Genomic DNA, 57,671 nt, shown 5'->3' with positions numbered 1-57,671 from the left:
TGCAGCGGGTCGTCGCTCTGCAGGTGCCAGTCCAGCGACCGCTGCTCGGACCACTCGCGCGGCTGCCCGAACTCACCGCCCATGAACAGCAGCTGCTTGCCGGGGTGCGCCCACATGTAGGCCAGCAGCGCACGGACCCCGGCGGCCTTGTTCCAGTCGTCGCCGGGCATCCGGGTCCACAGCGACCCCTTGCCGTGCACGACCTCGTCGTGGCTGATCGGCAGCACGTAGTTCTCGCTGAACGCGTACATCAGCGAGAACGTCATCTGGTTGTGGTGGTAGCTGCGGTGGATGGGGTCGCGCCCGGTGTAGTCGAGCGTGTCGTGCATCCAGCCCATGTTCCACTTGAGCCCGAACCCGAGACCGCCCATGTAGGTGGGCCGGGTGACGCCCGGCCAGGCGGTGGACTCCTCGGCGATCGTCACGACGCCCGGGTGCTCCCGGTAGACGGTCGCGTTCATCTCCTGCAGGAACGCGACCGCGTCGAGGTTCTCCCGGCCACCGTGGACGTTCGGCAGCCACTGGCCGTCGGCACGGGAGTAGTCCAGGTAGAGCATCGAGGCGACCGCGTCGACCCGCAGGCCGTCGATGTGGAAGGACTCCAGCCAGTACAGCGCGTTCGCGACGAGGAAGTTGCGCACCTCGTTGCGGCCGAAGTCGAACACGAGCGTGCCCCAGTCGGGCTGCTCGCCGCGGCGCGGGTCGGCGTGCTCGTAGCAGGCGGTGCCGTCGAACCGGGCCAGCGCCCACTCGTCGCGCGGGAAGTGCGCGGGAACCCAGTCGACGATCACGCCGTAGCCCGCCTGGTGCAGCCGGTCGACGAAGTACCGGAAGTCGTCGGGCGTGCCGAACCGCGAGGTCGGGGCGAAGTACGACGTCACCTGGTAGCCCCAGGACCCGCCGAACGGGTGCTCGGCCACGGGCAGCAGCTCGACGTGGGTGAACCCGGTGGTGTCCAGGTAGGCCACCAGCCGCTCGGCGATCTCGCGGTAGTCCAGGCCCGGCACCCAGGAGCCGAGGTGCATCTCGTAGATGCTCATCGGCTCCTCGTGCGGGCGGACCTGCGCGCGGGCGGTCATCCACGCGTCGTCGCCCCACTCGTGGACGTCGCGGGTCACGACCGACGCCGTCTGCGGCGGGATCTCGGTGGCGAAGGCCATCGGGTCGGCCTTGTCACGCCACCGGCCGTCGGGGCCCAGGATGCGGAACTTGTAGCGGTCGCCGACACCGACGCCGGGCAGGAACAGCTCCCAGACCCCGGAGCTGCCCAGTGAGCGCATCGGCAGCGCCCAGCCTGCCCAGCCGTCGAAGTCACCGGTGACCCGCACACCGCGGGCGTTCGGGGCCCAGACGGCGAAGCTGGTCCCGGCGACCGGGCCGGACGGGGTCTCGTAGTCCCGGACGTGTGCGCCGAGGACGTCCCACAGTCGTTCGTGCCGTCCCTCGCCGATGAGGTGCAGGTCCATGTCGCCGAGCGTCGGCAGCCAGCGGTACGGGTCGTCGACCGTCTGCTCGGTCGTGCCGCCGGCGCCGTCGCCGTAGGTCACGAGCAGCCGGTAGTCGCCGCCGGAGCCGGGGACGAGGCCGGAGAACAGTCCGGCGTCGTGCACCCTCGTCAGCTCGCAGGCCTGCGCGCGGTCACCGTTCGGCAGCACCGCCACCGAGACGGCGTGCGGCCGCAGGACACGGACCACGGTGCCGTCGACGTGCGGATGCGCGCCGAGGACCGAGTGGGGGTCGTGGTGGGCACCGCCCAGGAGCCGGTCGGTCGTCGCCGGGTCCGGTGCGTACGCATCGGTCTCGGAGCGGGTCGCTCGGGTCTCCTCGGAGGTCACGGCGGAACCGTACTGCGAGTGACGGATGCTCGCCGCGTGCGGTCGCACAGTGTTGCCGGATCGCAGTCGAGCGTGAGCGGAGCCGGGTCAGCCCCGCCCGCGCCGTCGCCGGTGGCGCCGCAGTGCCCGTTCGAGGACCGCCTGCAGCGCGACGGCGGCGTCGTCCCAGGTCTGCTCGGCGGCGCGGGCGCGCACCGCGTCGGAGCGCTGCGTCCACGTCGTGTCCAGCCCGCGCACGGCGGCGGCGAACCCGGCGTCGTCACCCGGTGCGACGAACACCCCGGCGTCGCCCGCGACCTCGCGGAAGGCCGGGATGTCGGTGACCACGACCGGGCAGCCCCGCGCCATGGCCTCCAGCATCGGGAGCCCGAAACCCTCGTCGCGGGAGGCGGAGACCAGCGCGGTGGCGCCGTCGAGCAGGGCGCGGTAGCCGTCGTCGTCGACGCCGTCGTGGAACACCGGCCGGGCCGGCGCGGCGAGCAGCTCCAGCTCCGTGCGCACCCCCGGCGGGACGGGGGAGACCAGGTGGAGCTCGTGGTCCGGCAGCCGGGCCGCGGCCCTGGCCAGCGTCGCGACGTCCTTGTAGGGCATGAACGACCCGGCGTAGACGATCCGGTTCCCCGACGGGCGGGACCGCGTCGGCGTGCCGGGCGGCAGGTGGAAGTCGGTGGCGTCCGGCACGACGGAGACCTCCCGGCGCGACAGCCGGTGCTCCGCGACCAGGGCCGCGGTCGCGGCGGACACGCACGCGACGGCGTCGGCGCCGGCCAGCAGCAGCCGCTGCGGCCACCACGACAGGTGGTAGGCCCGCCACACCGCCCGCACCGGGGCGGGCAGCCACGGCGGCGGCGCCGGGTGCCGGTAGTAGATGAGGTCGTGCACGGTCAGCACGACCGCGTAGCGGCGGCCCAGCGTGCCCATCGTCTGCATCGGACTGAAGACGACCGCATCGGGTGACCCGTCGGTGCCGTCGGTGCCGTCGGTGCCGTCGGTGCCGGACGTCCCGGCGGTGCCGTGGGTGCCGGACGTCCCGGCGAGGATCCGGTTCACCCGCCGCGCGACCAGCGGCTCCCCGGCCCCGGTCGGCGACGGCAGGGTGTGCGCGGGCCGGTCGGGCAGCCCGTCGCGCTGGCGCGGGTCGGACACCAGCAGCTCCACCGGGGTGATCCGGTCCAGCGCGCGGACCAGTCCGGTGGTGTAGCGGCCGATGCCGTCCGGGCGTCCGGGACGGATGTAGCGGCAGTCGACGAGCACCCTCACCGCTGCAGGAAACCCCGTATCTCCCGGGCCGCCCACGCCGGGGCCTCGTAGTGCACGAGATGGCCGGTGCGGGGCAGCAGGACCAGCCGGGCGTCGGCGAAGGCGGCGGCGAGCGCGTGCTGCCCGGCCGGTGGGGCGACCCGGTCGCGGGCCCCGGCCAGCAGCAGCGTCGGCACCGTGATGCGGGGTGCCCACGGCCGCACCGAGCCGGAACCGGCGGCGCGGAAGCACTCGAGCAGCGACGCCGTCGTGGCGAAGGTGCCGAAGTGGGCACGGTGCTCGTCGGAGATCCAGTGCCGCAGCAGCGGGTCGCGGGTGGTGGTCATCGAGACGGTCGCGGCGTCGGCGAGCAGCCGGTGGCGCAGCACGCCGTCGAGGCCGAGCCGGGCGGCTCCCTCGTGGAGCAGCGCGGTGGCCGCCGTCCCGAGGCCGGTGATGCCGCCGGCACCCGAGGCGGGCTCGGCGATCGGGTTGACCAGCACCAGGGCCCGGGGGGTGGTCGCGGCCGCGGCGCAGACGGCCGCGGCGACGATCGACCCGAACGAGTGCCCCAGCAGCACCGTGTCCGGGCCGAGGTCGGCGAGCAGCGCCGAGGCCCATCGGGCGTAACCGTCGACGTCGTGGGTGCGGTCGGTGAACGGTGGTGACGCCCCGAACCCGGGCAGGTCCGGCACGACGACCCGATACCCGGTCAGCCGCGACGCCAGCGGCGCGAGCCCGTGGTGGCTGCCGCGCAGTCCGTGCAGCGCCAGCACCGGCGCCCCGTCCGGGTCGCCGAAGGTGTGCACGACGGTGCGGGCACCGTCGACCGGGCGCTCGAGGGCGGGCGTGAGCGTGGCGGTCACCGCCGGGTGTCCGCGTGCCGGCGGGCGCGGCGCCCCGAGCGGAACGCACGCACCGGGACGACCGGGCGGGCCTTCGTCCGGTACAGCTCCTCGAAGGTGTCCACCGTGGCCGCCAGCGAGTGCTCGGACGCGATCCGCAGGCTGGCCGCCCCCAGCACGGCGGCGCCGTCGGGGTCACCGAGCACCCGGGCCAGCCGGTCGGCGAGCGCGGTGACGTCGCCGTGCGGGTAGCGCCAGCCGTTCTCGCCGGGGCGGGCCAGGTGCGGCAGCGCACCCGCGTCGACGGCGACGACCGGCTTCCCGGTCGCCATCGCCTCCAGCGTGACCAGGCTCTGCAGCTCGGCGGTGCCGGCGTTGCAGAACACGTCCAGGGCCGGGTAGACGTCGGGGATCTCGTCGTCGGTGAGCCGGCCGGTGAAGGTGACCGCGTGCTCCAGGTGCTGGGCGCGGACCAGCGCGCCCAGCCGGGCCCGCTCCTCGCCGTCGCCGACGACGACCAGCTGCGCGTCGGGCACCGCACCGGCGCGCAGCAGCGCGGTGGCGCGGACCAGCTCGTCGACGTGCTTCTCCCGGTCCAGCCGCCCGACGAAGCCGACCAGCGGCACGTCGGCGGGAATGCCGTGCCGGGCCCGGAACGCGGGCCCGCGACCGGTGGTGTCGGGCCGGAAGCGGCCGAGGTCCAGACCGTTGGACACCGGCAGCACCGGGCCGGGGACACCGCCCTGCTCGGCCATCGACGCGGCCAGCGGGGTCGGCGCGGTGACCAGCCCCGCCCGGCTGAGCACGCGCACCGCGTCCCACCAGAACAGCTTCTTGAGCCCGGACTCCGGCAGGTGCAGGAAGCTGATCGCCGGGATGATGTTCTCCGGGATCATGTGCGTGGTCGCCATCGACGGGACGCCGAGGTCGGCGGCCGCGGTGAGCAGCATCCGGCCCAGCACCATGTGGCTCTGCACGTGCACGACGTCGGGCCGGACCCGGCGCAGGATCGCGCGGCAGGTCTGGCGCAGCCCGGGCGGCGGGCAGAGCCGGAAGCCCGGCGGCTTGGGGACGCGGCAGGAGCGGACCCGGTGTTCGATCACCGGCCCGACCCGGCACGGCGGCCTGCTGCGCAGGCCGCGCGAGGGCGCGACCACGTGCACCTCGTGCCCGCGGGCGGCGAGCTCGGCCGCCAGCCGCTGGCCGGCGTAGCTGGCCCCGTTGACGTCCGGTGCCCAGGTGTCGGCCCCGATCAGGACGCGCACGCGTTCTCCTTCCGCGAGGTCGTGGCACGCACCCACAGCGCGCGCCCGGCCACGAGCACCAGGCCCACGCCCAGCCCCACCGCCACGATGATCCACGGCCGGTCGGCCAGCTCCGCGGCGAACCGGCCCCCGACCACCCAGCCGATCCCGACCAGCAGCGCCGAACGCACCGCCGTCAGCGGGACCACCCAGGCCACGAACCGCCGGTACGACACCCCGGCCAGGCCGATGGCCAGGAACGCGGGGATCGCGCCGACGTCCACCAGTTTCGCGCCCAGCACCACCCTGCCCGGACGGCCCCCCACCTTTGCGCGCAGCACCTCCCGGCGACCCGCGGTCAGACCCAGCCGGACCAGCAGCGGAGCGATGCCCGGGCGGCGCCCGCCGCGGCCGAGGACGTAGAAGACGGTGTCGGCGACGACGTCGGCGGCGAAGGCCACCAGCCACACCGCCCACCAGTCGAGCAGCCCGGCCCCGGCGAGCGAGCCCGCGACGACGCTGACCACCGGGCCCTCCACCAGCACACCGAGGAAGAGCACAGCGAGCGTCACGCCGAGCGTGGGCCCGTCGGGCCGCTGGACCAGGCCCAGGACGCCGTCCAGACCGTCCACACCGAGCAGACCGGCCGGGGTCACGACAGGTCCCCGGGCCGTGTGGTGGGTGGTCGTCTCACGGTGGATGTCCTCCTGGTCGGGGAGGATTCCACGATCCCGTGCCGGGCCGCCCGGGGAGTCGGGCGTCGCCCCGGCGTCGTGGCGCGGAAGCTCCGGTGACCACCGGGTGTCGCCGGCGGCCCGGAGTTGCTACGCGGTGGTGTCCCGCTCGATCGCGGCGAGCGGGATGGGCAGCCAGGTCGGACGGCTACGGGTCTCGTAGAGCACCTGGTAGACGGCCTTGTCCAGCTCGTAGGCCCGCAGCAGCGCGGCGTGCGCGCGCGGGTCCTCACCGGCGCGGGCGGCGTAGCCCGCGCAGAACGCGTCGCGGTTCGCGGCCGACCAGTCGTGAGCCAGGCGCGCCTCGGCGGTGTCCGAACCGAGACCTGCCTCGGGCGTGTCGGACCGGGTCAGCAGGTGGTGGAAGGCTGCGTAGTCGAAGGAGAACAGCATCCCGACGACGTCGCGCACCGCGGAGTCCGGCGCGCGCCGCTCCTGCGGGGAGGCGGCGGGCTCGCCCTCGAAGTCGATGATCAGCCAGCGGCCGTCCGGGCGGCGCAGGGTCTGGCCGAGGTGCAGGTCGCCGTGCACCCGCTGCACGACGACGGGCGCGCCCAGCGCGGCCACCTCGTCGTAGACGGCGCGGATGGCGGGCACGTGCGGGGCGAGCACGGGCACCTGGTCGGCGATCTCGGTGCACCGCCGGGTCCAGTACGCCGCCAGCTCACGCGGGTCGGCCTCGCTGGTCCCGAGCTCGGCCCGCAGCGCGACGTGCACGTCGGCGAGTGCCTCGCCGAGCGCGCGGGCCTCGCCGGTGAAGTCGACCCGGTCGCGCACGGCCGCGGTGGCCCGTTCCCACCCGTCGTGGGAGCCGGCGGCGAACTCCTGCAGCAGCGCGAAGGTGGCGGGCGCACCGTCGAGGACGCCCTCGATCCCGCCCTGCAGCGCCGCGACCGAGGTCGACCCGGCCGCGCGCAGCGCCCGGTGCAGCTCCAGGTCGGGGTTCAGGCCCGGCGACAGGCGCCGGTAGACCTTGAGGATGGAGCGCTCGCCCCAGCGGACCGAGGTGTTGGACTGCTCGGCGTCGACGACGCGGCCGGTCTCGGACAGCGGCAGGACGGCGCCCGGCTCGGGGACGAACGACAGGTCGCCGACGGTCGCGCCCTCGGCGACCAGCCGCAGCAGCAGCGCGGTGACGGCCGGGTCGTGCAGGCCGTCGTAGAGGACCTGCCCGTCGTGGTCGCCGATCGGTGCGGCCCCCACCGGGGCGTGCGGGGCACGGGCCAGCAGCAGCTGGTAGTGCCGGTCCGGGCCGTCGGCGAAGGACACGGCGAGGACCAGCACCTCGAGCCGGGTGACGCCCTCCGCGGTGGGCAGCGGGTGCCGTGCCGCGACGGCGACGCCGGTCAGCGGGCGCCCCTTCTCGGCGAACCAGCGACGCCCGGGCAGCCAGTCGCGCAACAGCCCCGGGAGCGTCGTCAGGTCCTCGGATGCTCCGCTCGGCCGCACGCGTCGTCCCCCTCCTGCCGGGCCGTCCGCCCGGCGTGTGACACCCACCGCGGACGTCTCGGGGGACCGCCCGCACCACGTCGGAGCACCGGGCGGAGCCCCCCGGGCCCGCAGGTGAAAACCCTAACCGGGACAGGCCGACCCGGCCGGGTCAGGACGTCGGGTGGGCGGTACTGTCCGTGTCGGATCGACCACCCGTTGGTCACGGGCGGTGATCGCGCTTCCGTCCGGCATCCCCGTGCCCGGAAACCCATACTGGACGTGGTGCCCGCGGGTACCCCGCGACGGTGCGCACGCGCCCGCGTGCGGATCTCCGTCGCAGGGCGCACCGTGGGCCCGACGTGCCCAGTACCTGCCCTGACCTGCCCCCAGAGCGACCGGAGGACCGGCGGCGTGACCGAGCGAGAGTCGAAGGCCGACATCCCCCCGACGATCCCGGAGACCCAGGCCCGGATCACCCCGGCCGATCCGCTCGCCGCCGTCGAACCGGTGCCCGCCGAGGCCGAACACGTCCCGGAGCCACCGGACGTGAACTTCGTCGAGTACTACCACGAAGCACGCCCGCGCACGCTGCGTCACCGGGCCCGGGTGCGGTCCACGGTGCGGCGCCGCTCGGTGGCCCAGGACGGGCCGGCGTCGGGGGAGAACCCGGTCTACGTGTCGTGGCTGCTGTCCCAGTCGATGCTCGGCCACGCCGACGAGCTGGCCCGCCAGTTCTCCGGGCAGGGCTCGATGTGGCAGAACCCCTACGCCAGCCCCGGGCCGCGACACGCGGTCGAGACGGCGTCGGTGTGGTTCACCGCCTACCCGATCTCGCTGATCACCGCCTCGGGCGAGTCGTTCCTGGCCGCCCTCGGCGACGAGGAGCTGTGGCAGGCGTTCGAGACGATCGGCATCGAGGGCGTCCACACCGGGCCGGTGAAGAAGGCGGGCGGGCTCTCGGGCTGGCAGCCCACCCCGAGCGTCGACGGCCACTTCGACCGCATCTCCAACGAGCTCGACCCGGCTTTCGGCACCGAGGAGGAGTTCCGCGCGATGTGCGCGACCGCCACCTGGCACGGCGGCACGATCATCGACGACATCGTCCCCGGCCACACCGGCAAGGGCCCGGACTTCCGGCTCGCCGAGCTCGCCTACGGCGACTACCCGGGCATCTACCACATGGTCGAGATCGAACCGTCCGACTGGGGGATGCTGCCCGACGTGCCGCCGGGGAAGGACTCGGCCAACCTCGACGCCGCGACCGAGGAGGCGCTGGAGAAGGCCGGTTACATCGTCGGCCGGCTGCAGCGGGTCATCTTCTACCGCGAGGGCGTGAAGGAGACCAACTGGTCGGCGACCGGTGAGGTCACCGGCGTCGACGGCGTCGTACGGCGCTGGGTGTACCTGCACTACTTCAAGGACGGCCAGCCGTCGGTCAACTGGCTGGACCCGACCTTCGCGGGCATGCGGATGGTCATCGGCGACGCCCTGCACTCGCTGGCCGACCTCGGGTCGGGTGCGCTGCGCCTGGACGCGAACGGCTTCCTCGGCGTGGAGAAGGCGGGCTCCGGCAACCCCGGCTGGTCCGAGGGCCACCCGCTGTCCGAGGCCGCGAACCACCTCATCGCGAGCATGGTCCGCAAGGTCGGCGGGTTCACCTTCCAGGAGCTGAACCTGACCGTCGACGACATCAAGGTCACCTCCGAGGCGGGCGCGGACCTGTCCTACGACTTCATCAACCGCCCCGCCTACCACCACGCGCTCGCGACCTCGGACACCGAGTTCCTGCGGCTGACCCTGCGCACCGCGCTGGACCTGGGCGTCGACCCGGCGTCGCTGGTGCACGCGCTGCAGAACCACGACGAGCTGACCTACGAGCTCGTGCACTGGACCGCGGGGCACACCGAGGAGCTGTTCCACTTCCGCGGTGAGGAGATGCGCGGCGGGGACCTGGCCGACACGATCCGCCGCGACCTGTGCGACGTGCTCACCGGGCCGGACGCGCCCTACAACCTGATCTTCACGACCAACGGGATCGCCTGCACCACCGCGACCGTCATCGCCGCGTCGCTCGGCATCTCCGCGCTCGACGACATCGGGCCCGACGACGTCGAGCGCATCCGGCGGGTGCACCTGCTGCTGGTCATGTTCAACGCCTTCCAGCCCGGGGTCTTCGCGCTGTCGGGCTGGGACCTGCTCGGGATGCTGACGCTGCCGCCGGAGTCGGTCTCGGACCTGCTGAACTCCGGGGACACCCGGTGGATCTCGCGGCCCGCGCACGACCTGATGGGACGCCGGCCGGGTGCCGAGCGGTCCTCGTCGGGCATGCCCCGCGGGCGCAGCCTCTACGGGTCGCTGCCCGACCAGCTGGCCGACGAGACGAGCTTCGTCCGCCAGATGCAGGCCATCCTGGCCGTGCGCAAGCGCTCCGGGGTGGCGACGGCCCGCCAGGTCGACGTGCCGGACGTGTCGCACCGCGGCCTGCTGGTGATGGTGCACCTGCTCGACGACGACCGGACCAGCGTGACCGTCCTGAACTTCGCCGACGAGCAGGTGGACGCGTTCGTCCGGTCCGAGCACCTGGCGCCGGGCGCGACGGTCACCGACCTGTTCTCCGGCGAGGACCTGGGGGTCGTCGACGACCTGAACGGGTTCCGGATCGGGATGTCGCCGTTCCGGGCGACCGCCGTCGTCCTGGAGCCCCCGGCCGAGGACGCGGGAGCCGCCTGAGCCCTACCGCATGAACGGGCCCCTCGTACGAGGGGCCCGTTCACGCGACGAGGGGTTGGGGCTCAGAGCAGCGGGGCCTGCGCCGGCAGCGCGATCACGTGCGCGACGTGGTCGGTCGGGACCAGCCGCACGAAGTTGTACTCGCCCCAGCGGTAGGTCTCGCCCGACACCTCGTCGTGCACCTCGACGACGTCGGTGTAGCGCAGCCCCAGCGCCGGCATGTCCAGCTTCAGGGTGCCCTGCTGCGGCGCGTGCGAGTCCAGCGTGCACACCACCAGCACCTGGTCGCCGGTGGACGGGTCCAGCTTGGAGAACGCGATGATGTTGGTGTTGTCCACCTCGTGGAAGTGGATCTCGCGCAGCTGCTGGAGCGCCGGGTGGGCGCGGCGGATCTCGTTGAGCCGGGTCAGGTACGGCTCCAGCGAGCGGCCCTGGTTCAGGGCGGACTCGAAGTCCCGCGGACGCAGCTCGTACTTCTCCGAGTCCAGGTACTCCTCGCTGCCCGGCTTGACCGGGGTGCCCTCGTACAGCTCGAAGCCGGAGTAGACGCCCCAGGTGGGCGCCATCGTCGCGGCCAGGGTCGCCCGGATCGCGAACATCGCCGGGCCACCGGTCTGCAGCGACTCGTGGAGGATGTCCGGGGTGTTGGTGAACAGGTTGGGGCGGCACTCGTCGGCGTGCTCGGCGTGCATCGTCGCGAAGTCGGCGAGCTCCTCGGCCTCGGTCCGCCACGTGAAGTACGTGTAGGACTGGGTGAAGCCCAGCCGCGCCAGCCCGAACAGCCGGGCCGGGCGGGTGAACGCCTCGGCCAGGAACAGCACCTCCGGGTGGGTCCGCTTGACCTCCCAGATCAGCCAGTGCCAGAAGTTCGGCGGCTTGGTGTGCGGGTTGTCGACCCGGAAGATCTTCACCCCGTGCTCGACCCACTTCAGCACCACGCGCAGGCACTCGGCGTAGATGCCGGCCGGGTCGCGGTCGAAGTTGAGCGGATAGATGTCCTGGTAGCGCTTCGGCGGGTTCTCCGCGTAGGCGATCGTCCCGTCCGGGCGCACGGTGAACCACTCCGGGTGCTCGGTGACCCAGGGGTGGTCGGGCGCGCACTGCAGCGCCAGGTCGAGCGCGACCTCCATGCCGAGCTCGTTCGCCCGCGCGACGAACGCGTCGAAGTCGTCGAAGTCGCCCAGCTCCGGGTCGATCGCGTCGTGCCCGCCCGCGGCCGAGCCGATCGCCCACGGGGAGCCGACGTCGCCCGGCTCGGCGTGGGTGGAGTTGTTGCGGCCCTTGCGGTGCACCGTGCCGACCGGGTGGATCGGCGGCAGGTAGACGACGTCGAAGCCCATCCGCGCGACGCGGTCGAGCTCCTTCGACGACGTCGCGAACGTGCCGTGCACCGGGCGGCCGGTCTCGTCGCGGCCGCCGGTGGAGCGGGGGAAGAACTCGTACCAGGACCCGTACAGCGCACGGGGCCGGTCGACGAAGATCGTCCGCTCCGGGCCGCGGGTGATGAGCTCCCGGACGGGGCGCTCGGTCATGATCGCGACGACGGCGTCGAACAGGGCCGGGGCGACCCGCGCGCGCAGCGGCAGCGCGGTGTCCCGCAGCGTGTTCGCGGCGCCGAGCAGCAGGTCGCGGTTCTCGGACTCGGCCGGGCGACGCCCGACCCTGGCGAGCAGCCGCGCGCCGATCTCGAGGTCGTTGGCCAGCTCCTCGGCCGTCTGGCCCGCGGCGATCTTCTTCTCCACCGCCGAGCGCCAGGTCGCCCACGGGTCGCTCCACGCGTCGACGCGGAAGGTCCAGCGACCCTCGGCGTCGGGGCGGACCCAGGCCACGAAGCGGTCGGTGCCCACCCCGTCGGGCTGCATCCGCACGTACTGCGCGTCCCCCGGCGTCCCGTCGGCCGACAGCGGGGTGAACACGACGTTCGCCGCGACGGCGTCGTGTCCCTCCCGCCACACGGTCGCCCGGATCGGGACGACCTCACCGACCACGGCCTTCGCCGGGTCTCCGCTCTGCACGAACGGGGTCACGTCGTCGATTCCGAGCCGACCGGTCATCGGCTGCACCCCCAGGAAATTGTCACCGTCGGTAGAAGTCCCCACCAGAGTCGAGACGGCCAGTCTGACGCCGCCACGTCACCTGTCGCCACACCCGCGGGACCATCGGCGTGAACGGATCGGAACGGATGTGGACGGAACCGATTCGACGTGCACGGACCCACCGATCCCGCGGCAGTGCGACCCTACCGGTGAGACCCCGTCCCGGCCGGGCGGGACGCCGCGTGCGTGTCGGTGTTCCCGGCTACCCTCGCGGCCGTGAGAGCCCTCCGCCGTTTCACCGTCCGTGCCCAGCTCCCCGCTCCGCTCGCGCCGCTGCAGACACTGAGGTGTTCTCAGTAGCGGGTTGATCATGTCGTGCGGTCGTACTCGGTGTGGAGTAGTACGAGCGCAGCTGCGGTGATCGCGCCGGTGCGCCAGGGACATAGCGTGACTCGCCGCAACGCGGCGAAGGTGGTCTTGAGCAGGGCGTTTCCGCGTTCGGCCAGAGCACGAAGGGCTGAGTGCAGGGTGTTGACGGTGCGCTGGTTGACCGTCTGCCCGCGGCCGGGGGCGGGTTTGATGGGCACGGTGAGCCGGTCGGCTTCGCCTTCGTAGCCGAGGTCGCCCAGCGCGGCGTGGGTGTCGTCGGTGAACGCGGCCAGGCCCTCGAGCAGCCCGGGGTGGGTACGGGCGCAGCGGGTGTCGTGCTCGCGGCCCGGCCGCACGTCGCTGGTCCATAGCGGCCATCCATCAGGTGCGGTGAGGACCTGGATGTTCCCGCCGTGGCGGCGGTGCTTGCCCGACCACCACAGGTCGACCCCGGGGGTGAGGCCGAGCGCGCGGCACCGGTCGGTGGCGATCAGGGTGCCGTCGAGATTCACGTGGGTGTGCCCGGCTGTGCGGGCGGCGAGCAGGGCTCCGTGCAGGCCGGGTGCGGCCGCGGCGAGGACGTCGATGCCTTCGTGCAGGTAACGGTAGGCCGTTGCAGTGCTGATCGCGTTGTCACCGGCCAAACATCGGACCCGGGTAGCATCACAGAACCAGCGGATCACCAGCACTGCCTGGGCGAACGGGGTCAACGCCCGCCGCCGGGTGCCACGTCGACGGCGTTGAAGGACCAGGAGCCGCGCCAGATAGGCCACGGTGCGCTCCCCGATCGGGAGGACAGCGGTGTAGGTGACAGGATCAGACATGCAGGACCTCGGTGACGGTGTCGATCTGTGCTGGACCGAACCGATCTACCGGGGTCCTGCCCCGTTCCCGCTCATCTCACCACCCTCGGCGTGTCGCCACGACCTGCCACCCCGCTACTGAGAACACCTCACTGGCGACGAACCTGCGGTGGACCTGGCACGCGCCGACCCGGGACCTGTTCGCCTCCCTCGACCCCGACGCGTGGGACGCCTGCGGCCACGACCCGGTCCGCCTGCTGGGTGAGATCCCCACCGCGCGGCTGGCCGAGCTCGCCGCGGACGAGGCGGTCGCCGCCGAGGTCGCCGAGCGGGCCGCGGAGCTGGAGACCTACCTGTCCGAGCCGCGCTGGTACGCCGAGGCCGGCGCGGACAGGCCGTCGGCGGTCGCGTACTTCTCGATGGAGTTCGGCGTCTCGGAGGTGCTGCCGAACTACTCCGGCGGGCTCGGCGTGCTCGCCGGTGACCACCTCAAGGCCGCCTCCGACCTGGGCGTCCCGCTCGTCGCGGTGGGGCTGCTGTACCGGTCGGGGTACTTCCGCCAGTCGCTGTCGCTCGACGGCTGGCAGCTCGAGCACTATCCGGCGATCGACCCGCAGGGGCTGCCGCTGCAGCTGCTCACCGACCCCTCCGGCGCGCCGGAGCTCGTCGAGGTCGCGATGCCGGGGGACCGCACGCTGCACGCGCGGATCTGGCAGGCCGCGGTCGGGCGGGTCCCGCTGCTGCTGCTCGACACCGACATCGCCGAGAACGCCGCGGAGAGCTCCGACGCCGGTGGCGGGGCGGACCTGCGCGGGGTGACCGACCGGCTCTACGGCGGCGACCAGAACCACCGCATCCAGCAGGAGATCCTGATCGGCGTCGGCGGGGTCCGTGCGGTCCGCGCGTTCTGCCGGCTCACCGGGCACCCGACGCCGGAGGTGTTCCACACCAACGAGGGGCACGCCGGGTTCCTCGGCTGTGAGCGGATCCGCGAGCTGTGCACCGGCTCGGCCGTGACGTCGAACGGCGCGGGCCCCGCGACGGCGTCGGCGTCGTCCGGCGGGCTGGACTTCGACGAGGCGCTCGCCGCCGTCCGTGCGGGCACGGTGTTCACCACCCACACCCCGGTGCCCGCGGGCATCGACCGGTTCGGCCTGGACCTCGTGCGGCACTACCTCACCGACCGGCTGCTGCCGGGCCTGCCGACCGACCGGCTCCTCGCGCTGGGCGCCGAGGAGGATCCCGAGACGTTCAACATGGCGCACATGGGCCTGCGCCTGGCCCAGCGGGCGAACGGCGTCTCGCGGCTGCACGGCAGCGTCTCCCGGGAGATGTTCGGCGGGCTGTGGGCCGGGTTCGACCGCGACGAGGTGCCGATCGGCTCGGTCACCAACGGCGTGCACGGTCCCACCTGGGAGGCCCACCAGGTCACCGAGATGCTCGGCGAGCCGGGCAGCAGCGCCGCCGACGTGTCCGACGCCGAGGTCTGGGGGCTGCGCAACACGCTGCGGTCCCGGCTGGTCGACGAGGTCCGTCGCCGGGTCCGCGCCGCCTGGCTGGAGCGGGGCGCCTCCGAGCCGGAGCTGGGCTGGACCGACCACGTTTTCGACCGCGACGTGCTCACCGTCGGCTTCGCCCGCCGGGTCCCCACCTACAAGCGGCTCACCCTGATGCTGCGCGACGCCGACCGGCTCCGCAGCCTGCTGCTCGACCCGCAGCAGCCGGTGCAGCTCGTCGTCGCGGGGAAGTCGCACCCCGCCGACGACGGCGGCAAGGCGCTCATCCAGCAGATCGTGCGCTTCGCCGACGACGCCGGCGTGCGCCACCGCATCGTGTTCCTGCCCGACTACGACATGTCGATGGCGCGCTACCTCTACTGGGGCTGCGACGTCTGGCTGAACAACCCGCTGCGCCCGCTGGAGGCCTGCGGCACCTCGGGCATGAAGTCCGCGCTCAACGGCGGGCTGAACCTGTCCATCCGCGACGGCTGGTGGGACGAGTTCTACGACGGCGCCAACGGCTGGGCGATCCCCACCGCGGACGGCGTCGAGGACCCGACCCGGCGCGACGACCTCGAGGCGAACGCACTCTACGAGCTCATCGCCACCCAGGTCGGCCCGGCGTTCTACGACCGCGTCGACGGCGTCCCGCACCGCTGGGTCGAGATGGTCCGCCACACCCTCACCACCCTGCGGCCGAAGGTGCAGGCCACCCGGATGGTGCGGGAGTACGTGCAGGACTGGTACACCCCGGCCGCCCGCGCCGCTGCCGACGCGGCCGCGTCGGACTACGCCGTCGCCCGCGACATCGCGCTGTTCCGGGCCCGGCTGGACAAGGCGTGGAACCACGTCCGGATCACCGGCGTCGACGCGTCCGGGCTGCCCGACACCCCGGTCGTCGGGTCGCCGATGACGGTCCGGGCGGGGGTGGACCTGGCCGGGCTGGACCCGTCGGACGTGACGGTCGAGGCCGTCGTCGGGCGGGTCGACACCTCCGACGAGCTGGCGGACCCGGTGACCGTCGCGATGCAGCACCGCGGTGACGGGTCCTGGGAGGTCGCCGTGCCGCTGCCGCACGCGGGGCTCACCGGGTACACGGTGCGGGTGCTGCCGCACCACGCGCACCTGGCGTCGTCGGTCGAGCTGGGGCGGATCGTCCTGGCGGGCTGAGCCCGGCGGGTCCGTCCCCGGCGGCGGACCCGCTCAGCGGGCGGAGGTCGTCCGGTCGTGTCGAGGGCGGTCGTGCTCAGGAACCACAGACGTCGAGTGGGGGATGAGCGCCCGCCACCTCGCCGTGCCGCGGGACGTACACCTCAGCCGCCGCAGCACCCGCTGCCGCAGCACCCGCTGCCGCAGCAGCCCCCGCCGCCACCGGCCGGCGCCATCGCGGGCCGGGGCGCGGCACCGGACCGGCCGCCGAGCGCGATCGTCGACAGCAGCTTCACGGTGTCCGCGTGCCCGTGCGGGCAGTCCGCCGGGTCCGACGACGCGGCCATCGGCCGTTCGACCTCGAACGTCGTGCTGCACTCGCGGCAGCGGAACTCGTAGCGCGGCATGCGCGGAGCCTACGCCGCGGGCCGCGCCGCTCCCAGCCCTCGCGGTGAGGGTGCGGTGGTCAGCGGCTCCGCAGCAGGCGCACCGAGCGGGGCGGCAGGACGATCGTCGCGCCCGCGTCGACCGGCGCGGTGTCGGCGGGGGTGCCGTCGGGCGTCGTGGAGTCCAGTACCGGGTCGAAGCCGTGTTCGGCGGGCAGCACGCAGTCGACGGGCTCCTCCCCGGCGTGCAGGGCCAGCAGCCAGTAGTCGGCCAGCAGTACGACCAGAGTGCGGCGGCCCCCGTCGTGCCAGTCTCCGGGCTCCATCGGGCGCCCGGACGGGTCCCACCAGAGGACCTCGCCGTCGACGTAGAACTGGTCGCGGTGCAGCACCGGCGACTCCCGGCGCAGCGCGGCGACGCGTCCGGTGAACGCCTCCATCGCGGTGGTCTCGTCGGTGGTGGTCCAGTCGACCCAGGACGTCTCGTCGTCGCGGCAGTAGGCGTTGTTGTTGCCGCCCTGGGTCCGCCAGCGCTCGTCGCCGCCGGTGATCATCGGCGTGCCGATCGACAGCAGCAGCGTCGCCATCATCGCCCGGGCGGTGGCGATGCGGGCGGCGCGGACGCCCGCGTCGTCGGTCTCGCCCTCGACGCCGTGGTTCTGCGAGCGGTTGTCGTCGGTGCCGTCGCGGTTGTCCTCGCCGTTGCCCTCGTTGTGCTTGCGCTCGTAGGAGACGAGGTCGCGCAGGGTGAAGCCGTCGTGCGCGGTCACGAAGTTCACCGAGGCCCACGGGCGGCGTCCGGACAGCTGGTAGATGTCGGAGCTGCCGGTCAGCCGCGACGCCAGCTCGGCGACGCCGCCGTGGCCGCGCCAGAAGTCGCGCACCGCGTCGCGGTAGCGGCCGTTCCACTCCGACCAGGCGACGCCGAACCCGCCGACCCGGTAGCCCTCGCCGGTGGCGTCCCACGGCTCGGCGATCAGCTTGGTCGTCGACAGCGTCGGGTCCTGCGCGATCGCGGTGAGCAGCGCCGAGTCCGGGGAGAACGGCCCCGACCGCGGCCGGCCGAGCACCGAGGCGAGGTCGATCCGGAACCCGTCGACGCCGTAGGCGTGCACCCAGTGCCGCATGGCGTCGCAGACGAGCCGGATCACCGTGGGGGAGCCGGCGTCGAGGGTGTTGCCGGTGCCGGTGATGTCGGCGTCGTGCCCGGACCCGCCGAGCGAGTAGTAGGCCGGCGCGTCGAGGCCGCGGTAGGACAGCGTGGTGCCGCCGACCCCGCCCTCGCAGGTGTGGTTGGGGACGACGTCGAGGATGACCTCGATCCCGGCCGCGTGCAGGGTGTCGACGAGGTAGCGGAACTCCGCGACCTCGTTGCCGGGGTCGCTGGCATAGCCCGCGTGCGGGGCGAGGAACCCGAGCGTCGCGTAGCCCCAGTAGTTCGACGCGCCCCGCTCCAGCAGCGACGGTTCCGGCGCGTTCGCCTGCACCGGCAGCAGCTCGACGGCCGTCACCCCGGTCCGCTGCAGCTGCGCGATCACCGCGGGGTGCGCCAGGCCGAGGTAGGTGCCACGGTGGGCCTCGGGCACCTCCGGGTGCAGCCGGGTCCAGCCGCGCACGTGGATCTCCGAGATCACCGTCTCCGACCACGGCACGTCCGGCCGGGACGGGCGCGGCGCGAGGTCGGTCGAGGTGACGACCGACAGCGGCACCGAGCCGAGCGAGTCGACGGTGCTGGGCCGCCCCGACATCGGGTCGCCGTCCCACCCGCGGGCGGCGACGAGGTCGGTGACGGTGCCGGTGATCCGCGCCGCATAGGGGTCGACGAGGATCTTGTTCGGGTTCGCACGCAGACCGTGGAACGGCCGGTACTCACCGTGCACCCGGTAGCCGTAGCGCTGGCCGGGGCGCACACCGGGGACGTGGCCGTGCCACACGCCGAAGGTGTGCTCGCGCAGCTCCACCCGGCGCTCGGTGAGCTCCTCGCCGTCGGTGTCGGAGCCGTCGACCAGGCAGACCTCGACGGTCTCGGCGCTGGTGGTGGCGACCGCGAAGCGGGTCCCGTGGTCGTCGGGGTGGGCACCGAGGGGGAAGACAGGCACGATCGGCCAGGATAGGGGGGTGACTTCGCCCCGAACCCCCGCCGCGCCCGGTGTCACAGAGATCGACGACGAGGATCTGGTCGTCGGTATGGACGCCGCCACCGTCCGTCGTGGTGACACCGTGCTCCTCGACGCCGTCGACTGGCGGGTCGAGCTCGACGAGCGCTGGGTCGTGCTCGGCCCCAACGGCGCCGGCAAGACCACCCTGCTGCGCCTGGCCGGTGCCGAGCTGCACCCGACCTCGGGCACCGTCTTCGTGCTCGGCGAGCGGATGGGCCGGGTCAACGTGTTCGAGCTCCGCACCCGGATCGGCCTCACCTCGGCCAACCTGGGTGTGCGCATCCCGGGCGACGAGATCGTCTCCGACGTCGTCGTCTCCGCCGGGTACGGCGTGCTCGGTCGCTGGCGCGAGGAGTACGAGAACGACGACACCGGCCGGGCCCGGCAGCTGCTGGACCAGCTCGGGATGGGCCCGCTGGCCGGGCGCGCCTACGGCACGCTGTCCGAGGGCGAGCGCAAGCGCACCCTGATCGCCCGCGCGCTGATGACCGACCCGGAGCTGCTGCTGCTCGACGAGCCCGCCGCCGGGCTGGACCTCGGGGGCCGCGAGGACCTCGTCACCCGGCTCGCCGATCTCGCCGACGACCCGTACGCCCCGGCGTCGGTGCTGGTCACCCACCACGTCGAGGAGATCCCGCCGAACTACAGCCACGGTCTGCTGCTGCGCGAGGGGCGTGTCGTCGCCGCGGGGCTCCTGGACGAGGTCATGACCTCCGAGCCGCTGTCGGAGACGTTCGGGCTGCCGCTGACCGTCGAGCGTCGTGGCAACGGACGGTTCACCGCCTACCGGCGCGACTGACCCCCCGCGACGCGGGCAGTGGGGGAGGCGCCGGTTGGCGAGGGATCTTCCTCGGGATGGGCCGTTCGGCGTCTTCCCGAGGTACCTCCGGGCCGGTCGCGCGCGATGGTCGTGGTCAGCTGCGGGCCGGAGAACCCGGCCGGCACGACGACCGGACGGAAGGTGCACCGATGTCGGCTCCCCGACGCGACGACCCCACGCGGCCCCAGCGCCGCACTGCGGCCCCTCGGCAGTCACTGGTCGTGGGACTGACCGCGCTCACCGCCGTCGGGGTGTTCGGGGCGGCCGTCGCCGGTGCACCGGCCGGGGAGACCGGCGACTCCACCGAGGAGTGGGCCGCCTGGGCAGCGGGACAGCGGAACGAGGCGCTGCAGCCGGACGACGCGGAGATCCGGGCGTCGCGCGATGCCGCTCCGGAGTCCGCGCCGGAGCCCGCTCCGACCCCGTCGGCCGCGGCGGAGCCGAAGCTGCCCTCGCTCGACGGCGTCGGTGTCGACGAGCCGGAGGTCGTGGCCCCCGAGACGCTGCTGCCCGCGGTGCCGTCGGCGCCGTCCGTGCTCGGCCCGGTCGTGGCGTCCGCACCGGTGGCCGCCGCGCCCGTCGCGCTGCCGGTCCCCGTGGCGTCGGCTCCGGTCTCGCTGCCAGCGCCGGCAGCACCCGTGCGCGAGGTCGTGACGCCGGTGGCCGAGTCGGCCGGAGAGGCCACCGACACCGTGGCCGCGTCCGCCGGAGACGCCACCGACACCGTGGGCGGGGCCGTCGCGACGACGCTCGACCGGCCCGTGGAGTCCGTGGACTCCGCCGCCACCCCCGTCACGTCCCTCGTCGCCGCTGAGCGGCCGTCCGAGGCGTCCGGTTCCGCGACGTCCGAGGGGGCCGCGGACGTGCCGACCGGTTCCGCCCGGCAGGCGGAGGTCGCCGAGGCCCTCACCGCGTTGGGCGTGCTGCCCGAGCCCGCTGCCCCGGCGGAGAGCGGCTCGCCGCAGCAGACGGAGGAGCCCGTGGCCGAGGGCACACAGCAGGCCGCACCGGTCCAGTCCGACCCGGCACAGCCCGCTCCCGAGCAGCCCGCACCGTCACAGCCTGCACCGGCACAGCCTGCACCGGCACAGCCCGCACCGGCGCAATCCGCTCCGGAACAGCCCGTTCTCGCGCAGCCCGCACCGTCGTCGAGCGATCCCGCGCCGGAGGAGGGGACACCCGCCGCGGAGGGCACGCCGCAGTCCGCTCCGGTGGCCGCCGCACCCGAGGAGGTCTCGGAGCGGGAGGCGCTCTTGCTCGCCGACCAGTGGATCGCGCGGATGTCGGCCGGGGCGACCGAGCGCGGGCGGTTGTCCGAGCTGGTCGCGCAGGCGCCGTCCCGCGGGGCCGCCGTCGCCGGTCGGTCGGAGCGCGCGCCCGGTGTCGACGGCGCGTCCGCCCGGACCCCCACCGGCTCCGCCGCGGACGACGCGACGCCGACCCGGACCGCCGCGGAGGTGGCCACCCAGGACGCGGCCGGCCCGGCCGGGGTCGCCCTCCCGCGTGCCGGGGAGGGGACCGACCGCGCTATCGAGCAGCAGGCGGTCGAGTTCATGCTGGCCCAGCAGCAGGCCGCCCAGCAGCAGGCCGCCCAGCAGCAGGCCGCCCAGCAGCAGGCCGCCGAGCGAGAGGCAGCCGAGCAGAAGGCGGCCGAGCAGAAGGCGGCCGAGCAGAAGGCGGCCGAGCAGAAGGCGGCCGAGCAGAAGGCGGCCGAGCAGAAGGCCGCTGAGCAGAAGGCCGCTGAGCAGAAGGCCGCCGAGCGGAAGGCCGCCGAGCGGAAGGCCGCGGAGCGCAGGGCCGCCGCGCAGGAGGCGGCCGAGCAGCGGGCAGCCGAGCAGCGGGCAGCCGAACGGCAGGCGGCCGAGGAGCGTGCCGCGCGGCAGCAGGCCGAGGAGCAGCAGGCCTCGGAGCAGTGCTCCACCGACGCGTCGTCGCTGTCGGTCTCGGTGAAGCAGAACGACGAGGGCAAGGTGACGGCCGTCCGCATCTCCGGATTCGACGAGCACTGCTCGGGCCGTACCGCTCACGTCACCGTGAGCACCGACGACGGCGGCACGTCCGCGACGAAGACGATCAGCGGTTCCTCGGTGACCGTGTCCCTGGACGAGCCGGTCGACCCCTCGTCGGTGAGGTCGACCGAGGTGTCGGTCGGCTGAGGACGGAGGCCGGACTGTGCAGGACCGGACGGCGCAGGACCCGGCGACGGGCGATGCCACCGACGAGTGGGTGCCCGTCGACTGGACGGTGACCTGGGACGCGGGGCGCCCGAGCGGGTCCACCGGAGGAGCCGGACAGGTCTCCGGCCCGGCTCCCGGGGCCGGTCCGGAGACGGATCCGCCGGTCCAGCCACCCCCTGCCCCGTCGTCGGCGCCGGACCTCCTCCCGCCCCCGGGCCGCGATTCCGCCGACATCGGTGCGCCGGTCCGCGACTCTGCCGACATCGGTGCGCCGGTCCGGGACACCACGACGACGGCCGGGTCCCCCGGGCCGCAGGCGGGAGCCGGGGACGCGGCCGATCCGGAGACCCGTGCCCTGCGGGTGACGCCGCAGGCGGCTCCGCCGAGGTCCCCCGAGCGGACGGGAAGTGCGACCGGGGAGACCGCGACCCCCGCGACCCCCGCGACCCCCGCGACCCCCGCGACGACGGCGATCCCGGTGGTCACCGGCCCCACCACCCCCTCCGGCGGGAGCACCACCCCACCGGTGGGGACCGGCTCCGCGACCGGTCCGGTGCCCCGTGACGGGGCCGACCGGCGGACACCGCCACGCGGTCGGGCGCATCCGTCGTCCCGACCGACCGCCGCGTCGACGGACGGACCGCCGCCCGGCCCGAGGCGGCCGCGCTCGGTCCCGCAGCACCCGGACACGCCGCCGCGGCCGCGACGGCCCGCGCCGCCCGCCGGGACGAGGCCCGCACCGGTCCCGCTGCCGGTCGAGCACGCCGGTCCGGTCCGGCCCGTCGCGCCGAACGCCCCGATCCGCTACGCCGGGGACCAGCCGATGCACGGCTGGCGTCGCGGCGTCTACGCCGTCACCGCGGGCCGCTACAACCCCGGGCCGTCCCCGGCGCAGCTCGCCCGGCAGGACCTCATCCAGCAGATCCGTCGACCGCTGGCCGGGGTCCGCAGGATCGCGGTCGCCTCGATCAAGGGCGGCGTCGGCAAGACGACCGTCTCGGCGTTGCTGGGGCTGGTGCTGGCGGAGAACCGCGGCGACCGGATCGTCGCCCTCGACGCCAACCCCGACGCGGGCACCCTGGCGGACCGGCTCACCGGCGACACCTCCGCGACGGTCCGGGAGCTGCTCGCGGGCGCCGCGCACGCGTCGTCGGTCCACGATCTCGACCGCTTCAGCAGCCTGGCCGGACGCCTGCGGGTCATCGCCTCGGAGCAGGATCCGGCGGCGGGGGAGTCGTTCAGCCGGGAGGAGTACGAGGCGGTCTGCGGGCTGATCGGCCGGTTCGCCAACGTGCTCGTCACCGACTCGGGCACCGGGCTGGTGCACTCGGCGATGGAGGGGACGCTGACGCTGGCCGACGCGCTCGTCGTCGTGGGGACCCCGACCGTGGACGGGGCGACGCGGGCGTCGAGGACCCTGGACTGGCTCCACGGGCACGGGTTCTCCGCGCTCGCCGAGCAGGCGGTCGTCGTGCTCTCCCAGGACCGGTGGAGCCGGGAGATCGACCGGGACGTGGTCCGCAGGCACTTCGAGTCGCGTGTCCGCGCCGTCGTGGAGCTGCCGTTCGACCAGCACCTCGCGCACGGTGGCCGGATCGACCTGGCCCGGCTGGCGCCGGCCACCGTCGACGCGGTCCTCCTGCTCGCCGCCCGGATCACCGACGGTTTCGAGGGCTGAGCACCGGCCGTCGACGGGGGAAACCCCTGTGTTCGGTGGCCGCGCGACGCACGGAGGCACACCGCGGGACCGGCCTGGCCATGATCGACGGTGGATCGGGTCCGTCCCGCCGGGGGCGGTGCGCGCGTGCCCGAGGAGAGCGAGGTGGGACCGGTGACCGACGCCCGGGCCGAGTCCGTCGTGGACCCCCTGGTCGCAACCCTGGTCGGGCCGCACGTCCTGATCGCCGACGGGACCGAGGCGTCCCGGGAGCGCGGGTTCCTGTCCGGCCTGGGCCCGTCGGGGCCGCCGCTCGTCATGCTGGTCGGGACGGCCTACCGCCGGTCGGGCCTCGCGGCGGAGCTCCTCGGGCTGCTGCGCGAGGTGATGTCCGGCCCCGCGGGTGCCGACGGCGAGCTGTGGCTCGCGGTCACCGACATCGCCGCCCTGGGTGCCAGGCTGCAACAGGTCGTCGACGCCACCGGTGTCGCGCTCGTCGCCCCGTCGGGGGCCATGCGTTTCTCCGTCGGGTCCGGCATCCTCACCGGCCCCACGGTCGGCGGCGCGGGATGGGTGCGTTTCGCACCGGGGGTGGCCCCGCAGGCGCACGGCACCCGCTTCCCGCGCCCGGACTGGGAGGGCGCGCTGCCCGACGAGCCCACGGTCGTCGAGGGCGCGGCCGTCGAGCCGGTGCCCGCCGGCCTCGCGGTCCGCGGCCTCCCCGCGCCGGAGGAGGGCCCCGGGGACGACGACGTGGCGCTGCGTGCCGTTCTCGACCGACGTTTCGTGCAGCTGCTCGTCGGCGGCGCCGGTGCCGTCCCGTCGCCGGAGGCGGTCGCCGCCGCCGCGCGGACGATCACCTCCGACGGCCCCGTCCTGGTCGCGCCGCTCACCCCCGCAGCGCTCACCGACGGGTTCCCGGCGGCCCTGGGGGAGGCGCTCGGCACCGACTTCGCCCCGGGTACCGGTGTCGCGCTGCGGACGTCGTCGGGGGTGGAGACCTTCGCCGTCGAACCCGGGCGGGAGACCCGGATGCGTCCCTTCCCGACGGTGCTGCGCCAACGCCTCGACGGGGGGCAGGAGGTGCTGTCGGTCGGCCTCCCACCCGCCGGGTGGACCGCGCGGGGCTGCGGCTACGTCCGTGGCGACGCCGTCGCCACGGTCGTCCCCTCGGGCCTGGTCCTCGGTGCCGGGGACGCCGGGCCGGCGCCGGCCGATCCCCACGACCCGACGGTCTGGACCCTCCACCTCGGCCACGACGGCGAGCCCGTCGGGGCGGAGCTCCTCGCCGCCGCTCGGTCGCTCGTCGACTCCCTCGACGACGAGCGCCGCGCCCGCCACCGGGTCCGGCTCCGCGGGGTCTGGGCCACCCCGGAGGACGCCGACCGCGCCGTCTCCCTCGGCCTGCTGCCCCGGCCGGCCCCGGCGAGCTGGGACACCACCGTGCCCGACCTGCGGGTCGAGTCGGCCGGCCGCCCGATGCCCGTCCCGGCCGTCGCGGAACCGTCCACCCCCGGCGGCCACCCGACCCTCGGTGACACACCGCAGCCGTCGGAGGCCGGCGACGGCGCGACCGGCGGTGCGGCCCCGCCCCCGGCCGACGACGTCGTGCCCACGGGACCCGCCGCCGACGTCGGGCCGACCGGCCCCGTCACCGGGAACCACGCCGCCGACGGTCCCGGTGCCGGGGACACGGCCCCCGCGGCCACGACCGGGCCCGCCGACCGGGCCGGGCCACCCGAGCTGCCACCGCTCGTCGTCGAGGACCGGCCCAGCACGGGCAAGGAACGCGAACGGTTCGTCGCCGCCGCCGGGGACCAGTACACCGAGGCCCTGGCGACGGTCAACGCTGCGCTGGCGTCCTGGCCGTCGCTGCGCACCGGGGACGCGTCCGGTGTCAAGACCGACCTGGCCGCGGTGTGCCTGCACCTCGGCGACGGCGACCGTGGCGGAGGCGCCGTCAACGAGGGCGTCCGCGCCGGCCGCCGCGACCTGCCGGAGGGGCAGCTGGCCTGCCTGGTCTCCGGGCTGCGTCGCCTCCCGACGCACCGGCGCCCGGTGCTGCGCCAGGGGCAGGCGCCGCAACCGCCGTCGGACCACACCGTGGTGGGCGGGACGCTCGCCGAACCGGGTTTCCTCAGTGCCACCGGCGAGCTCGACGTGACCGTCCCCGACGCCGGGTACGACGTCCTCATCTGGCCGACCACGGCGCGCCGCACGAGCGAGCTCGTCGCGGGCCGCCCCGTCGCCGAGGTCGTCTTCCCGGCCGGTACGCGGTTCCGGACCATCGGCGTGCGGGATGCGCCCGCACCCCAGGACGTCGACGGCGGGCCGGTGGCCCCGCGCCTCGCCCTTCTCGTCCGAGAGCTCGGCGCGGACGAGGGCGAGGGCACCGGTGGCACCGAGGAGACCCGGATCGGCGAGCGCGACCAGGCGGCGCTGACCCGACTGGAGCGGGCCCTGGAGCGTCGCCGCCGGATGGTGCTGCGGACGGTGGAGGACCCGGATCTGGTCCGACGCCTCACCGTCCCGCTCCTCACGGTCGACGCGGGCGCGACCGGCGACTCGGCCGCCGCGTCGTGAGGTCGGCGAGGTCCCGCGCGGTCGGCCGGGCCGTGGCGCTCGGTGCGGCCGTGCTCGTCACGGCGCTGACCGCCCCACCGGCCCTCGCCGCGCCACCGGCCCTCGCCGCCCCGGCGGTACGGCCGGGCTGCCTGCCCCCGCCCACGGTGACCGAGCCGACCCTGCCCTGGGCCCAGCGCCAGCTCGCGCCGCAGCGGGTGTGGCCGGTGACCCGGGGTGCCGGAGTGGTCGTCGCCGTCGTCGACACCGGGGTCGACGCCCGGACCCCGCAGCTCGCGGGCGCACACGTCCTCCCGGGTGCCGACGTCGTGTCCGACGGCCCCGCCGACGACGACTGCTACGGCCACGGGACCTTCGTCGGCGGCATCATCGCCGCGCAGCCGGTCGCGGGCAGCGGGTTCGCCGGGATCGCCCCCGACGCGACGCTGCTGCCGATCCGGGTCACGGTCCCGGGCCCGGACGGCGACGCCGGCCGAGTGACCGCCGCGTCCCTGGCCGCGGGCATCCGCCGGGCCGTGGACGAGGGCGCCCGCGTGATCAACGTGTCGGCCAGCACCAGCATCCCGGACGCCGGGCTCGCCGCGGCGGTGGCCCACGCCGCCGCCCGCGACGTCGTCGTGGTCGCCTCGGCCGCCAACGGGGCACGCACGGGCGATCCCGTCACCTACCCGGCCTCGTACCCGACGGTGATCGCGGTCGGTGCCGTCGACGCCGAGGGCGGGCGCGCCGACTTCTCCCAGACCGGCCCGTACCTGTCCCTGGTCGGCCCCGGCAGCGACGTCGTCAGCATCGGACCGGGTGGGCCCGGCCACTGGCAGGGCAGCGGCACCAGCTACGCGGCGCCGTTCGTGGCGGGCACCGCGGCCCTCGTCCGCGCCTACCGGCCCGACCTGCGTGCCGACCAGGTCAAACACCGGTTGGAGACGACCGCGACGCACCCCGCGGTCCCGCTCCCCGACCCGGCACTCGGCTGGGGCACGGTGAACCCGGTCGATGCCGTCACGGCCGTGCTGCCCGAGGAGGGAACGGGGCGGGAGGCCGCCGTCGTGGCTCCACCGGTCCGCGCACCCGAGCCGGTCGCCCCGTCGTGGGGGCCGCTGACGGCGCTGCTCAGTGTGCTCGCCGCCGCCGGTACGGCCGCGGTGGTCGTGCTGCTGGTCCGGCTGGGCCCTGCCGCGCGCCGTCGTCGGTGGGCCCCGCCCCGGCGCGTCGAGATCCGTGGACCCGCTCCGGCCGACGGTGGCGCGGGCGGTCCGGCGGACGACGGCGGTGTGCCGGAGCGGCCCGCCGGCATCCGGGCCGGATGAGCGGGTCCCGGGTCGTCCCGGGACGACGGGGGCCCCGGTGCGCGGTCGTCGACCGCGCACCGGGGCCCGTGCCGCGGCGGCGGTCAGTGCAGGGCGGCGTCCAGGTCGCGCGGCAGCGGCCGGGCCGGAGCGGCCAGGCCCGTCAGCGCGGCGGGGGAGAGCAGCTCGCCGACCTCGTCGGGGTCGAGCAGCCCCCGGGCCACCGCGATGTCGCCGACCGGACGGCCGGTGGCCAGGGACTCCTTGGCGATCTCCGCGCTGGTCGCGTAGCCGAGCGCGGGCGAGAGCGCGGTGACGATCCCGACCGACCCGCGCACCCCCTCCTCCAGGTGCTCACGGTTCGCGGTGATCCCGTCGACGCACCGGTCCGCCAGCGTCCGCGCCGCGGCCTCCAGGTGCGAGGCCGACCGGATCAGCCCGTAGACGATGATCGGCTCGAAGGCGTTGAGCTGCAGCTGCCCGCCCTCGGCGGCCATGGTGACGGTGAGGTCGTTGCCGATGACCTCGAACGCCACCTGGTTGACCATCTCGGGAATGACCGGGTTGACCTTCCCCGGCATGATCGACGATCCGGCCTGGGCCGGAGGCAGGTTGATCTCGGACAGGCCCACCGACGGGCCCGACGACGTCAGGCGCAGGTCGTTGCACACCTTCGAGAGCTTCACCGCGACCCGCTTCAGGACCCCGGAGACCTGGACGAACGCCCCGCAGTCCTGGGTGGCCTCGATCGGGTCGCCCGCCGGGACGACCTCCTTGCCGGTGATGTCGCGCAGGTGCGCGCAGGCCAGCCGTGCGTAGTCCGGGTGCCCGTTGATCCCGGTCCCGATCGCCGTGCCACCGAGGTTGCTCTCGAGCAGCAGCTCGGCGGCCTCGCGCAGCCGGAGGCAGTCCTCGCCCAGCATGGTGGTGTAGGTGCCGAACTCCTGGCCCAGCGTCATCGGGACCGCGTCCTGCAGCTGGGTCCGCCCCATCTTGACGATGTCGTGGAACTCCGCGGACTTGCGCGCGAACGCGGCCGCCAGGTGCTGCAGGGCGGCCATCAGCTCGTGCAGGTGGGACCCGATGGCGAGCCGGATCGCCGTCGGGTACACGTCGTTGGTCGACTGGCCCAGGTTGACGTGCGTCAGCGGGTCCAGCTCCGCGTAGTCACCCCGTCGGTGTCCGAGCAGCTCCAGGGCCCTGTTCGCGACGACCTCGTTCGCGTTCATGTTGGTCGAGGTCCCCGCGCCACCCTGGATCGGGTCGAGGGGGAACTGGTCGGCCAGCTCGCCCGCGCGCAGCTCCCGGCAGGCCGCGACGATCGCGTCGGCCCGGCGCCCGTCCAGCCGCCCGAGGTCCCGGTTGGCCAGGGCGGCCGCCTCCTTCACCGCGGCCAGTGCCTGCACCAGCCGCGGGAAACCCCCGATCGTCTCGCCGGTCACCGCGAAGTTGGCGACGGCCCGTGCCGTGTGCACCCCCCAGTACCGGTCCGCGGGCACCTCGACCGTGCCGAGGGAATCCCCCTCCGTACGCGTCATCGCGTTCATGGCTGCTCCCCACTCTTGACAACGACTGCCAGACTACTCAATGTTGGACGCGAAGTGCAAAGCCCAGAGTGCAATATATTGCACGCGAGCAGCAGCTAGGAGTCACAATGGCCGTGTCCCCGACGCCGTCGACGCCCCAGGAGCCACCGCCGCCACGAGCCGGCCGCGGCTCCGTGGCCGCACGCGTGCACTGGCGTTTCTGGCGCTACCCGATCGGTGTCCAGTCGCTGATCGCGGTCGCCCTCGGTGCGGCGGTCGGCTGGGCGTTCCCCGCGGTCGGCGAGGGTCTGAAGATCCTCGGTGACGCGTTCCTGAACGCGGTCCAGATGGTCGTCGTCCCCCTGGTGTTCCCGCTGATCGTGCTGGGCATCTCCCGGATGGAGTCGGTCAAGAAGGTCGGCCGCATCGCCGGCAAGTCGATCCTCTACTTCGAGATCGTCACCACGGTCATCCTGCTGCTGGCCGTCGGCCTGGCGAAGGCGTTCGACCTCGGCGTCGGCGCCCCGACCTCGGGTGGCGACGCGGCCGCGGTGGGCGACCTTCAGCAGGGCGTGGACTTCCACGAGCTGCTGCTGCACGCGATCCCGAAGAACGTGTTCCAGGCGTTCGCGGAGGGCAACCTGCTCGGCGTCATCGTGTTCGCGACGCTGGTGGGCATCGCCCTGGCCGCGCTCGGGGAGAAGGCCCGCCCGGTCAACGACGTCCTCGACTCCTTCGCCGGCGCCATGTTCAAGGTCGTCGGCTACGTCATCGCGTTCGCCCCGCTGGGCGTGCTCGGGTTCATCGCCTACGACGTCGCGCACTACGGCTTCGGCAACCTGGTGAGCCTGCTCGGCTTCGTCGGAGTGGTCTACCTGGGGCTGATCCTCGTCCTCGGCGTGATCTTCCCGATCATCGCGGCGATCTACGGCGTGCGCTACGTCGCGATGCTGCGCTCGATCGGCGACCTGGCCGGGCTGGCGTTCGTCACCCGCAGCTCGGAGGCGGTCCTGGCCCCGCTGCTGGGTCGTCTCGAGCAGTTCGGCGTGAGCCGCTCGACCTCGTCGTTCGTGGTCCCCCTGGGCTACTCCTTCAACACCGACGGCTCGGTGCTCTACCAGGCCGTCGCCCTCGTGTTCATCGCCAACGCCTTCGGTCTCGACACCTCCTGGGGCAGCCTGCTGCTGATGGTCGGGGTGCTCGTCGTGCTGTCCAAGGGCATGGCCGGGGTCGCCTCGGCGTCGGTGGTCGTGCTGCTCGCCGCGAGCACGACGATCGGGCTGCCGCCCGAGGGCGTGGCGCTCCTGCTCGGCGTCGACTTCATCGTCGACATGGCCCGTACCGGGGTGAACGTCGTCGGCAACTCGCTGGCGGCGGCGGTCATCGACCGGTCGGAGATCCGGGGGGCCCGGCGGCGCGGTGAGCCGCTGCCCGCCGACCTCGACGCGGCCGCTGCCGCCGACGCCGCTGCTGCTGCCGACCCCGCCGACCACGCCGGCGGTGCCGGGACCGAGGCGGCCGCGGGTGCCGGGGACGGGCGTCCGGTGCGCACCGCGCCGGTCACCGCGGACCGTACCGGGGCGCCCGCCCCGGACGAGCGGGTCGACGCCACGCAGGGATCGCAGGGCTGATGATCGCGCCGGAACGCACCCCGCACGCGACCGGGCCGGTCGCGGCGCGGGTCCCGACCGGGCCCGTCGCACCGGATGCCCCGGTGATCGGGATCCTGGGCGGCATGGGCCCCGCGGCCACCGCGGACTTCTACGCCAAGCTCGTGGACGCGACCCCCGCGGTCCGGGACCAGGAGCACCGCCGGGTCGTCATCTGGTCCGACCCGACGGTGCCCGACCGCACCGAGAGCCTGCAGGGGCGCGGGCCGGACCCCCTGCCCTGGCTGCGCGCGGGCGCGGAGAAGCTGCAGGAGGCCGGGGCGACGCACATCGCCATCCCCTGCAGCACCGCCCACGCGTTCGTTCCGGAGCTGCTGCGCTACGTCGACGTCCCGGTCGTGCACATGATCGACGAGGTCGCCCGACACCTCGCCGGCGCGGCGCCGCCGGTCCGGTGCGCGGGCCTGCTCGCGACCGACGGGACCGTCGGCACCGGGCTCTACCAGGACTGGTTGCACCGCAGGGGGGTCGAGGTGATCGTGCCCGACGCCCGCGACCAGCAGGCCGTGATGACAGCGATCCTGTCGATCAAGGCCGGTCGTCGCGGTGCGACCGAGACCGCGGTCCTGGCCGCGGTCGCCGACCGGCTCGCCCGGGCCGGTGCGGAGGCGGTCGTGGCCGGGTGCACGGAGATCCCGTTGTGCCTGGCCACGACCGATGTCACGGTGCCGCTGCTGGACCCGGCACGGATCCTGGCCCGGGCGATGGTCGCGTTGACCGCACCGATTTAACGTGTCGTTGATATATCGTGTGCTGCATGCAGATCGCTCCCGTCCCGCGCCGCCTGCTCAGTGACGAGGTGTTCGCGCGTCTGCGCGACGCCATCGTCCGGTTCGAGCTGCTGCCGGGGGAGAAGGTCCGTGACACCGAGCTCGCGGAGCGGTTCGGCCTGAGCCGGACCCCGGTGCGGGAGGCGCTCAACCGGTTGGCGGACACCGGGCTGGTCGAGGCCAAGCCCGGTGTCTACACCCGGATCACCCCGCTGGACCGGACCGATGCCGAGCGCGCGCTGGCGGTGCTGCGGGCGCTGGACACCCTCGCCGTCGGCACCGCGGTGCCCCGGATGACCGCGGCCGACCTGGAGGAGATGCGCGCGGCCAACCGCGACTTCGAGCGTGCGGTGGTCTCCGACGACACCGACGCCGCCCTGGAGGCCGACGACCGCTTCCACGGCGTGCCGCTGCGCGTCGCCGACAACCCGACGCTGACCCGGATCGTCGAGCAGCTGCACCCGCAGATCCACCGGATCCTCTACCGCAAGTTCTCCACGCTGCTGGGCGGTCGCAACACGATCGAGCACCACGACGCGTTCGTGGACCTCTGCGCCACCGGCGACGGCGCGGCCGCCGCGGCCTCGTCGGGGCAGCACTGGGAGCGGCTCGGCGGGCACATCACGGAGCTGTTCGCGACCAACCAGCTCGGCTGACCCGGTGCCGGCGCGGTACCCGCCGCGCCGGCACCGCGCCGGTCACCCGCCGTCGTCGGTGCGGGGTGTCTGCACCAGGCGCACCGACCGCCTGCGGTCGACGAACTGGCCGCGCCCTGGCGGCAGCGTGCGCGGCCGCACCGTCCCGAGGAAGCGACCCTCCTCGCGCGGGCAGGACAGCAGCAGCGCGGGGGTGCCGAGCTCCCACATCCGCCGGATCCCGGCGTTCATCATCGACCGCGAGGCGCCACCGGTGCTGCGGGCGATCACCAGGTGCAGGCCGATGTCGGCGCCCTGGGCGAGCAGCGGCACCAGCGGTTCGAGCGCGCCGGCGCCCATCCCGCCCTCCATCAGCTCGAAGTCGTCGACGAGCACGTAGTAGCGCGGGCCGGTCCACCAGTCCCGGCGCGGCAGCCGGTCCGGGGTGATGTCCGGTCCGGGAACCCGGGCGCGCAGCGTCTCCCCGACCGTCCGCAGTGCCGTCGTCAGTGCGTCGACGCCGACGGAGTAGTCCTGCTGGTACTCCTGGCCGACCGCGTCGTAGAGCTCGCGGCGCACGTCGCCGAACACGATCCGGACCTCGTCGGGGGTGTGGTGGGCGGCGACGCTGTGCGCGACGTGGCGCAGCAGACCCGTCTTGCCGGTCTCGGTGTCGCCGTACACCAGCAGGTGCGGGCTGGCGTCGAGATCCCACCACTGCACACCGAGCCGGGTCTCCTCGACACCCAGCGCCATCCGCATCTCCGCGGTCGCGCTCGCCGCCGTCGGCGCGGGCAGGTCCGCGGGCGAGAGCCGCCCGGGCAGCAGCCGTACCGGAGGGGCGACCGGTGCCCGTGGCGTGGTCAGGGCCTCGGTGAGCTCGACGGTCGCCTCGGACAGGTCGTCGGTGGCGCCGGAACCGTCGATGCGCGGCAGCGCGGCCAGGAAGTGCAGCTTGTCCCGGGTGAGACCGCGGCCGGGTCGCCCCTCCGGCACGGTCGCCGCCACCCGGCTCCCCACCTCCGAGTCCACCGGGTCACCGAGCCGCAGCTCGAAGCGGGTGCCGAGGACGTCGCGCAGCCAGGGGCGCATCTCCGCCCAGCGGTTGGAGGCGATGATCAGGTGGATGCCGAAGCCGAGTCCGCGCGCGGCCAGCTCCTGGAACCGTTCCTCCAGCTCCTCGTAGTCCTGCCGGACCGTGTACCAGCCGTCGACGACGAGCATCACGTCGCCGTAGGGGTCGACGTCGAGGAAGCGGCCGTCGCGGCGGGCGCGCCGGTAGGTCGCCATGGAGTCGATGTTGTGTTCGGCGAACAGGGCCTCCCGCCTCGCCAGCAGGTTGGTCACCTCCAGCACCGTGCGGGTCACCCGGTCCCGGTCGAGCCGGTTCGCCACCGAGCCCACGTGCGGCAGCCCGGACAGCGACGACAGCGTGCCGCCGAAGTCGAGGCAGTAGAACTGCACCTGCGCGGCGGAGTGGGTCAGCGCCAGCGACGCGATGACCGTGCGCAGCAGGGTGGACTTGCCGGTCTGCGGCCCGCCGACGACGCCGACGTTGCCGCCGGCCCCGGACAGGTCGGCGGTCAGCAGCTCGCGTCGCTGCTGGGCCGGCAGGTCGATCAGCCCGACCGGGGCGCGCAGGGTGCCCGAGTCCAGGGCGCCGACGGCACGCAGCCCCAGCTCCGGGTCGTCGACCAACGGGGGGAGCAGCTGGTCCAGCGCGGCCGGGACGACGAGCGGCGGCAGCCACACCTGGTGGGCCCGCGGCCCGATCCCGGTCAGCCGCCCCAGCAGCACGTCGATCATCGTGCGGGTCTCGGTCGGCTCCTCGGGCTCCGGCTCCTCGGCCTCCGGGAGGACGGGTGGCGGGAGGTACTCGGTCCCGAACGCCACCACCTGCTGCTCGACGTCGTCGCGGCGCCGGCGCCGCCGGGCCGGGCGGTAGGTGGCCGAGGAGTAGGCGCCCTTGAACCGCAGCAGGGTCTGGGTGTCCGGACGGAGGTAGCCGTTGCCCGGGGCGGAGGGCAGCTCGTAGGCGTCCGGGACGCCGATGATGCTGCGGCTGTCCCCGGCGGAGAAGGTGCGCAGCCCGATCCGGTAGGACAGGTGGGTCTCGACCTTGGAGATCCTGCCCTCGTCGAGGCGCTGGCTGGCGAGCAGCAGGTGCACCCCGAGGCTGCGGCCCAACCGGCCGATCATGGCGAACACGTCGACGAACTCCGGCTTGGAGGCCAGCATCTCGCTGAACTCGTCGACGACGACGAGCAGGGCGGGCATCGGTTCCAGCGGCGCCCCGGCGGCGCGGGCGGCCTCGTAGTCCCGACGCGAGGCGTGCTCGAACCGGCGCAGGTGCTCCTGGCGTCGGTTCAGCTCACCGGTCAGCGCGTCCTGCATCCGGTCGACGAGCTCCAGCTCGTCCTCCAGGTTCGTGATGACCGCGGAGGTGTGGGGCAGCGAGTCGAACCCGAGGAACGCGGCACCACCCTTGAAGTCGACGAGCACGAAGTTGAGGTCCTCGGAGGTGTGCGTCGTCGCCAGCGCGAGCACCAGCGTCCGCAGCAGCTCGGACTTGCCCGACCCGGTCGCGCCGATGCACATGCCGTGCGGGCCCATGCCGTCCTCGGCGGACTCCTTGAGGTCCAGCTCGAGCGGCGCACCGGCGGCGGAGATGCCGATCGGCACCCGCAGCCGTCGCTGGGCGCCGGCCCGGCCGCTGCGGTAGCGGACCGGGTCGAAGGTCCGTACGTCGCCGAGCCCGAGCAGCGCGGCTAGGTCGTAGTCCGAGGCCAGCGGCTCCTCGGCCGTCCCGGTCGCGGTCCCGATCCGGAAGCGGGCCACGGTGCGTGCCAGCGCCGCGGCCGCGGCCGGCCCCAGCCTGTCCGGGCGGCAGAGCGGTCGCGGTCGCGGGCGGCCCAGCCGGTCGAAGACCACGGTGCGGACCTCGTCCGGGTCGACCTCCAGGAACAGCGCGTCGGCCCGCTGGGTCCACGGCAGCGACCCGCCGACGTCCAGGATCACCGTGTTGCGGTAGCCCTCCAGCACACAGCGGTGCTCCGGGTGCACGCCGACCCCGTCGAGGACCAGCACGACCAGCGGCTCGGTCGCGGTGACCGGGGAGCCCGCCTCGAACCGCGGGCGTCCGGCGAACGCCGGGCCACCGAGCAGGTCCTCCGCCTCGGCCAGGCTGTCGGTCACGATCCGCCGCGCGCCTGCGGCGTCGGGGGAGTCGGGGTCCTGGCCGTGCGGCAGCCACTTGCACCAGTCCCAGCGGTGCCGGTTCTCGTCGCTGCAGGCCACCGCGACCCGCAGGTCGGCGGGGCCGTGCGCGGTGACCAGCTGGGCCAGCATGGCGCGGGCCAGCCCGAGGACCGCCTCGTCGTCGCCGCTCATCTGGATCTGGGCGAACCCGCGGACGTAGACCGCGATCGGGGCGTTGGGGACGGTCGAGTAGGCGCGCAGGAAGCGGCGGAGCGCATGTGCCGACAGCGGTTCCAGGTCCTCCACGGGCTTGGTCTCCGGCGGCGTGAGCGCCAGCGACGACCGCCGGGTCCCCAGCCCGATCCGGATCTCGCCGAAGTCGTCGTGCGAGGGACGGCGTTCCCACAACCGGTAGCCCAGGGCGATCGACCAGAGCGAGCGCGGATCCGGGTGCAGCCACTTCGCGGCCGTCTGCTGGGCGGCCAGCGAGCGGCGGACACGACCGCGCAGCTGGGTGAGATAGCGGACGTAGTCGCGGCGCAGCCCGTGCAGCTTCTGCTTGTGGTTGACGGAGTTGCGCAGCAGCCCGACCAGCATCATGCCCATGGCGGAGAGCACCATCAGACCGCCGCCGACGTAGATCAGCGGTCCGCCGCCGGGCCGGACGAACATCATGACCATGGCCAGCGATCCGAGGCCCATCGGCGCGTACATGAGTGCCGAGCTCATGCCGCCGCCCGTCTCCTCGGGGACCGCGGGCGGCTCCTGGATCTCGACGGTCTCGTCGGGCACCGGGGGCTTCTGACGGCGCGCCCGGCGGGCGAACAGTTCGGTGCTCACGCGCTTCCCCTTCGTGGGTGATCTCCCCTGGAAAGCCCGGGCGGGGCCGCGGCGCCGCGTGCGTACGCGGGGGCGGACCTAGCGTTCCGGGCGGTTCGCGGTGGTCGACACCCTGGCAGGAGAGGACCCGAGGAACCGTGACGCAAGAGCAGATCCAGCATCGCACACGCAGCTCGGCCCGGCTACGTTTCGTCCTCGGTGAGAAGTCCGCGGACATCACCGTGCCGGCCGAGGTGCCGCTCGCCGACCTGCTGCCGGCGGTGCTGCCGCACTTCGGCGGGGACGTGATCGAGCAGGGTGCCGAGCACGAGGGCTGGGTGCTGCAACGGCTGGGCGACCCTCCGTTCGACGAGGAACGCACGACCGGCGAGCTGGGCCTGCGCGACGGCGAGGTGGTGCACGTCCGGCCACGGGCCGACGGGCTGGCCCCGATCGACTACGACGACGTCGTGGACGGTGTGGGGGAGCAGGTCCGCAACCATCCCTGGTCGTGGACCGACGGCCGGACCCGGGCCATGCTGCGACTCCTGGCGGCGCTCGCGCTGCTGACCGGTGTCCCGCTGGTCCTCCAGGTCACCGTGCCGGCGCTGGCGCTCGCGCTGGCCGGGGCCACGGCGGTGGTCCTTCTGGGAGCGGCGGGGCTGGTCGCGCGCAGCGGCGCCGGGACGGTGCCCGCGGCCGGGCTGGCCGGTGTCGCCGTCTGCTACGCCACCACCGGTGGTGCGCTGCTGATCCGGCTCATCGAGCCGGCCGCCCCGGTGATGACGGTGGTCGCCTGCGCCGCGGCCCTGGGCCTGATGGCACTCGCCGTCGGGACCGCGCTGGTCGCCGACGGCGCGCTGCTGTTCGTCGGGGCCGCGACGGCGGGCCTGGTCACGGCCGCCGCCGGCCTGGCCGGAGCGCTGGGCGGGGTGTCGGCGCCGAGGGCCGCGGCGATCGCGGTGGTGCTGTCGCTGGTGGCCGGGGTCTTCGTTCCCTCCATGGCCTTCCGGCTGTCCGGCCTGCAGCTCCCGCTGCTGCCGGGGGAGCCCGAGCAGCTCTCCGACGACGTCGAGCCGGTGCCCTACGCGCTCGTCGTGGAGCGGGGGACGGCGACGGTCGGGTACACCGCGGCCCTGCACGTCGGGCTCGGGGCGGCACAGCTCGTGCTGCTGCCCGTGGTGCTCGTCGAGGGCACCGTCTGGGCGGTGGTGTTCGTGCTCGTCGTGGCGGCGCTGATGGCGCTGCGTGCCCGGCACCTGGACTCGGTGGTGGCCCGGTGGGCGGCGCTCGCGCCGGTGCTCACCGCGCTCGTGGCGTGCGCGGTCGGGGTCGCCCCGGTGCTGTCGCCGACCGCCCGGGTGCTGGGGCTGTGGCTGCCGGTGCTCGCGGCGGGCGCGATGCTCGCCGTGGCGGCCGAGCGGCTGCCCGGCCAGCGGCTGCGGCCGTACTGGGGACGGGCCGTCGAGATCGTCGAGTCGCTCACGGCGGTCGCGGTGCTGCCGCTGCTGTTGCAGGTGCTGGGCGTGTTCGCCTGGATGCGCGGACTGGCGGGCTGAGCAGGTGCAGTCGCGTCGGGACCAGGTCCAGGCCTACTTCTACGTCGTCGGGCGGATGACCTCCGCGGTCACCCACGGCCGGCCGGACGTCGTCCGTCCGCCGGGGCGCCGGCTCAGCACCGGGCTCGCCATCGGCGTGCTGATCGCGGCGGTCCTCTGCGCGGGGTTCGGCGTGTACGGGTTGTTCCAGCCGGGTGGGAACACCTCGTGGCGCACGGCGGGCGCGCTCGTCACCGAGAAGACCTCCGGGGCCCGGTTCGTGTACCTGAACGGGACGCTGCACCCGGTGCTCAACCTCGCCTCGGCCCGGCTGGCGAGCGGCTCGGCCGCGGCGCCGACGTCGGTGTCGGCCGCGTCGCTGGCCGGCACCCCGGTGGGGGCACCGATCGGCATCCCGGACGCGCCGGACTCCCTCCCCAGCGCCACCTCGCTGAACCGGGCCCCCTGGACGGTGTGTGCGAGCCCGCCCACCGCGGGCAGCGTCGGGCCGCCCACCCTGTCGCTGCTGCTCGGCGCCCCCGCCGGTCCCGAGCCGGCGGACGACGAGGGACTGCTCGTCGCCACCCCCGACGGCCAGGAGAGCCTGGTCTGGCAGGGCCGTCGGCACCGGATCGGTGGACCCCGTGTGGCCGCCGCGCTGGGCTACGACGACGTCGCCCCGGCACCGGTGCAACCCGGCTGGCTGTCGGCGGTGCCGGCCGGTCCGGACCTCGTCGCGCCGGCGGTGAGCACCCCCGGCGCCCCGGGGCCCACCATCGCCGGGCGGCCCAGCCGGGTCGGGCAGGTGTACCAGGTCAGCAACCCCGCGCTCGCCTCGGACGATCTCTACCTGGTGCGCGCCGACGGCGTCGTCCCGCTCACCCGGACGATGGCCGCACTGGCGATGTCGAGCGGCGGGAGCACGGTCCGGGTGGGCCCCGCGGACATCGCGACGGTGCCACGGGCGGCCGGTGTGGAGCTCGGTCATGACCTGCCCCCGGTGCCGCCCCGGTTGGTGGTGACCCACCAGGAGGACGTCCCCTGTGTCCGGGTCGACGTCGCCGACGCAGCCGCCCCGGTGCGGATCGGGACCCTGCCGGCCACCGCGGTCGCGGCGGCCACCGTCCCGGCCGGGACGCACACGCCGGGGGTGCAGGCCGACCGGATCGGGATCCCCGCCGCGTCCGGAGTGCTCGCGCGGGTGGCGTCCGCGCCCGGGGCCGCGCCCGGAGCGGCGTTCCTCGTCACCGACATCGGGGTGCGGTTCCCGGTCGACGACGACGACGCCCTGTCCGCGCTGGGCATGCAGGGCAGCAGCGCGGTCGCGGTGCCCGAGCAGCTGCTGGAGCTGCTCCCCACCGGTCCGGTGCTCGACCGGGAACCGGCGCTGCAGACCAGGTCACCGCAGTCCCGGGCAGGGCGATGACCCTGCGCGAGCGACCCGCGGGGGATATCCCCTGATATCCACCCGTCCGGGGTGGTGATAACGGAGTGTTCACGCGGGGCCACCAGCATCTGCAGCATCGGAGAACGTCCGACCATCGACATGTGTAAGGACCATCGCCCACGCCCCGATGCGGTGGGCCGGGAATCCGGAGGACGGAAATGGCCCAGCAGAACACGAAGGCCAATGCGGCAGTCATCGAGCAGGTCGCGGCCCGGCACGAGCAGACCGGCTCGACGCTCATGAGTCTCGTCAGTCGCTCGGCCGGCACCGTTGAGGGTCTGCTCGGTACCAAGAACAGCGCGCTCGGTGTGGCGACGAACCAGGCGTGGGACGACCTGGTGACCTTCGCCCAGCGCAACCAGCAGGAGCTGCAGCATCTCGCCACCGGTATGCGGGAGACCGCCCGCGAGAACATCGCTCAGGACGAGGCCGGCGCCCAGGGCATTCCGCAGGGCACCAACTGATCTGAGCACGTCACCGTTCGTCGTCACCGTCGAAGGAGATCCGTCGTGGACCACATCAAGTACGAGTACGAGAACATCAGCGAGGCGGTGTCCGAGATGAAGCGGACCGCTGGGTCGATGCTGGAGGAGACCGAGTCGCTCAAGCGCGAGGTGAACCAGCTCGTCGGGGCCCCGGACGACTACACCGGTCAGTCGGCCTCCGCCTACGACGGCAAGGCCGTGGAGCTCTCGCGGCAGCTGCAGGCCAAGATCGAGCACCTGAACGAGCTCCACCGGATGGTCCAGCAGGGCGCCGAGGACGTGCAGCTCCAGGACCGTGCGGGCGCGGGCAGGTTCTGACGACTCGGCCGGTGTCACCCCGGACCGGGGTGACACCGGCCGGTCTCCGCTGCGAGGAACGGAGCAGAGATGGCTGAGGACACGAAGGTCGACCGGACGGCCATCGAGGATGCCGCGGGCAAGCTCGGCAAGCTGATGGACGACATGAAGGCGTTCACCGATCTCGACCCGCACTGGCCGGACGCGGGCAAGTTCTCCGTGGCCCAGTACGTCGAGCGGCGGGTCGACGACCGGCGCAACGCCGTGATCGACTACGCGAAGCGGCTGAAGACGATCCTGGACGCGATGGAGCCCTCGCTGAAGGACGTGTCGAAGCTGCTCACGGAGGTCGACTCCGACAGCGCCGCCGCGGTCGGCAAGCGCATCGACCAGCTTCGCGCCGACGCGGACAAGCAGATCGTCGACCGCGCCAACGAGATCGAGCACGAGCAGCACAACTTCACCACCGGCGACGAGTCGGAGGCGAGCAACACCTCCGACGGCGACGGCTACGACGACACCCAGGGCCAGATCATCACCGGTGTGCCCAAGGGCGAGGAGGGCGTGGGCAGCGTCCCGAAGGACGAGGTGCTCAACGCCCCGAGCCAGACCGAGGACACCGACCAGGACACCACTGATGAGGAGTTCCTGGACGAGTACAAGAAGGACAAACCCGGCTCCTGATCCCGGTCTCCGCCGCGCTGTCACCGCATTCCCGAGAGGACACCCAGGACCATGGTCGATCAGACACGCGTCGACGTCGGCGCCGTCACCGCATCTGCCGACGCGGTCGGTGCTCTGCTGCCCCCGAGCTCGGCCTCCCGGGACCGGCTCGGCGCGGACTGGTCGCCCTCGGGGCCGTTCGCGGCGGCGCAGCAGCTCGACGCGGTGACCGATGCGCGCACCCGGGAGCTGCTCGACCACGTCACCGCTCTCCGCACCGAGCTCGGGGAGTTCGGCGGCGCCCTCGCCGACACCGCCCGCAACCTGGTCGAGACCGACGTCGTCTCCGGTACGCGGGTGACCGACCTGCCCGGTGACGAGGTCGTCGATGCCTGACGCCGACGACCCGGACGCGTTCGGCCTCGCCGGACAGGACACCGCACCCCCGCCGGCGTTCGACGCCGCGGACTTCAAGACCTGGACGACGTTGCAGTTCCAGGTCGAGGGCATCGCGCCCCAGGAGGGTCAGTCGCCCGCCCCGGCGGCGTGGAAGAAGTTCGGCGACCAGTTCCAGACCGCCACCGAGCGTCTCCAGTCGATCAACGACGACGTCGCGAAGCTGGTCAAGCAGGTCGACGAGGCGCTGGAGGGGCAGGCCGGATCGGCCTTCCAGGACTACGCGAACGGCGTGCTGAAGGAGAGCAAGGCCTTCGCCGCGGTCCTGGCGGACAAGAAGTACGCCGACACCGTCCGCGGCATCGGCACCGACATCGCCGCGTTCCGCGACAAGTGGTGGGAGACGGTCCAGCAGAGTTGGAAGGACCGTCGCGCGGCCCAGGACAAGGTGCGGGCGAAGGCCATCTCGGCCGTGACGCTCGCCGCGGCGGTGGGGGACACGTCCCTGATCGCCGATGTCGTGCAGACGTACAAGAACGTGGTCCGCCGCATCGAGAACGAGTACGAGGACAAGCTCGTCAAGGAGCTCCAGAAGCAGCTGGGCGGGCTGGCGGACGACTACTCGACGGCGGCCAAGGACATGGCTTCGCTGGACATCGTGCGTGGCGAGAAGGCGCAGGGGTCGAAGTCGGCCGTCGCCAAGCTCGACAAGGACGACGACAAGAAGGACGGCGACAAGGACAAGGACAAGGACAAGGACGACGATGAGGTCGAAAGGGACAGGCACGACGACAAGTACAAGGACGAGGACGACGAGGGCAAGGACGGCGGCACGGACGGGGAGAAGTCTCCGGCCGTCGAGGAGCTGGAGGAACGCGTCGACGAGCTGGAGGAGCGGGTCGAGAAACTGGAGTCCGGCGGCGAGGGCACCGGTGGCTTGGGCGACGACCTCGGCGACGGCTCTGGCTCTGGCTCTGGTGAGGGCTCCGGTACCGGCGGGGGCACGGGCGGTGGCACGGGCTCCGGCGGTGGGAGCGGAGGCGGCGACTCCGCCCGCGACAAGGCCCTGAACGACGCCAAGAACGCGGCCGGCAAGGCGATCGACGATCTGGCCGGTGGTGGCGCCACCGGCGGGGGACCGGGCAGTGGTACCGGTGGGGGCCCCGGTTCCGGCTCCGGGGAGAAGGGCGGCTCCGGCGGAGGCGTCCCGGCCCCCGAGATCCCGGATCTGTCCACCGAGTCGCCGGGCGGCGGCGCCGCGGACGGCACCGGGGGCGGGACCGGCGGCGGGACCGGCGGCGGTGGCACGGACCCGCAGCGTCAGGCCGCGCTCGACCAGGCGAAGAAGGCAGCCGGAGAGGCGATCGACGACCTCCGCGGCGGGGGCTCCGACCCGACCCGGGACTCGGCTCTCGAGGACGCGAAGAACGCCGCGAACCGTGCGATCGACGACCTGGCGGGCGGCGCCGGTGGCCCCGGCGACGGTTCGTCCGGCGGTGGCCTGCCGGGATCGGGCGGTGGCCTGCCGGGATCGGGTGGTGGCACGCCCGGATCGGGGACGGGCGGCGGGGCGAAGTCACCGTCGTCGGGCGGCGGCAGCGGGTCCGGGGCGGAGGCAGCCAAGCGCGACCAGGCCCTGGAGGACGCGAAGAAGGCCGCGAACGAGGCCATCGACGATCTGCAGAATCCGGTGTCCGAGGGCGGCTCCGGCGACGGGAGCGGCTCGGACACGGGGAGCGGTTCTGACACGGGGAGCGGCTCCGACACGGGGAGCGGTTCCGGCGGGGCGAGCAGCGATCCCACGCGCGACCAGGCGATGGAGGACGCGAAGTCGGCCGCCCAGAAGGCGATCGACGAGCTGCGTACCGACGACCCGGCCCGCAACGAGGCACTCGACCAGGCCAAGGAGGCCGCGAACAAGGCCATCGACGACATGGGCCGCGAGGGCGACACGGCGCTGAACCCCGGCGACCGCGGCCTGCTCGACCAGGCACACGGGGCGGCCAACAAGGCACTCGCCGAGCTGGGAGCGGACGCCACGCCGGAGGAGCGGCGGGCGGCCGTCGAGAAGGCGATCGACGACCTGGGCAACCCCACCGGCGACCCGCACCGCCAGGCCGTCCTGGACGAGCTGAAGGACACGGCGACCGACGCCCTGGGCGACGATCCGCACGGCCGGACCTCGGACGCGATGGACAAGGCGTTCGAGGCGCTCGGTCAGGACGCGGCCGACAAGACCGGCCTCGGCGGCGACGCCGGGGGCAGCACGGCGAGCGAGGGCGGCGGCTCCGGCAGTGGCAGCTCGGTGACGCCGCCGGATCTGCCGTCGGCGTCGGAGCTGATGGGCGAGGACGGCAGCGGCGGTGGTGCGGGCGACGGTTCCGGCGACGGTGCCGGGAGTGGCCCGGGAGGCGGCTCCGGCAGTGGCAGCTCGGTGACGCCGCCGGATCTGCCGTCGGCGTCGGAGCTGATGGGCGAGGACGGTACCGGCGGTGGCGCGGGCGGCGGCTCGGGCGACGGCGCCGGTGGTGCCGGGGGTGGTCTCGGCGGTGGTGCAGGTGGCGGCCCGGGTTCCCTCGACCCGAGCCACGCACAGTTCGACACCGACGTCGCGTCCGAACGTGGCTTCAGCACCCCACCCGGTGGGATCCCGAACGGGCAGGTCCTGCCCGCCGCCAACGGCGGTGCCGCCGGTCCGATGGGTGGCGGCATGCCGATGGGTGGCATGCCCATGGGTGGCGCCGGGATGTCGCCGCAGGGCATGGGACAGGAGCGCGAGCGCGAGCCGCACACCTGGCTGCAGGCCGAGGGCGGGATCTGGGACGAGGACACCGACCACCTCGCGCCCGGTGTGATCGGACGGACCTGACCGTGACCGCCCCCGTCCCACCGGTGGACGCCGGTTTCGACGCGGTCGTCGCCCAGCTGCTCGCGGCCGACCCGGACGTGCTGTATCGGCGGGCGGCCGCGGTCGACGCGGTCGTCGCCGAGCTGGAGACGGCCCGCGACGGCCTGCGCCGCGAGACCCACCGCGTCCAGGAGGTGATGCTCGGCGCGACCGCCGACGGGTTCGTCGCCGAGTCCGCGGCGAAGGCGGCCGCGATGGAACGGTCACTGGACGCCGTCCGGAGCTGGTCGCCCGCGCTGCGCCGCGCGGCCGACGAGCTCGCCCGTGCCCGCAGCGCGGCGCAGTCGTTGCGTGAACAGCGCGCCGCCTGGGCCGGGCACCCGCAGGCAGCCGAGGTCGAGGAGACCTTCGCCGCGGCGGCCCGGGCCGAGCTGGCCCGCGTGGAGACCGTGCTCGGCGCCGCCGGCGGCACACAGCAGCCGATCGCGGCGGTGCCGGGATCGGTGCCCGCCGGCGGCACCACGGCGACGCCGACGTCGGCCACCGCACGGCCACAGCCGACGGTGGTCACCGCGATGCAGCAGACCTCGCCGGCCCCCACGGCCGGGATCCCGGGGCTGACCGCACCCGGCCCGGAGGCGGCCGGCGTCCGTGCGGCCTCGGTTCAGGCGACCCCGACCCCGGCGACCGTCGGCGCGGTACCGGAGGGCACGCCCGCGGCGCCGGGCGAGGTGGCGTTCGCTCCGGCGGCGTTCGCACTCGGTGGTCAGGCGCTCGGTGCCCCGGCCGCCGCTCCGGCCGCGGCGGTTCCCAGCGGCACGCTGCAGTCCGCTCCGGTGCTCGCCGCGCGGGCCCCGACCGTGGCCCCGTCGGGGGTGCTGGGACGCCCGACCGAGACCGGCCGGGCGGTCACGCCGGCGACGGTCACCGTGCCGGACGGCACCCGGACGGCTCCGGCCACGCAGGAGCCCGTCGCGCCCGTGCGGTCGCTCGGGGCCGTCGTCCCGGGCTCGTCCGCCCAGAGCGACGCCGCGATGCCGGGCGGCGTCGTCGGGATGGCCACCGGCGGGGTGCTCGGACGCGGCGGGACCGAAGGCCGGACCCCGGCCGGGACGGCTCCGTCCCCGGCGGTGGAGCGGACCGACGCGACCCGTCGCGGGTCGGAGCGCGCGACCGGCGCGGAGACGGTCGATGCCGTGGCGGTGCCGCAGCTCGAGGCACCGCGGACCGCGGGGGTGTCCGCCTCCTCCACGACCCCGGAGCGGGTCCGTCCGGACCTGGGCCCGGTGCCGTCGGCGCCGGCTCCGTCGTCCTCGCTTCCCGCGTCGTCCGGGGGAGCGGCGACCCGGATGCCGACCCTTCCGGTCACCGGCGACACGGCGGCCATCGCGACGCTGCCGGTCACCACCCCCACCCCGGACCCCCGCAGCGGCGGTCGCCTCCCCCTCGGCCCGGCCGGCGCCGACGTGGGAACGCCCGGCGCCGGGCCGACGGGGGCCCCGTTCATGCCGATGGGTGCCGGGATGGCCGGCGGGATGAACCAGAACGACGACCGCACCCGCGAGACCTCGCTGACCGCTGATCCCAGCAACTGGCGCGACGACGGCGTACCGGGCGTGCTGGGCCGAACCTGAGTCCCGCACCCGCCCGACCACACGAGGAGGAGACACCCATGAGCGACGCCACCGACCACGAGGCCTACTACGCCAGGCGGCTCGACGAGTCCTTCGACCAGCTCGAGCAGGAACGTGCGCGGGTCGGCGAGGTCAGCCGGGTGTGGAAGGAGGAGCAGACGACGGTCGTCGCCAAGGACCGGTCGTTCACCATGACCTTCGACGGCCGTGGTGACCTCACCGACCTCAGCTTCCACGGCACCCGGTACCGCTCGCTGGCACCCACCGAGCTCGCGCACCTGATCGTCGCGACGCTGCAGTCCGGGCGGTTGCAGGCCCTGGAGCGCACCGCGGCGATCGTCCAGGAGGGCGGCGGCGCGGACGGGCTGGACCTGGTCGGACTCGCGACCGGCAAGGTCGACCCCGCCGAGATGATCGAGTCCCTGATGGGTTCGATGTTCGCCGAGATGGGCGTCGAGGACCCGACCCGGGGTGAGCGTCGTGGCCGATGAGACCTACGTCGACCTCCCCGGCGTCCGGCGCAACGCCGACGGGGTGCGTCGCATCCGCAGCGACCTGGCGGGCCCGTTGGAGCGTCTGAACGCACTCAGCGCGCAGTACGAGGGCTGCTGGGGCAGCGACGACATCGGCAAGGCCTTCGGGGAGAAGTACTCGCCGGACTCGACCGAGGCCCGCGCCGGCGTCGGCGAGACGACCGAGGTGCTCGACCTCTACGCCGACAACCTCGAGATCTCGGCGGAGAACCTGACGCGGCTCGACGAGGACAACGGCTCGCACGTCCCGCCGATGCCCGACGCGAGATGACCACCCGCACCGACCCGTGCGGGCCCGCACCTGCGGGTGGGGCGTGGACGCCCGCGTAGTGCCCACCGGCGCCGAGGAGCCCGCAGCGGACCCGTCCGCCGGCCCGGAGGCGGCCCGACCCGACCCCGCCCGGCGGCAGCGCCGGGGCATCGCACCACCCGGAACGAGGAAGGAGGGATCCCTGCGATGGCAGGACAAGGCGGATCGACCGAGCTGCCCGACTCCCTCCAGAAGTTCTTCAAGGTCACCCTCGGGATGGAGTGGCCGGAGGGCAACGAGGGCAACCTCCGAGAGCTGAGCGCAGCATGGGCCGACCTCGCGGCCGCGCTCGAGCGGGCCGCGCTCGATGCGCGGCGGTCCGGTGACGCGCTCGACGACGTCCTGCGCGGTGACACCGGCGCCGCGAACGCGAAGCTCATCGGCGAGGACTACGCCGCCAGCCTCACCGAGCTGGCCAACGGCGCCGACGAGTTCCGGAAGGCGACGAAGAACGCCGCCGCGGACATCCAAAAGGGCAAGATCATGCTGGTCGTGATGGCCGCGATGACCCTCGCGGCCGTCATCGAACTGCTCGTGTCGCTGTTCGGGGCGATCTTCGTCCCGGCCGTCCTCGCCGCGGCCCGGGTCACTTTGTGGGCGCTGCTGCGGCAGATGGTCAAGCAGATGATCCAGGCGGTCGCGCGGCTGGGGTTGAACAAGGCGTCCGCCCAGACGTTGCTGCGGGGGATCTCGAAGGCGCTCGCCGAGGCGACCAAGCGGGCGGCGCTCTACGGGGCGGGCGGCGCCGGGCTCATGGCCGGCCTCGACGGTCTCATCCAGGTCGGGCAGAACAGCGCGGGTGGCCGCGAGGGCTACGACCTCGACTCCATCGGGCACAGCGCGATCGGTGGTGCGATCGGCGGGGCCGGCGCCGGGCTCGCGCGCGCGGCGGCCGGCGGCGTCCGCAGCTGGAGCAACAGCGCGATGCGCAACCTCAACCGGGCGCGCCGGCCGGAAACCCCGCCCCTGCAGCTCGCCCGCCACGTCCGCGCGTTCGGCATCCTCGGCTACGCCGGCGCACAGATCATGACGGCGCCTGCGTCCGGTGCGGTCATCAACGCGGTGTTCGGGGAGGACTCCAACCCGTTCTTCGGCGCCATCGGCGCGCTCGGCGGAATGCGCAGCCGGCCCGGTGGCGACTTCGGGATCGCCGCGAGCAAGTTCCCCGCACTGAGCCCGACCTCGCTGCTGGACCACATGAAGAAGGAGGGGCTGGGGCCCTCCGCGACCCCGCCGCCCTGGATGGCCTCCGGTGGCCCGGGAGCCGGCGTCACCACCCCCACGACGTTCGACGGAGGGGGGCCGCCGACCGGGCCCCAGCTCGCCGACGACGGGACGACGACCCGCGGCGACGACGGGGACTCCTCGCCGTCGACGCGGTCCCCGGAGCAGGGGGTGGGGGACCGTCCGCCGCTGGTGATCCCGTCGGCGCCGACGGTGGGGACCCCCCTCTCCGCGGTGCCGGAGTCCTCGTCCCCGGGGGCCGTCACCGGATCGTCCGCGGCGTCCTCCCAGCCGTGGAGCTCGGCCGCGGGTGCCCGACCGGAACCGGTGTTCTCGTCCGCTCCGCCGTCCCCTGCGCCGTCCTCTGCGTCGTCCGTGGTCGACCCCGACGCGTCGTCCCCGGCCGGGAGCAGTGCGGCCGGGAGCAGCGCGGCGGGGAGCAGCGCCGCGGGCAGCACTGCGGCTGAGAACAGCGCCGCGGGGAACAGCGCCGCGGGGAACAGCGCCGCCGGGAACGATGCCGCCGGGAACGCGACGGGCAGCGCGGCCGGCGGCGATCCGGCGGGCCGTGGTGCCGCGGGGATCGACTCGGCCGGTGGCACCGCTGCGGGCAGCGCAGCGGCCGGGAACCCGACGGGTGGCGATCGGACGGGCGGCGCCTCCACGAGTGGCCCCGACACGGGTACCGACGCGGCAGCCGGGAACGGCACCCGCGGCAGCGACACGACGGGCGGGGCGATTCCCCGGGCCGACGTGACGGCCGGCGGGACGTCCGGAGGCGACGCGGCCGGTGGCGGCGTGCTCGGCGCTGAGCCCGGTCTCGGCGACACCGGGCTCGGCGGTGCGCACGGCTCCACCACGGAGCTCGGCAGCACCCCCGGCGGCAACGCGGAGTTCGGCAGTACCTCCGGCGGAGATGCGGCGAGCTCCGCCACGCCCGGCGGCAGTGTGGCGGGCTCCGCCACCCCCGGCGGCAGTGTGGCGGGCTCCGCCACGCCCGGCGGCAGTGTGGCGGGCTCCGCCACGCCCGGCGGGATCGTGGCGGGTGTCGCCACGCCCGGCGGCACCACAGCGAGCTCTGCCGCGTCCGGCGGGAGCGCGGCGGGTTCTGCCACGCCCGGCGGAAGCGCGGCGGGCTCCGCCACGCCCGGCGCCACCACGGCGAACGGGAGCTCCACGGGCGGCGGGGCGGCGGGCAACACCCCGCCCGGGAGCAGCTCGAACGCCCACGGGACGACCCCTGAAACGGCGGTCGGAGGTTCCGCGGAGACCCCGACCCCCGCGTCGGTCAGCGAGGGCCGTGGGGAGAGCACCTCCCCCCGGGACGCCGTCGTCGAGGGTGAGGGTTCCGGCCGCGGTGCCGAGACGCCCGGCGCCGTCGGAACGGTGCGGCCGGATGGTGGTGCCACGCCGGGCGCGGTCTCCACCGGCGACGGTCCGCCCACCCCCGGCATCGCCCGGGACGTCGACACGACCCGCCCGACCGAGCCCACGCCGGCCACCCGCGACACGACGACCGACTCCCCCGGTGGTGTGTCCCGGGAGCCGGTCCCTGGTGCGCAGACCACGAGGGGGGACTCCGGAGGCACCGCGGCCCCGAGCGGCCCCGAGGCGTCTCCGCCCCGGAGCGCCGACGACAGCGGGGGCCGTGCGGTGGACGGCTCCGTCCTGTCCGCGCCGACGTCCGTCACGGCGGTGACGCCGCAGCCCACGACGTCGGGCGGCGGCCGCGACGCCGTCGCGCCGTCCGGTGGCGGCCGGGACGCCACGACGTCGTCCGGTGGCGGGAGGGACACCGCGTCGTCGTCCGGCGGGGGACGCACCGACACCACTGCGACCGGCACCGGGTCCGGGGCGGGCACCTCCCGTTCCGGTCGTCCGGGGCTGTCGGTCGAGACCGCGGCCGGGGACGGGCGCACCGTCGGGGGCGGGTCCACCGCCCCCACACCGACGAGTGGCGGCCGCGGCGGCGATCCCGTCACCGCCGACGGGTCCCGTGCCGGGGACGGCCCCCGGGACGAGGTGTCCCCGGTCGGCCCGGTCGACGGGGACCGGGCCACGTGGGAGACCTCGGGATCCCCCTTCGCCACCGACGACGTGTCCCCGCTCGTCGAGCGCGGTGAGTCCCCGGTCCTGCCGGCGACCGTGTCGCACACGCCGACCAGCGGCACACCCCCGACGACCAGCACGCCGGCCGCGGCCGGCAGCACGCCGCCGGCGACGAGCAGCGTCCCCCCGACGAGCAGCACGCCCCCTCGGGTCCCCACCCCGGTCCCGTCCGGGGCGACACCGGCCCCGCCCGCACCGGTGTCTGCAGCGTCCTCGGCCACCCCGGCCACGACGGCCGGTCCGGCCACGACGTCCACCGCGACCCGCACCGACGGCGCCCCGCCGGCCGCGGTACGCACCGGCACGGACACCACGGCGCGGACGGGAGATCCCTCGTCCGGCGAGCACCGCACGACCACCTCCCGTACCCCGGACGGGGAGTCCCGCGGCACCGAGTCGCGCCCGGCGACGTCGGCCGGCCGCACGCGCACCCGCGACGAGGAGGACTCCGCGGTCGTCCTGCCGGTGCCGGCCCCCCATCCCGCCGACGTCGGTCCGCCCGCCCCACGCAGCGGCGACGACGGGGGACGGTCCGCATCGCTACGCCCGGAGCACGGCGCGCCGGTCACGCCGGTCGGCTTCCGTGAGTTCAGCAGCGCGGTCGGTGAGGACGCCCGCGGCCCGATCCGTGACGCCACCGACGCGTTCGTCCGCGACGTCCTGACCACACCCCCGGACCGCCCGGCCCGTGCCATGACGATCACCGGCCACGGCAACGGGTCGATGCGCCGCATGCCCTGGTCGGTCGACGGCACCTCCACCGGACGGGCCCGCGCCGAGGCCGTGCGGGCGGTCGTCCTGGAGCGGCTCGACGAGCTCGCGAGGGAGGGTGGCCTGGGCGGCCGGGAGCCCTCCGAGTTCCGCGTCCTGGTACGAGCGGACGCGACGCCGCTCACGTCCGGGGCGCTGCGCGACACGAACCGGGTCGCGATCATCGACTACACCACCGACGACGTCGCCGGCACCCGGTCGGAGAGCACGGTGACGTTCGGCTCCGGCCAGCACCGCCCCGATCCGGGGGCCGACGCCGACATCGTCGCGCTCGCGGGACAGATCCGCGAACGCCTCCGCGGCGGCGGCTCGGTCCGGGCGGAGATCATCGGTGACGGCACCGGCCGTCCGGCGCAGCGGCTGGCGCACCACGGCGGGGCACTGATCGAGTCGTCCGGCCGGGTGGCCAAGACCCGGCTCGGCAGTGCCGAGAAGTGGGCCCGCGACCTGGTCAGCCACCCCGCCGACGACCCCCGTCCCCCCAGCCGGTGGGTGGTCCGGCCGCCGTCGCCCGGGCCCGAGGCGCTCCTGGAGCAACGGCGTGTCGCCGGCCGGGAGCGGGCCGGCAACGTCGCCGAGCGGCTCCGCGAGCTGCTCGGCCCGCAGGCCGACCGCGTCCACATCGCGACCCGGGCCGCCGTCGACACCCCGGACGGCTCGGTCCCGGAGCCGTCGCGGACGGTGCGGGCCGTCGTCGAGCAGGACGCGGCGCGCCGGCCCGAGACGCTCGGACGCCGCGATCCCGGCGAGGACCTCGCGCCCCCGCGCGACCGTGACGGGCTTCGTGACGGGCTCCGTGACCTCGAACGGGACAGCGCCCGCGACGGCGACGGGAGCGACAGTGGGCGGAGCGACAGCGGGCGGAGCGACAGTGACCTGAGCGATGCCGCCCTGAGCGACGCCGCCCTCGCCGCCGCGCCCGTCCACATCCCGTTCGCCGAGGGCTCCCACCGGATCGCCCACAGCCACCGCGCGGCGGTCGACCGTGCCACCGATGCGTGGATCGCCGACGTCGTCGCCGCCCGCAGGGCAGGGGGCCCGACGCCCGCGCTGGTGGTCACCGGGCACGGCAACGGGTCACGTGAGGTCGTGCGGCCGTGGGCCGACCGCACCGGCGCCGAGGTCACCGGCCGTGACCGGGCCCGCTCGGTGCACGACGTCGTCGAGCAGCGCCTGGCCGAGCGGCTGCGCACCGACCGGCCCGGTGGTCTCACCCGCGAGGACTTCCGCATCGTGTCCGCCGGCAGCGCGCTCCCGCCCACCCCGGACGCGCCCGCCGAGCAGCGCCGCGTCGCCGTCATCGAGCAGCGCGCCGACGACGTCACCCGCACCGACTCGGTGCACGACGTCGCCTTCGACTCCCACGTCACCCGCCTCGGCGACGATGCCCGCCGTGACCTCACGACCTTGGCCGGCGAGGTCCGCGAACGCGCCCGCCTGGCCGCCGAGGCCGGGGAGCCCCCGCCGCGGGTGGAGCTGGTCGGCGACGGGATGGGCCACCGCGCCGACCGCCTCCGCGGCGGTGCGGAGTCCCTCGTCGGTCGGGCCGACACCGACCGGGCCGGGCGTCCCCGCAACGACGTGGCCCAGCGGCTGGCGACGGGCCGGGCGCGGGCACTGGCCGCGGCCGTGTTCCTGCGCGGGCAGCTCGCCGATGTCCCCGGGGTGCGGATCGTGCATCGCGCCGCGGTCGACGCACCGGACGGTGTCGTGCCCCGGCCGAGCCGCGGCGTGCAGGCGCACGTCGACGCGCCGGTGCCGCGCACCGTCATGGGCGACCCGCAGGGCCGTCACCTGCAGGACGTGCCCCGCCGGGTGCACGTCCCGTTGCTGGGCGGCCGGTTCACCGCCGACGTCCGCCGCGCGCTGGACCTGTGGATCGCCAGGACCGGCGACCCCTCCGCAGTACATGTGTGGGCCGACGCCCCCGGTCGTCCCGGTGGCCTCTCGGACATGGCCCGGCGCCGCCTGACCGAGCTCGGGGTCACGGTCCGTGACATCTCCACCGACCTCCCGTCCGGCACCCGTGCCACCGACCGGATCCTCCACCACCGGGTGCGCACCGGGTCCTTCACCGGTGTCGGCACGGACGTCGCGCTGTCGGTCATCCACTCCGAGGGTGGGATCTGGGCCGACCCGGCCGTGCGCGCCACCGGCGACGGCCCACCCGCTCCGCTCCCGGCGACGATGCCGCGCATGCCCGCCGGCGTCACCGACGGGGAACCGCTGTTCCCGCTGCTCACCGGCCATGTCGACGGCCTTGCGGGGCCCGGCACCGGACTGTTCGTCGCGCCTCCGGGCTCGGCGTTGCTGCAGACCCTGCTCAACTCCGACCGGCTCGGCGAGGACGGGTTCCTCACCGGCCGCCTGCAGGAGCACCTCGACGGGCGCCCGGTGGACCTGACGGCGCGGGCCGACCGCGGCACCGAGGCCGACCTGCGCACCGACCTCGGCGCCGGCCGGTTCCGGGTCGACGACCACGTCCTGTCGCCGTGGACCGGCCGTGACGTGCCCGCCCCGGCCGCCGCCTCCCGCTCGATGCTGCGGGTGCAGTCGGTGGGCCCACAGCAGCGGCAGGCCGTGGCGGACCTCATCGCGTCGATGGTCCCGGGTGCATCGGCACGCCGGTCGGGGACGGCGACGTCCGCGCAGCTCGACGCACTGCTCACCCACCGGCCGTCGGCGCTGCACCAGGGGCTGCCCTTCGACGTCGAGATCGGCGGCCGCCGCTACGAGGCCGTCGTCGCCATCGACCACGTCCCCGGACGGCGGGCCGAGGGGCCCGATCCCGCCGCGCCGAAGACCGACGGCACCGAGCAGATCCGGCGCGGCACCGACAACCTCGTCGAGGGCCGCTACGACGACAGCAGCCGGGCCGTCCCGATCGCCGGTTCCGGTGGGTCGCTCGCCGGGTACGGCGGCGCCGCGATCACCGCGTCCGGGGGCGACACCGTCGGCCACCGGACCCGCAAGACGGTCAACAACGATGTCGGCTACGACGCCAAGCACACCCCGGCCGCCGACGTCCCGGTCCGCTTCACGGTCACCGTGCGCGACGAGTCCGGCGCCGTCGTCGGGCCCGGGCCGCGTGCCCTGGACGGCACCGCCACCGGGTGGTTCGACGAACCGAAACCGAACCCCGGCGCCCGCCCCGCCGTCGAGCTCGGTCCCGCCGCCGGCCCGGCGCTGTCCAACGCGGCCGTCCTCGACGTCCGCGGGGCCGGCCCCGACGCGGTCCTCGCTGCATTGGCCGACCAGCTCCCGCCCGGGTTGCTGCGCCCCGACTCGCCGGGCCGCAACCGGCTGGTGCACTTCCTCTCCGACAACAACCTGGCCCACCACTACGAGCGCTTCACCACGGGCTGGGTGCGCTCGGACGAGCTGCGCAACCCCGGTGGACCACCGGTCTACGTCGAGTCCCGGCTGGTGCCGAAGAAGGGGTCGTGGCTGGCCGAGCTCGACGGCAAGACCACCAAGCAGCAGCGCATCGACTGGGGTGTCGAAGGCAGCAGCAGCTCGCGGCTCGGCGTGTCCGGGGAGCTGCGCGGGGGCTGGCGGTTCATCCCGAAGCTGGCCTTCCTGCACCTGGGCCCGTACCTCGGGGTGGGGTGGCAGCGCAGCCGTGGGTGGGCGGCCACCCACATCGGAGCCTCCCGGCGCAACGTCGACCAGAGCTCCCTGGGCGCCTACGACGTCGAGTTCGTCCGCGAGACCAGGGTGCGGTGGGGGTCCACCAGCGCCGTCGCGCCACCGGCCCGGACACCGGTGGAGCTGGTGCTCGCCGACTCCCCGCACAACGCCCGCGACGCCGGCCTGCCCGTCACCGACGCCGTCCGCGACGCCCGCAACACCGACCGCCGGACCGACACCCTCCCGCCCTACCTGGCCGCGGGCCTGGGCATCGGCCGGGCACACGTGCACTCCCTCGGCGACGCACCGACCCGGCTGCGGGAGCGGATCGACCAGATCATCGCCTCGGTGGGCGGCCCGTTCGCCGACCTCGCCGACGGCGACGGCAGCCACCGTGTGTCGACGAGCAGCTCGACGGTCCGCGACCTCGGTGAGACCTGGCGGATGCTCGACCACAACACCACCCAGACAGTGCTGGGAAGCAGCGCCGACTCCCTCTACGACGGCGGCGTCGACCTCGTGCTCGCGCGCGACCGCTTCCGCCGCACCGAGTACCTGCACCTGAGGATCAGCGCCGAGATGCGCGACGTCGGCGACGAGGGCCCGCTGTCCGGGATCAGCGTCAAGACCAGCGCCGGCAACCGCACCGAGTCCGTCAGCGGCGCCGGAACCGGGATCGAGGGCTCGCTGGGCCTGCGGGCCGGACTGGGGTTCGAGGCCGGCGTGGCCTACCCGGGCCTGGGAGGACGGGCCTCGGCCGCCCTCGGCCACAGCGACAGCGGTGCCGGCGGCACCATCACCGGTCGTCGCGCGGTCGCCGGTCCTGCCGGCCCCTCGCACCGGGTCACCGGCCAGAACGTCTACACGATCACCGCGGAGCGGTTCAGCGAGACCAACGCGCTCGGGCGGCTCACCGGCATCGGGGCACCCGGTCGGCACGTGAGCCCCAGGACACCGGTGGCGCTGCCCGACAACGCCGCGCCGATCCGGGAGCCCTTCGCGCTGGACGTGCCGGTCGACGAGATGCTCACGCCGGGCACACCGCCCGAGGCCCAGCGCATCCGGAGCCGCCCGCGGATCACCATGGACAGTCCCGTCGGCCCCCGGCAACGGGACTTCGCGCAGACCCTGCTGGCCGACAGCACGTTCACCTGGATCGGCGGGGTCAAGGAACGCCGCACCGCCGCCGAGGCCGCGCTGGCCGCCGCCGCCGGGGGCGACGCGGTGCTGGGCCGCCGCGGGACGGAGGACGGCCGCGCGCTGGAAGCCGTCCTGGCCCCGCAGCGGGTGTCCAACGACCGCGGGGTCACCGAACGCGGAATCGCCACGCCCGAGCAGGTGCACAAGCGGCGCTGGCGGGACCGGAGGGGCACCGTCGTGTCCACGCTGGGCCTCTACGACCTGAGGGTCGTCGACGTGCGGCACTCGCCGTCCACCGAGCGGGCCCGCAGCGAGGTCGTCTACGGCGGCTACCTGGCCTCCGGCTCCTCCTCGAACGCCCGGGGCGCCCAGGCCCGCGGGGGATTCGAGGTGAACGACTCGTCGCTGACCGCCCAGGAGCTGGAACGGTCCTCGCGGTACCCGACGGGGTCGGGCGGGATCTACGGCGGCTACCAGGTCGGCGCCCGCGAGACCGAGGCCCGGGCGACCCTCGGCGCGCGGGAGACGTTCAACGACGGGTCCGGCGGCAGGTCGTTCGTCGTGAAGGCCCGTGGCGTGGTCACCCATCGGGCGACGTCCTGGGAGAGCAACCAGCTCCTCGACACCGTGCACACCCCCACCCGCCGGACGGCGACCCGCTACGTCGACCTGCCCGACCACGTGTTCCTCTCCGTCGGAGAGGAACAGATGCGGGCGTGGGGGCTGCTCCCGGCGGAGGAGAACCGCCCGCACCAGGCCCCGGTGGACCTGCAGGTGCCGCCGACGCTGCGCGGTGACGACCCCGTCGGCGGGCTGGGCTGGCCGACCGACGACGGGCTGCGTGCCCCCCTGGGGGACATCGAGCGGCAGCTCCGGAGGCACTTCGCGGGCCGGCTCGACGCCGAGGACGTCGCGCTGATCGCCGAGCGCCTCACCGATCCGCAGCGGGGTGTCTCCGCAGCCGACCTGAAGGGGCTGCACAGCAGCCTCGGCGGGGACGGGGTGCCGCTCGCCGCCTCCCGGCGGGGCTTCTTCGTCCACCACGACCTGTCCGCGCACCTGTCGTTCGTGCCGGACACCGCGCCGGGCGCCACCCGCGTCGAGCAGGTCGTCCACGACGGACACGCGCCCAAGGTCGAGCAGTACCTCGCCGACCAGGTGTCGTCGACGTCGGCGCACACCTCCGGACCGGTCGCGCAGGTCGGCGGCGCACTCGGCGGCCGCGGCGGCAGCGGGGGCGAGGACCCGTACTACGGCGGCGGCTCCGGTGGGCTGGGTGCGTCCTCGTCGCGGACCGACACGCACACCGACACCACGGCCGACACCGTCCGCGGGTGGCGCTTCCTCGGCTACGACGGGCCCACCGCGATCATCGGGCAGACCGGTCGCCTCGCGCTGACCGTCGCCCGCGACGGCGAGACCATCCCCGGGCCGACGTCGGCGCCGTTCACGCTCCGGCACCGCGTACCCGCGGCCTTCCTGTCCTCGCTGCCGGACCTTCCGCAGCCGCCGCCGGACCAGACCCGCCCCGCCGCCCCCGGCGGTGACGCGCCGCGGATCGACCCGGACACGACGATGGGCACCGTCCGCACTGACGGCGTCGCGATCAGCCGCGCTGTGCAGGACCACCTCGCGACGGTGGACGTGCCGGACGCGTTCCGCCGGCCCGGCGAACCGGGCCGCCACCAGCTCGACGTGCTGTTCTCGCCCGAGCACCTGGACTCCTGGATCCCGTCGATGCTGAAGGGCCCGGCGACGTTCCCGCCGGTCGTGCACCCCACGCAGGTGGGGGTGACGCTGACCCCGCGGATCTCGGTGACCCCGTCGTCCCTGCACACCGACGGGGTGTCCGCTGCGCTGACCCTCGGCGCCGAGTCCAACCTCCACATCGGGAACCAGACCGCCTCGTCGCAGAGCCACTCCGGTGACGTCGTCGGCTCGGTCATCGGCGAGGGCCGTGACGTCGGCAGCAGCCGCGGTGACGCGCGCGCCGAGGGTGCGGCGGGCGCCGCGACCAGCAACCGCGGCGGTCAGGCCCCGTTGGCCGCCCGCGAGCACGAGACGAAGCTCGGTGATCCCGTCCGGCTGCTCGGCGGCCGGTTCGAGTACCGGGTCGACCTGGAGCTGAACCGGCCGGGCCGGGCGCCGCAGACGTTCACGGTGCCGACGGTGACCGGCCGCGGGATGCAGCTCTTCCTGGCCGAACGGCACGCCGCGGACCTGCTCGGCCCGATGCCCGAGACGGTGCGCACCGCGATGGAGCAGGAGAAGGCCCGCGCCGGGGAGTGGCGGACCGCCGACGCCGCCCTGGTGGAGCTGCAGCGTCGCAACGACCAGCTGTGGCTCGACGCCGGTCCCCGCGGTCGCGCGACCCTCGCCCGGGACCGAGCCACCGAGATCGCGGCGATCGACGCCGACCGCCGGGCCGCCGCCACCCGGTTCGAGGAGGCGGCCCGGGCCTGGGCACGGGCCAAGACCGACCTCGACCGCCGCGTCCGTGAATGGGTGAGCCCCGGTACCGGCCGCGACGATGCCGTCCCGCCCCCGCCCGTGCGTCCGGCCCCGCCACCCCCTCCGGACCGCCCGGCCCCGCCGGTCCCTGCGCCGGCCCGGGACGTCCCGCCGCCCGCACCGACACGTGCTGCCCCTCCGCCGCCGAGCGATGCGCCGCCGCCCCCGGCCGTGCCGCACCCGTCGGTGCCCGAGGTGCCCACCGACGCCCAGGCCGCGGCGATCGGCCGGGCCCTGCAGGTCTACGACCGCCCGTCCGGCCCGGACGAGGTGCGCGAGGCGTACACGCAGTGGCGCGGGCGCGGCGAGCCGATGCCGCGCGGCGGCGACTGGTCGCTGGCCGCGGCCGTCGCGAACCCGGACCGGGCCGGCGACGGACCCGGGGCCCACGCGATCGGTGTGGAGGCGGAGTTCCTGCGCCACCGGCTGGTCAACCTCGAGGAGTACGTCTCCTCCGGCGACGAGCTCGCCGGCTCCGCGGCGCTGACCGCGGTGGCCGAGATCGGCCCGGCGGGGATGACGCTGGAGCTGATCA

At 74.7% G+C, this 57,671-nt stretch carries 32 protein-coding genes (1 of these 32 only partly in view); 20 read left to right on the top strand and 12 right to left on the bottom strand.

Annotated features, from left to right (window positions below; genetic code table 11):
- The 6 genes from glgB to Ae331Ps2_RS04265 all read right to left on the bottom strand — a co-directional run.
- Positions 1–1,757: the 5' portion of a 1,4-alpha-glucan branching protein GlgB gene (glgB, locus tag Ae331Ps2_RS04290; protein ID WP_337819579.1), read on the bottom strand. 745 nt of this gene lie to the left of the window's left edge; only the first 1,757 of its 2,502 coding nucleotides appear in the window; the start codon lies at positions 1,755–1,757; the stop codon falls past the left edge of the window.
- Between the two features lie 165 nt (positions 1,758–1,922).
- The gene (locus Ae331Ps2_RS04285; RefSeq protein WP_075310541.1) at positions 1,923–3,095 is read right to left on the bottom strand and encodes a glycosyltransferase family 1 protein; all 1,173 of its coding nucleotides are present in this window, start codon (positions 3,093–3,095) and stop codon (positions 1,923–1,925) included.
- On the bottom strand, positions 3,092–3,940 hold the full coding sequence (locus Ae331Ps2_RS04280) for an alpha/beta fold hydrolase (RefSeq protein WP_075310543.1): 849 nt from the start codon (positions 3,938–3,940) through the stop codon (positions 3,092–3,094). The genes Ae331Ps2_RS04285 and Ae331Ps2_RS04280 overlap by 4 nt, the downstream gene beginning before the upstream one ends.
- Entirely contained in the window at positions 3,937–5,184 is a 1,248-nt protein-coding gene (locus Ae331Ps2_RS04275) for a glycosyltransferase (protein WP_158071528.1), read from the bottom strand. The genes Ae331Ps2_RS04280 and Ae331Ps2_RS04275 overlap by 4 nt, the downstream gene beginning before the upstream one ends.
- Positions 5,172–5,819, bottom strand: a complete 648-nt coding sequence (locus Ae331Ps2_RS04270) for a DedA family protein (RefSeq protein ID WP_075310547.1) — start codon at positions 5,817–5,819, stop codon at positions 5,172–5,174. Before Ae331Ps2_RS04270 ends, Ae331Ps2_RS04275 begins: the two co-directional genes overlap by 13 nt.
- Positions 5,820–5,987: 168 nt before the next feature.
- Positions 5,988–7,346 carry an aminoglycoside phosphotransferase gene (locus Ae331Ps2_RS04265; RefSeq protein ID WP_249265200.1) on the bottom strand — a complete coding sequence of 453 codons (1,359 nt, stop codon included), beginning with the start codon at positions 7,344–7,346 and terminating at the stop codon, positions 5,988–5,990.
- 393 nt (positions 7,347–7,739) lie between these two features.
- Between Ae331Ps2_RS04265 and treS the strand changes: the two genes are divergently transcribed.
- A complete protein-coding gene (treS, locus tag Ae331Ps2_RS04260; RefSeq protein ID WP_020627696.1) occupies positions 7,740–10,058 on the top strand; it encodes a maltose alpha-D-glucosyltransferase in 2,319 nt (772 codons plus the stop codon).
- A 62-nt stretch (positions 10,059–10,120) separates the two neighbouring features.
- On the opposite strand, the gene Ae331Ps2_RS04255 is transcribed toward treS, so the two are convergent.
- Together Ae331Ps2_RS04255 and Ae331Ps2_RS04250 are read right to left on the bottom strand one after the other, a co-directional pair.
- On the bottom strand, positions 10,121–12,112 hold the full coding sequence (locus tag Ae331Ps2_RS04255; RefSeq protein WP_075312885.1) for an alpha-1,4-glucan--maltose-1-phosphate maltosyltransferase: 1,992 nt from the start codon (positions 12,110–12,112) through the stop codon (positions 10,121–10,123).
- 350 nt (positions 12,113–12,462) lie between these two features.
- A complete protein-coding gene (locus Ae331Ps2_RS04250; RefSeq protein WP_075329690.1) occupies positions 12,463–13,287 on the bottom strand; it encodes a transposase family protein in 825 nt (274 codons plus the stop codon).
- Between the two features lie 11 nt (positions 13,288–13,298).
- Between Ae331Ps2_RS04250 and glgP the strand changes: the two genes are divergently transcribed.
- Positions 13,299–15,935, top strand: coding sequence for an alpha-glucan family phosphorylase (gene glgP / locus Ae331Ps2_RS04245; protein WP_254849653.1), 2,637 nt, complete (start codon positions 13,299–13,301; stop codon positions 15,933–15,935).
- A gap of 143 nt (positions 15,936–16,078) precedes the next feature.
- Here the strand turns inward: glgP and Ae331Ps2_RS04240 are convergent, their stop codons facing one another.
- Together Ae331Ps2_RS04240 and glgX are read right to left on the bottom strand one after the other, a co-directional pair.
- A complete protein-coding gene (locus Ae331Ps2_RS04240; RefSeq protein ID WP_075310549.1) occupies positions 16,079–16,321 on the bottom strand; it encodes a zinc ribbon domain-containing protein in 243 nt (80 codons plus the stop codon).
- Between the two features lie 59 nt (positions 16,322–16,380).
- On the bottom strand, positions 16,381–18,399 hold the full coding sequence (gene glgX, locus Ae331Ps2_RS04235; RefSeq protein ID WP_075310551.1) for a glycogen debranching protein GlgX: 2,019 nt from the start codon (positions 18,397–18,399) through the stop codon (positions 16,381–16,383).
- Between the two features lie 88 nt (positions 18,400–18,487).
- Between glgX and Ae331Ps2_RS04230 the strand changes: the two genes are divergently transcribed.
- From Ae331Ps2_RS04230 to mycP, 5 genes are all read left to right on the top strand, one after another.
- Positions 18,488–19,258, top strand: coding sequence for an ABC transporter ATP-binding protein (locus tag Ae331Ps2_RS04230; RefSeq protein WP_083695224.1), 771 nt, complete (start codon positions 18,488–18,490; stop codon positions 19,256–19,258).
- A gap of 170 nt (positions 19,259–19,428) precedes the next feature.
- Entirely contained in the window at positions 19,429–21,435 is a 2,007-nt protein-coding gene (locus tag Ae331Ps2_RS30235; protein ID WP_139318943.1) for a hypothetical protein, read from the top strand.
- 844 nt (positions 21,436–22,279) lie between these two features.
- Positions 22,280–23,134, top strand: coding sequence for a MinD/ParA family protein (locus tag Ae331Ps2_RS30225; protein WP_083696169.1), 855 nt, complete (start codon positions 22,280–22,282; stop codon positions 23,132–23,134).
- A 153-nt stretch (positions 23,135–23,287) separates the two neighbouring features.
- Entirely contained in the window at positions 23,288–25,696 is a 2,409-nt protein-coding gene (locus Ae331Ps2_RS04215; RefSeq protein WP_139318944.1) for a hypothetical protein, read from the top strand.
- Between the two features lie 32 nt (positions 25,697–25,728).
- On the top strand, positions 25,729–27,003 hold the full coding sequence (mycP, locus tag Ae331Ps2_RS04210; protein ID WP_075310557.1) for a type VII secretion-associated serine protease mycosin: 1,275 nt from the start codon (positions 25,729–25,731) through the stop codon (positions 27,001–27,003).
- A gap of 83 nt (positions 27,004–27,086) precedes the next feature.
- Here the strand turns inward: mycP and Ae331Ps2_RS04205 are convergent, their stop codons facing one another.
- Positions 27,087–28,520, bottom strand: coding sequence for an aspartate ammonia-lyase (locus Ae331Ps2_RS04205; protein WP_198932337.1), 1,434 nt, complete (start codon positions 28,518–28,520; stop codon positions 27,087–27,089).
- 116 nt (positions 28,521–28,636) lie between these two features.
- On the opposite strand from Ae331Ps2_RS04205, the gene Ae331Ps2_RS04200 reads away from it, so the two are divergent.
- From Ae331Ps2_RS04200 to Ae331Ps2_RS04190, 3 genes are read left to right on the top strand one after another with little or no spacing between them, the layout of a single operon-like run.
- On the top strand, positions 28,637–30,139 hold the full coding sequence (locus Ae331Ps2_RS04200) for a dicarboxylate/amino acid:cation symporter (protein ID WP_083695219.1): 1,503 nt from the start codon (positions 28,637–28,639) through the stop codon (positions 30,137–30,139).
- Positions 30,139–30,909, top strand: coding sequence for an aspartate/glutamate racemase family protein (locus Ae331Ps2_RS04195; RefSeq protein ID WP_075310561.1), 771 nt, complete (start codon positions 30,139–30,141; stop codon positions 30,907–30,909). Before Ae331Ps2_RS04200 ends, Ae331Ps2_RS04195 begins: the two co-directional genes overlap by 1 nt.
- Before the next feature lie 26 nt (positions 30,910–30,935).
- The gene (locus Ae331Ps2_RS04190) at positions 30,936–31,604 is read left to right on the top strand and encodes a GntR family transcriptional regulator (protein ID WP_020624679.1); all 669 of its coding nucleotides are present in this window, start codon (positions 30,936–30,938) and stop codon (positions 31,602–31,604) included.
- Between the two features lie 42 nt (positions 31,605–31,646).
- On the opposite strand, the gene eccCa is transcribed toward Ae331Ps2_RS04190, so the two are convergent.
- Positions 31,647–35,621: a type VII secretion protein EccCa gene (gene eccCa / locus Ae331Ps2_RS04185; protein ID WP_075310563.1), complete on the bottom strand. Its 3,975-nt coding sequence runs from the start codon at positions 35,619–35,621 to the stop codon at positions 31,647–31,649.
- Between the two features lie 137 nt (positions 35,622–35,758).
- Here eccCa and eccD point away from each other — a divergent pair, with 137 nt between their 5' ends.
- The 10 genes from eccD to Ae331Ps2_RS04135 all read left to right on the top strand — a co-directional run bounded on the left by eccD (position 35,759) and on the right by Ae331Ps2_RS04135 (position 45,712).
- Positions 35,759–37,159, top strand: a complete 1,401-nt coding sequence (gene eccD, locus Ae331Ps2_RS04180; RefSeq protein WP_075310565.1) for a type VII secretion integral membrane protein EccD — start codon at positions 35,759–35,761, stop codon at positions 37,157–37,159.
- A 4-nt stretch (positions 37,160–37,163) separates the two neighbouring features.
- Complete coding sequence (gene eccB, locus Ae331Ps2_RS04175) at positions 37,164–38,564, top strand: type VII secretion protein EccB (RefSeq protein WP_075310567.1); 1,401 nt, start codon at positions 37,164–37,166, stop codon at positions 38,562–38,564.
- Positions 38,565–38,743: 179 nt separating this feature from the next.
- The gene (locus tag Ae331Ps2_RS04170) at positions 38,744–39,049 is read left to right on the top strand and encodes a hypothetical protein (protein WP_075310569.1); all 306 of its coding nucleotides are present in this window, start codon (positions 38,744–38,746) and stop codon (positions 39,047–39,049) included.
- 45 nt (positions 39,050–39,094) lie between these two features.
- Complete coding sequence (locus Ae331Ps2_RS04165) at positions 39,095–39,388, top strand: WXG100 family type VII secretion target (RefSeq protein WP_075310571.1); 294 nt, start codon at positions 39,095–39,097, stop codon at positions 39,386–39,388.
- A 69-nt stretch (positions 39,389–39,457) separates the two neighbouring features.
- Positions 39,458–40,051: a hypothetical protein gene (locus tag Ae331Ps2_RS04160; protein WP_075329688.1), complete on the top strand. Its 594-nt coding sequence runs from the start codon at positions 39,458–39,460 to the stop codon at positions 40,049–40,051.
- Positions 40,052–40,102: 51 nt separating this feature from the next.
- Positions 40,103–40,426, top strand: coding sequence for a hypothetical protein (locus Ae331Ps2_RS04155; protein ID WP_075310575.1), 324 nt, complete (start codon positions 40,103–40,105; stop codon positions 40,424–40,426).
- Entirely contained in the window at positions 40,419–43,295 is a 2,877-nt protein-coding gene (locus tag Ae331Ps2_RS33820; protein ID WP_075310577.1) for a hypothetical protein, read from the top strand. Before Ae331Ps2_RS04155 ends, Ae331Ps2_RS33820 begins: the two co-directional genes overlap by 8 nt.
- A 2-nt stretch (positions 43,296–43,297) precedes the next feature.
- Positions 43,298–44,908, top strand: a complete 1,611-nt coding sequence (locus Ae331Ps2_RS04145) for a hypothetical protein (protein ID WP_075310579.1) — start codon at positions 43,298–43,300, stop codon at positions 44,906–44,908.
- 38 nt (positions 44,909–44,946) lie between these two features.
- Positions 44,947–45,399: a hypothetical protein gene (locus tag Ae331Ps2_RS04140; protein WP_020625943.1), complete on the top strand. Its 453-nt coding sequence runs from the start codon at positions 44,947–44,949 to the stop codon at positions 45,397–45,399.
- Positions 45,389–45,712: a hypothetical protein gene (locus Ae331Ps2_RS04135; RefSeq protein ID WP_075550168.1), complete on the top strand. Its 324-nt coding sequence runs from the start codon at positions 45,389–45,391 to the stop codon at positions 45,710–45,712. Before Ae331Ps2_RS04140 ends, Ae331Ps2_RS04135 begins: the two co-directional genes overlap by 11 nt.
- The last annotated feature ends 11,959 nt before the right edge of the window (positions 45,713–57,671 follow it).

This window comes from Pseudonocardia sp. Ae331_Ps2, assembly GCF_001932405.1.
Lineage (GTDB): Bacteria > Actinomycetota > Actinomycetes > Mycobacteriales > Pseudonocardiaceae > Pseudonocardia.
This window is presented reverse-complemented; position numbering and strand designations above follow the sequence as displayed.

Coding starts and splice junctions, on each gene's coding strand:
- Ae331Ps2_RS04170 (WP_075310569.1), top strand. CDS start 38,744: ATGGCCCAGCAGAACACGAAGGCCAATGCGGCAGTCATCGAGCAGGTC.
- Ae331Ps2_RS04240 (WP_075310549.1), bottom strand. CDS start 16,321: ATGCCGCGCTACGAGTTCCGCTGCCGCGAGTGCAGCACGACGTTCGAG.
- Ae331Ps2_RS04230 (WP_083695224.1), top strand. CDS start 18,488: ATGGACGCCGCCACCGTCCGTCGTGGTGACACCGTGCTCCTCGACGCC.
- Ae331Ps2_RS04140 (WP_020625943.1), top strand. CDS start 44,947: ATGAGCGACGCCACCGACCACGAGGCCTACTACGCCAGGCGGCTCGAC.
- Ae331Ps2_RS04160 (WP_075329688.1), top strand. CDS start 39,458: ATGGCTGAGGACACGAAGGTCGACCGGACGGCCATCGAGGATGCCGCG.
- Ae331Ps2_RS04155 (WP_075310575.1), top strand. CDS start 40,103: ATGGTCGATCAGACACGCGTCGACGTCGGCGCCGTCACCGCATCTGCC.
- Ae331Ps2_RS04250 (WP_075329690.1), bottom strand. CDS start 13,287: ATGTCTGATCCTGTCACCTACACCGCTGTCCTCCCGATCGGGGAGCGC.
- Ae331Ps2_RS30235 (WP_139318943.1), top strand. CDS start 19,429: ATGTCGGCTCCCCGACGCGACGACCCCACGCGGCCCCAGCGCCGCACT.
- Ae331Ps2_RS04255 (WP_075312885.1), bottom strand. CDS start 12,112: ATGACCGGTCGGCTCGGAATCGACGACGTGACCCCGTTCGTGCAGAGC.
- Ae331Ps2_RS04205 (WP_198932337.1), bottom strand. CDS start 28,520: ATGACGCGTACGGAGGGGGATTCCCTCGGCACGGTCGAGGTGCCCGCG.
- Ae331Ps2_RS30225 (WP_083696169.1), top strand. CDS start 22,280: ATGCACGGCTGGCGTCGCGGCGTCTACGCCGTCACCGCGGGCCGCTAC.
- Ae331Ps2_RS04190 (WP_020624679.1), top strand. CDS start 30,936: ATGCAGATCGCTCCCGTCCCGCGCCGCCTGCTCAGTGACGAGGTGTTC.
- Ae331Ps2_RS33820 (WP_075310577.1), top strand. CDS start 40,419: ATGCCTGACGCCGACGACCCGGACGCGTTCGGCCTCGCCGGACAGGAC.
- Ae331Ps2_RS04200 (WP_083695219.1), top strand. CDS start 28,637: ATGGCCGTGTCCCCGACGCCGTCGACGCCCCAGGAGCCACCGCCGCCA.
- Ae331Ps2_RS04195 (WP_075310561.1), top strand. CDS start 30,139: ATGATCGCGCCGGAACGCACCCCGCACGCGACCGGGCCGGTCGCGGCG.